Here is a 45,584-nt window from a genome sequence, read left to right on the forward strand (position 1 = left end):
GTCTGCGAGTAATCTAACTCCCAGTCCGGGATCCGGGGGCAAGGTCAAGGGCTCAGCCCAGGGCGGCGAGCCCGGATGCCGCGGGGGCGGGCGGTGCCACGGGCGCGGGCGCCGGTGCGGTTTCCCAGTCGCTCAGATGCGCGCGGAAGGCGCGGATCACGGTCGGCGGGTCGCTCTGGCTCTGCGTCGTCATCAGCCGCGACTTCTGCCGGCGCGACGTCCAGGAAATCAGCCAGGGCGCGATCACCAGGGGAAGCCCGACGGGCATGAGCCAGGGGATCAGCCGCGGCGCGAAGATCGCCGCAAAGACGAAAAGCACCAGCCCCGCGAGCGTCATCCACCAGCTTGCGGCGAAGGCGGTCTTCAGCGGCACGGCGCTGCTGTCGCGCGAGGCCGTGGGCCAGCCGCCGTCGCGACCGGACAGGATCTGCCACAGGGCGCGCAGCTGGAACATCATCAGAAGCGGCGCGATGATCGAGGACAGCAGCAGTTCCGTCAGCGTCGAAACGAAGGTGTTCGTCCCCCCGCCGAATTCCCGCGCCCGCCCGGTGACCAGCGCATGGCCCAGAACCAGAAACTTGGACAGGAACAACAGCCCGATCACCCCGGCGAACAGGCCGATCGCGGCGGCCGTGCGTTCCCCGGGAAAGATGGGCACGGGGAAATCCGGCATCGGGAAGTAGTTGATCGCGCTTTCGGTCGCCGCGGCGACCAGGCTCAGGATCAGGAACAGTGCCCAGATCGCGGGGGCGGTATAGGCGACGATGCCCTGGAACAGGGCGAACCGGCTCCAGCCCTTCAGGCCGGGTGCCACCAGAAGACGGGCATGCTGCAGGTTGCCCTGGGCCCAGCGGCGGTCGCGCTTGGCATATTCGATCAGGTCGTCGGGGCCTTCCTCGAAGGAGCCGCCCAGGTCGGGATCGATGCGCACCTGCCAGTCCGCCCGCGCCAGAAGCGCCGCCTCCACCGAGTCATGGCTGAGGATCTGCCCGCCGAAAGGCGGCTTGCCGCGCAGTTCGGGCAGGCCGCAGCTTTGCGCGAAGGCCGAGATCCGGACCATGGCGTTATGGCCCCAGAAGGATCCGGTCCGTCCGGCCAGCGCGGTCAGGCCGTTGCAGTAGATGGGCGCGTAGAACCCGGCGGAGAATTGCATCATCCGGCCGAAGCGCGAGCGCGCCCCGATCACCCGCGGCAGGCTCTGCAACAGGCCGACATCGGGGGATTCCTCCATCCGGCGCACCATCTCGCCGATCGTGTCGGCGGACATCAGGCTGTCGGCATCGAGGATCAGGGCCAGATCATAGGCCCCGCCCGAGCGCTGGATGAAATCCTCGATATTGCCGGCCTTGCGGCCGGTATTGTCGATCCGGCGGCGGTAGAAAATCCGTCCCTCGCCCGAGGTCAGCTTCAGCAGGCGCGCCAGTTCCTCTTCCTCGCGCTCGCCCAGCTCGGCCTTGCGCGTATCCGACAGGATCGCGAAGTGGAAATGCCGGTCGATGCCTTCCGCCTTCAGGTCGGCATCCATGGCGGCGATCCGGGCGTAGACCGCAACCGGATCCTCGTTATAGACCGGAACCAGGATGCAGGTCCGGCTGTGGATCGGGCCGTCATGCGTGGGACGGCGCGGCACGGGCGTGACAAGGCCGGTCACGCCCTGGCAGGCGCCCCAGGCGATCCACCAGGTGGCCATGGCGATCACCACCGCGATCACGACATCCAGCAATCCTATCCCGGTGCTGCCGGCGTGATAGATGAACAGGGCGCCGGCCAGGATGCCCGCGGCCGCGGCGGCGGCAAGGCAGATGGTCCGGCGAAGTCCGGTGGCAAGATCGATCATGGGCCCGGTCGCGATCCGTTACCCGTGCACGCGCCAGCCGACAAGCGCCACGAGGACGGTCAGCCAGGACATGCCCGGGCGCATCTCGGCCGGGGATTCGAGGATTTGCTCCGGCATGGCCATCGGGCTGTCCGGCAGGGTCGTGGCCGTGGCGAGCGATTTGTTAAACTGCTTTGCATCAGGCATGGTCATCTCGGCACCCATTGATAGGTCCAGGTTTCGGAAAGGACACTGTCGAAACCCTCGAGCCATGCCCGAAGTTCCAACGGATCTGCGCCGGACGGGGTTATGTCGAATACCAGGCGCCACAACCCGGTCCCCTCGATCCTGCGCAGGGCGGGCGTGTCCACCAGCCCGCCATTGACGGAAACCTGCGGCTGCACGGCATCTGTCTCCGTGACGCCTTCCAGCCGTCCGCCCTTGAAATCGATGACGAATTTTCGTCCGCCATCCTCGTTTTTGCTGCCCGATACTCCGGCATCGCCGCTGGAGGTCGAAACCACCATGGCGAGTTTCTCGTTATTTTCACCCGCCAGGTCGCCCCAGAGCATGCGATAGCGGTATTCCTTCTGGCTGCCCGCCTCCAGCGGGTCGGCCGGACGCCAGTAGGCGACGATATTGTCCGTCGCCTCCTGTTCGGTGGGGATCTCGATCAGCCGGACGAAGCCGGTTCCCCAGTCGTTCAGCGGTTCCACCTCGATCGAGGGCCGCTTCTCGAAACGCGATTCCGCATCCGAGTATTCGTCGAAATCACGGTCCCGCTGATACAGGCCGAAACTCTGTATGCCGGACGCGTTGATCCAGGACTGGCCCAGGCGCGGCGGGTTGGCCAAAGTGCGCCAGATCCGCCGCCCGTCGCCCATCTGGATCCCCAGCCCGTTGCTGTCATGGACCTGCGGACGATAATCGTGGAACCGGCCCGGCGTGGTGCGGTCGAACAGGAACATCGAGGTCAGCGGCGCGATCCCCACCTCTTCCAGTGTTTCGCGGAAGAACAGGCGCGCGGTCACCTCCATGCTGGTCACGGCGCCGGGAGTGATGACGAAGCGGTAGGCCCCGGTCACCCGGCGGCTGTCCAGCGCGGCATTGACGATCACCGTCTCCACCCCGGGCGCCGGGCGCTCGAAGTAGAAGGCGGAGAAGCGGGGAAATTCCTCGGCACGTCCCGTGGCGGTGTCGATCGCCAGCCCGCGGGCGGAGGCGCCGTAGACGCTGCCCTGTCCGAGCGCGCGGAAGTAGCTCGCGCCGAGGAAGGCGATGAGTTCGTCGAACCGGTCGGCAGTGTTCAGCCGCGACAGCATCCGCCATCCCGCGACACCGGGGACCGGCGTATCGGGGGCGAGCTTGCCGGCCAGTTCCTCGCGATACTCGAAATCGCCGGCGGTGAACCTGAACGGCTTTGCCGTCCCCGAAGAGACATCGAACATCGCCACCGCATCTTGGTACAGCCAGCCGCGATGGAAGGCATGCAGGCGGAATTCGTCGGCCTTGTCGTTCCAGCGCGCGGCGTCGCGGCGGAAGGCGATGTTGCGATAGGTGTCGTAATCCAGCCCGTCCAGCAGGAGCGGCGGCCGGAAGGCCCCGGGATCGGGCGCTTCCGCCCGTTTCTGCATCGCGGCGGAAAGCAGGTCAAAGCTGAACGGCTCGCCCTCCGCCAGCGGAGCTCCGGTATTGGGTTCGGCGCGGACCATCGGGGCAAGCGCCATGGACAGCCCGAAGGCCGCGGCACTGCCGAGAAGTCTCCGCCTGGAGCACCCTGTGTCGGTCGTCATACGTCTGCTATCCCGCGTTCAAGTTTGCCTGGGCACATGGCCTCGGGCCCGTACCTGAATGACTGATTAACCAGAGCTTCGGCCGAGGGTTCCCGGCCTGCGGCCATTCAATGCGCTGCGGCATGCTATTGCCCACCCGAGCGAGTCGCTGCCCAGTATTCCATCATTATATCGGCAAACTCTTGCTGCATGTGCATAATAAGCTAGCTGCCGCCGGGGGACATGGGGGATTTCGTGCGACCTTACAAGGATCTCCGATATGTCGGATGAAAATATTTGCGGACCGGACAGGATTGCCACAGCGCGGGCGGCGGCAGGCCGGATGATCGCGCGCGCCTGTTCGGCCACGGGGCTGTCTCAGCATCGCGCCGGGTTCGGCTGGACGGTCACGCCGGCCCCCGGGTCGATCCTGGCCTCGACCCATCCGGGCCACTGGGACCCGGCGCCGGACTATTTCCACCACTGGATCCGCGACGCCGCGATCATCGCGCGGGCGATGCCCCTGGCCATGGCGGAGGATGGCGACCGGGCGGGGTGGATCCGGCGGCTGCGCGACTATCTGGACTTCTCCCTGGCCATTTCGGACCCGGGCCGGCAGGGCCCTGCGGTCAATCCGCTGCGCGCCGCCACCGCCGCCGACCACCTGCAATTCCTGCGCCCCGATGCCGAGCTTGCCGCGCTGACCGGTCCGGCCTGGCTGGAGGAGCCGCGCGTCGCCGCCGATGGCGGGCCGGATCTGGAACGCTGGTCGCGGCCGCAGGATGACGGGCCCGCCCTGCGGGCGCAGTCGCTGCTGGAACTGACCGAGCGCGTCCCGGAACTCGCCGGGGCGGCGTCGGAGATGCTGCTGCGGCGCGACCTAGAGCATCTTCTACGGGTCGCGGGACGGCCCGCCATCGGCCCCTGGGAGGAGGAACCGGCCCGGCGCTGCAGCTTCACCCTGATCGCGCAGGCCGATGCGATGGCGCGGGGGGCAGCCTGGGCGGCGGGACGCGATGCCGGTCTCGCGGCGGCCCTGGCAGGCCGGTCGGCGGCGATCGTCGCCCTGCTCGGCGAAGCGGAGGATCCGGATGGCAGCCTGCGCGAAAGCCTCGAGGCCGCGCCGGGCACGCATGACATCGCTACGGTCATGGCGATCCTCGATGCCGGGCGCTGGGACGGCCCGCTGGCGCTGGACGGGCGATGGATGACGGCGACGGTGGCGGCGCTGGAACGGGTCTTTGCCGATCTCTACCCGCTCAATCGCGGCCGCGCGGTTCCGGCGATGGGGCGCTGGCGCGGGGATGTCTTCTTCGGCGGCAATCCCTGGTATCCCTGCACGCTGGCCTGCGCGGAACTCGATTACCGGCTGGCGGCGCGGCACCTGGACGGGGCGCGGTTCCGCCGCGGCGAGGCGCGGCTGGCGCTGGTGCTGGACCTGGCACCCGAAGGCGACGCGCTGCCCGAGCAATTCGACCGGGAGACGGGCGCCCCCCGGTCCTGCCCGGCGCTGACCTGGTCCTCGGCGGCCCTCCTGCAGGCCGCCGCCGCGCGCGACCGGGCGGTTCAGGTGCTGGGCGAGAGGTAGGGCGAGGCGAATCCCAGCGCGGCCAGCCCGCGCCGGATCTCGGGCCGCCGCATCACCAGCCGCCACAGCAGCCCCGAGCGGTGGTTTTCCAGCCCCACGGTGATCGGCCCCTGGTCGATGGCCAGCCGGCTTTCGGCGACCCAGTCGTGATGCAGGCTGAACCCGTCGACGAATCCCGCCTCGCCGAAGATCCGGTCGCCCAGATCGTCATGCATGTGCCGGATCGCCGGCATGGCCTCCTCCGGCACCATCGGAAACGAGGTCAGCACGGCGGTGGGCGTGATCACCCCGGTATCCTCCTTCGGCGAATGCGCGACATAGCCGCTATGGTCGTCCCCGGCGGTCAGCCCCCAGAGATCCGCGCCGTAGCCCGCGTATCCATGCGGGTTCGCCAAGCAATGCGCCCGGTTGATCAGCGCATGGTTGCGCGCCAGTTCCCCGTAATCGGCATAGGCATCGCGCAGCCCGCGCGGGTCGATCCCCAGGAACGGATATTGCGACAGGAACAGCGGCCCGCCCCAGTCGGGACCCAGCGGCAGCGGGATCCCCGCGAAGGACTTGCCGTTGAGAAAGCTGCGCGCCCTGGCCCAGCGGTCGTGATAGATATGGACGGGAATGCGGTGCGACGGATCCTCCGCCCCGGCGCCCAGCACGAAGACCGGGAAGGCCTCGTTCCAGCCGCCCAGATCCAGCGCCTTCTCGGGGAAGGGCCGGTCGGGATGGGCGTGCCACATGACGCCTTTCGGCCCGACATGGGCGGACCAGTCGATGCCCGCGACGATCGCCTCCAGCCGCGCCGCCAGTTCCGGCGCATCGGCGAAATATTCGGCCGCCGCCAGCAGCCCGATGGCGAGGAACGCGGTCTCGACGATGTCGCCGCCATCATCGCCCGCCATGAAGGGGATCACCCGGCCGGTCGAGCCATAGTAGAAATGCGCATAGACCCCGTTGAACCGGTCCGCCGTTTCCAGGAACCCGGCCAGCCGCTCCAGGCGGTCGAGGATCTCCTGGCGGGGCCGCCAGCCGCGCTCGGCCGCCACGATCTGCGCCATGAGGCCGAAGCCGGTGCCGCCCGTCGTCACGGTTTCCTCGATGTCATAGCCGAAGGCCCCGGCGGAGCGTTCGCGCGCCATGCCCGAGACCGGGTGGCTCCAGTCGAGGAAATAGCCCGCCGTCGCCTGGGCGATCCGGTCGCGCAGCGCGGCGTCGTCCAGCCCTTTCGTCACGCCCCCCATGTGATCTCCGCCGATCTGGTGTCGCGGCTGTCCGGCCCGACATGGACGAGGATCCGGCCCGGATCCCAGACCTTCTGCGCCTCCGCGAGGCTGGGCGCGACGTGATAGCTCAGCATTTCGGCCGTCACCTCGAAGGTCACGCGGCGGGTTTCGCCGGGCGCGACCGGCACGCGGCGGAAATCCTTCAGCAGCCGCGACGGCCGGGTGATCCGCGCCTCGGGGTCCGAGATGTACATCTGCACCGTCTCCGTCACCGCGCGGTCCGAGGTGTTGGTGATGTCGACCGACACCTCGGCCATGCCCGCCGCGCCTCCGCCGGGCACATCGGCCATGACTTCGGAATATTCGACATGGCCATAGGTCAGGCCGAAGCCGAAGGGATAGGCGGCCGGCACGGCGGCATCCTCGAGGTCCAGCCAGCCGGTCAGGAATTTCTGGAACCGCCCGGGAAACGGGCGGCCGGTGGGTTCGGTGGCATAGCTCAGCGGCGTCTCGCCGGGATGCATCGGCAGGGTGACGGCCAGCCTGCCGGTGGGGTCTGCCGCGCCGGTCAGGATGTCGGCGACCCCCTCGGGTCCCGCGATGCCGCCATGCCAGGCATAAAGCAGCGCATCGACCTGCTGCGGCACCTGTCCCAGCGCCAGCGGCCGCCCGGCGAAGACCACCGCCACGACCGGGGTGCAGCCCGCCGCCAGTTCGGCAACCAGCCGTCTCTGCGGGGCGGGCAGTTCCGGTGCCAGCATCGAGGAGGATTCCCCGGCATGTTCCTTGGCCTCGCCTATGGCCAGGATCACCACATCCGCCGCCGCGGCGATCTCCTTGGCCTCGCGGATCATCTCGGCCTCGTCGCGGGGATCGGGCTCGACCGTGACGCCATGGACGTTCAGCCGGTCGACCAGCCAGGGTTCGCGCACCAGGTTTGCGCCGACCGCCGTGGTCAGCGCCGCCCAGTTCTGCGTGCGCAGCGCTTCCTCCAGGCTGGTGACGTCGCGCGCATCGCCCGAGACCGACCAGGTGCCCAGCATGTTGGCCCGGTCCGAGGCCAGCGGCCCGATCAGCGCGACCTTCTGGCCGGGTTTCAGCGGCAGGAGGTGATTGTTCTTCAGCAGCACGCAGGACCCCGCCGCCGCCTTGCGTGCCAGCGCGCGGCCCGCCTGGCGGTCGGGCGAGGGGGCCAGCGGATCCATGCCGCGATAAGGCTCGGCGAACAGCCCCTGGCGCGCCTTGAACTCCAGCACCCGCAGGCAGGCGCGATCGATCAGGGCGCGGACCGTCTCGGCGGGCATGTGCAGCCCGATCTGCGGCGCGTCGAGCCCGTCCTCGGCCAGCCGCGGCAGGTGGCGCAGGTAATCCTCGCCCACCATGTCCATGTCGATCCCGGCATGCAGCGCGCGGGCGACCACCATGTCCGGCGTGCCGATGCCGTGGGCGGTCAGTTCCCGGACCCCGGTATAATCCGAGACGACCAGCCCGCCGAACCCGGCCGTGCCCCTCAGCCAGCCCTCGATCAGCGGCTCATGCGCATGCATCGGCATCTTGTTGACCGCGTTGAAGGACGCCATCACCGCCTCTGCCCCGGCCTCGATCCCGGCCACGAAAGGCGGCAGGTAGATGTCCAGAAGGTCCTCCCAGGCCATGGTCGCATTGTCGTAGTCGCGCCCCGACTGGGTGGCGCCATAGGCGACGAAATGCTTGAGGCAGGCCGAGACGCGCCCGCCCGCGTTTTCCTGAAGTCCCCGCGTCATCGCCTCGGCGATGCAGGAGGCCAGGTGCGGATCCTCGCCCGGGCTTTCGGCGACGCGGCCCCAGCGCGGATCGCGGCTGATGTCGATCATCGGCGCATAGACCTGGTGCAGCCCTTCGCTCGCGGCCTCCTCGGCCGAGAAGGCGGCGCAGGCGCGGATCAGCTCCATGTCCCAGGAACAGGCCTGGGCGATGTTCAGCGGAAAGATGGTGCGGTGGCCGTGGATCACGTCCTCGGCGAAGAACAGCGGGATGCCCAGGCGCGACCCGGCGATGGCGCGTTCCTGCAGGGCGCGGGCGGAGGCGCGGGATTTCGTGCCGAAGATGGCGCCGACCTCGCCCGCATCCAGCCGCCGCGCCAGCGGGGTCGAGGTCTGGGCCCCGGTGGTCAGGCCCTCGCCGGCGGCGAGGAGGTTCAGCTGGCCGATCTTCTCGGCCAGCGTCATCCGGGCCAGGAGCCCCTGCGGATCGTGTTCTGCGGTCACGTGATGACCCCCTTGCTACGGGGTCACTCCGCGACGAGCTGCGCGACCCCCAGATTGCCCTTGCCGACGGGACGGACCATGCCGATTCCGTTGCGAATGCCAAGCACCGCGTTGTAGAAGGGCAGCCCGTCCGGATCGTGCGGCACTTCCTTGCCATGTAGGACCGCCAGCACCGAAGTCCCGGGCAGCTCCTCGCGGATGGTCATGTGGAACTCGGCCGTCGCCACCATGTCCATGGCCGAGGTGGCCTCGTCCAGCAGCAGCACCTCGGGGCGGTGCAGAAGGATCCGCGCCAGCACGAGGCGCTGTTTCTGCCCGCCCGAGAAGACGTTGCGCCATTGCTGCCCGTCGTGAAGCTCCTCTTTCAGCGCGCCGATGAACTGCCCCAGCCCGACCCGGTTCAGCACATGGGCGACGCGGATGTCGTCGAATGCGGTCTCGCGGGCAGGATAGCAGGCCAGCGCCTTCAGCGTCAGCCGGTCGGGCAGGTCGGGTTCCTGCCCGGCAAAGAACAGCCGGCTGTCGTCGCGGCGGCTGACCGTGCCGGTGCCATAGGGCCACAGCCCCGCGACCGCCTTGAGCAGCGAGCTTTTCCCGCAGCCGTTGCGGCCGTGGAAATAGACCCAGTCGCCCTTCCACAGCTCCAGCCGCGGGACGGCGACGAAGGGCTCCGTGTCATGGCCGCGGTGATGCAGCGCCAGCTGGTCCAGCTTCAGCACGGGACCGGTGTCATGCTTGGACTGGCGGAAGGTGTTGACGCCGGTCTCGCGATAGAAGCTCTCGCGGTCCTGCACGCGTTCCACCGCGGCGGCCAGTTCGGTCAGCCGGTCGGCATTGGCGCGCAGATTGGCGATGGCGGGCATCACGTTGATGAACCAGGACGTGTCGGCGATCAGCGCGGCGGTCAGTTCGGAACTGGCCGCGAAAGTGCGGAAACTCATCTGCCCGGACATGTAGGCGGGCAGGGCCGGCAGATAGGCGAAGAGCCGCGAGGACAGGAAATTGTAGCTGTCGGTGAACAGCAGCATCCCCGCATCCCAGCGGTTCTGGCGGCCCCATGTGCGGTCGACATCCTGGTAGAGACGGGCATTCACATCGCGCTGCACGCCCTGCCCGCGCGAGGCGGCCAGGCGGGTGACACGGCCCAGCATGGAATTCCATTCGCCCCGCCAGGCGCCGTTGAACCGCTGCCGCGCGACGGTCAGCCGTTCGATCACCTTGCCGATCCCCCAGGCGATGGCGGTGATGGTGGGCACATAGGTGATGACCAGCAGCCCCGACAGGATCGCCGTGCCGTGGATGCCGGGCTCGATCACCACGGCCTGCGCCAGGCCGGGCAGGCCCATCGCGCTCAGACCCTCGCGTGCCCAGGCGGCCCAGCCATCGAGGAAGGCGACGGCCTGGCTGCGCTCAAGGAGCGCCTGCGAGACGAACCAGATCGAGGCGATCGCTCCCCAGAGCCCCATGGCCAGGCCGATCACCCCGCCATAGAGCCCGATGGAGCATTCGTCGATGCGCTGGTCGATCGCGTCGGGCAGGCGCGCGCCATTGCCCTCGCCGCCCTTGTCGCTGCTGAGATCCAGCGCGATGCGCTGATCGGCCAGGACGGCGGCGTCGAACCGGCCGACCAGCCAGGACCGGGCCCGGCGGTGCAGGTGGCTGGACAGCAGGTGCCGCGTCGCCACGCCCGCGGATTTGCCGAGGAAGATCGCCACGAAGACCACGGCCGCGGTGAACAGGATGCCGACCGCGTCCTCGCCGGTATTCAGGCTGCGATGGAACCCCGCCAGGGAGGCGATGAAATCGGCGCTGGCCGTCGCCGTCCAGACGCTTGCCTTGCTCAGCAGCGTCGTCAGGGCGAAAATCGCCGCGGTCAGCAGCCAGGCTTCGCGCCATCGCTCCGACACCCAATAGGCCGTGATCAGGCCCCAGAATCCAGTCAGCTTCTTCATGCCCGTTCCCCAATTGCGGAACTCAGGGAAGAGCATGCTGATTGACACAGGTTAACAATCCGCCTCCCGGCGGGTCCTGGCTGTCTGTGACGTTACGTGCAACTCGCCTGAATTCCCGGTTTCGCCCGCGCCTCGATCTTTGGTGAGGTCTTCATGAGCCCGTCCTTTTTAGGCGGATTTTCGCCAATTGTCCAATTCTTGCTGGTTTCCTAACGGCAGGATTCGCGCATTTGCCGATCACGTTTTCGCCCGGGGTCGGGAAAACCGGAAAATTTTCGCAGATCTCGCGGGAACCTCGGGGGATCGATGCGCGTTATGCACGAATCCGGCCAAATCTCGGGCTCCAGGGTGATTCGCTGTGATATTCGCCCGGCCCCTTGCCAGGGTTGACCATCGCGGCCGCGCCCGCCAGCCTGCGTTCGGAACATCCCTTCCCCATCCGGAGCCCTGCAAGATGCCCATCCGCGCCGCTGCCCTTTGTATGGGGTCCCTTTTGCTGACCGGCACCGCCTCCGCCGCCGAGGAGCAGGGCCGCGTGGCCGTCATCTCGGCCTTCGCCCCGGAATGGAGCATGCTGGTCGAGGCGCTGGAGGATTCCCGCGACGACACCCTCAACGGCGTCACCTTCGTCACCGGGCGGCTGGCGGGGCAAGAGGTCGTGCTGTTCCTGTCGGGGATCTCGATGGTCAATGCCGCGATGACCACCCAGCTGGCGCTGGACCACTATGATATAGACGCGATCGTCTTTTCCGGCATCGCGGGCGGGGTCGATCCGGCGCTGGATATCGGCGATGTCGTGGTCCCCGCGCAATGGGGGTCGTATCTGGAGGCGCTGCTGGCGCGCGAGACGCCCGAGGGCTGGATGCCGCTGCCCTTCGTGCCGACCGATTTCGACAATTACGGCATGATCTTCCCCCGCGCGGTGGAGGTGATGCGCGATGGGCTGGACGCGCCCGAGCGCAAATTCTGGTTTCCCGCCGATCCCGGCCTGCTGGACACGGCGCGGGCCGTCGCGGCGGAAATGGACTTCGAGACCTGCATCGAAGGTGCCTGCCTGGGCGCGCCGCCCGAGGTGGTGATGGGCGGCAACGGGGTGTCGGGCATGGCCTTTCTCGACAACGCCGATTTCCGCGACTACGTGGCCCGGACCTTCGAGGCGCAGGTGGTCGACATGGAAAGCGCGGCGGTGGCGCAGGTCGCCTGGGCCAACCAGGTGCCATTCATCGCCTTCCGCTCGCTCTCGGACCTTGCCGGGGGCGGCGCGGGCCAGAACGAGATGGGCACGTTCTTCGCCCTGGCGGCGGGGAATTCCGCCACGCTGGTCACCGCCTTCCTGGCCGCGATGGACTGAGCGCCGGGGCAATGCCTGTGGACAAAGCGCCGCGGCTCCTGTAGGGGGTCGTATTTCTTGCGCCGGGACGGACCCCGCGCCGACCCGATGGACACGCCCCCGATGATACCGACTCTTCAAGATGCCCTCGCCGAGCGCGGGTATGACAGCCTGACTTCCGTGCAGGAGGCCGTCACCGATCCCGAACTCGCCGATGCCGACCTTCTGGTTTCCGCGCAGACCGGTTCCGGCAAGACCGTGGGCTTCGGCCTGGCGATCGCGCCCACGCTGATGGGCGAGGCGGGCACGCTGGGTCCGGCGGCGGCGCCGCTGGCGCTGGTCGTGGCGCCGACGCGGGAACTGGCGCTGCAGGTGGCGCGCGAACTTGGCTGGCTCTATGCCAAGGCGGGGGCCCGCATCGCGACCTGCATCGGCGGCATGGATGCCCGCGACGAACGCCGCGCGCTGGAACGCGGGGCGCATATCGTCGTCGGAACGCCGGGGCGTCTGCGCGACCATATCGCCCGCGGTGCGCTGGAACTTGACGCGATCCGCGCCGTCGTGCTCGACGAAGCGGACGAGATGCTGGATCTGGGCTTCCGCGAGGACCTGGAATACATGCTGGGCGAGGCCCCCGAGGAACGCCGCACGCTGCTGTTCTCGGCAACCGTGCCGCGCAGCATCGAGGAGATGGCGCGCACCTATCAGCGCGATGCCGTGCGCGTGACCACGCTCGACAAGGGGTCGCAGCATTCGGACATCTCCTACCAGGCGGTGCAGGTCGCCCAGGGCGACGAGGAAAACGCGATCATCAACCTGCTGCGGTTCCACGACGCGCCGACCGCGATCGTCTTCGCCAATACCCGCGCCGCCGTCACCCGGCTGTCGGCACGGCTGGCCAATCGCGGGTTTCTCGTGGCCAGCCTTTCGGGCGAGCTCAGCCAGGATGAACGCAGCCATGCGCTGCAATCCATGCGCGACGGCCGGGCGCGCGTCTGCGTGGCCACCGACGTGGCGGCACGCGGCATCGACCTGCCGAATCTCGACCTGGTGATCCATGCCGACCTGCCGCAGAGCACCGAGGCGCTGCTGCACCGGTCGGGCCGCACCGGCCGCGCGGGCCGCAAGGGCATCTCGGCGCTGATCGCCAATGACCGTGCCGTCAACAAGGCCAACCGCATCCTGAAATGGGCGAAGGTCCAGGCCGAATGGGTCGCCGCCCCGTCCGCCGACGAGATCCTCGACAAGGACGAGGCGCGCCTGCTGGAGGACGAGGCCTGGACGCAGGAGCCCAGCGAGCGCGAGGCCGCCTTTGCCGCCAAGCTGATCGAGGCCTTCACCCCCGAGCAGATCGCCGCCGCCTGTTTCCGGCTGTACCAGAACAAGCTCTCCGCGCCGGAGGAGCTGAACGTGGCGCCGGTCCGTGCCCCGCGCGAGGAGCGCGAGCGCCGCGAATTCGGGCCGTCCATCTGGGCCAAGCTGTCCATCGGCCGCGACCAGAATGCCGAACCGCGCTGGATCCTGCCGCTGCTGTGCCGCGCGGGCGGCCTGGACAAGACCCAGATCGGCAAGATCCGCGTCCTGGACACCGCGACCTATGTGGAACTGGCCGAGGCGGTGGGGCCCGATCTGGGCGCGCGCCTGGGCGATGGCGGCGTGCTGGAAGAGGATGTCCGGCTGGAGCTGGTCGACAGCGTTCCCGAGGAAGTGACCCGTGCCCGTCCGCCGCGCCGCGATGACGGCCCGCGCCCCCTGCGGGCGCCGCGCCGCGATGATGGCCCGCGTCCGCCGCGCCCGGCCCGCCGCGAGGAGGGCGAGTTCCGTCCGAAGAAGCGCGATTTCGCGAAGGATGGCGAGCGCGGCGACTTCCGCCCGAAGAAGCGGGACTTCTCCCGCGACGGCGACCGGGACGACCGCCCGAAGAAGCGCGAGTATCCGCGCGAGGGGGGCGGTGAATACCGCTCGAAGCCGCGAGATTTCGACCGCAAGGAGGGCGAGTCCCGTCCCCGCCCCGCGGCCTCGGCGAAGCCGAAGGAGACGCGGTTCGGCGACACGTCCAAGAGCTTCCGCCGTCCCGATGCGGGCGAGCACAGCAAGACCCGCCGCGTGCCGGGCGACAAGCCCCGCACGAAACGGGATGCCGAGGGCGGCAAGCCGCCGTTCCGGGCGAAATCCGAGGGCTTCCGGCCGAAATCCGCGCCGGGCAAGCCGCGCCCGGGCGGTCCGGGCAAGCCCGGCAAGAAATACTGAATGACCAGAAGGGGGCCCGCGCGGCCCCCTTTTTCATTCCCCGCTGCGGCGGCTCTGGCGCGGCGAGGGCAGCAAAAAACCGCGCCTTTGGGGGCGCGGTTTGCAAGGGTCGGGAAAAGGCGGTGGATGTCAGACGCGCATCGGCATCACGACATAGACGGCGGAAGTGTCGGAGCCCTCGCGCATCAGCGTCGGGTCGCCCGAGCTGTTGAACATGAAGACGGCATTCTCGCGGTCGACCTGGGAGGCGATCTCCAGCAGGTACTTGGCGTTGAACCCGATCTCCAGCTTCTCGTCGCCATAGGCCACGGCCAGCTCCTCCTCGGCGGCGCCGCTGTCGGGGGCGTTGACCGACAGGATCAGGCGGTCCTCGTCCATCGACAGTTTCACCGCGCGCGAGCGTTCGGAGGAGACGGTGGCCACGCGGTCGACGGCGCGGGCGAAATCCTTGGCATCGACTTCCAGCCGCTTGGGGTTGTTGGCCGGAATGACGCGCGTGTAATCGGGGAAGGTGCCGTCGATCACCTTGGAGGTCAGCGTCACGTCCGGCGTGGCAAAGCGCACCTTGGTCTCGGAGACGGAGACGGCGATATCGGCCTCGTCATCATCCAGGAGCTTGCGCAGCTCACCCACGGTCTTGCGCGGCACGATCACCCCCGGCATCTCCTCGGCGCCCGCGGGCAGTTCGGCATCGATGCGCGCCAGGCGGTGCCCGTCCGTGGCGACGCAGCGCAGCACGCGGCCTTCCTCGGACTCGGCGACATGCATGTAGACGCCGTTGAGGTAATAGCGGGTCTCCTCGGTGGAGATGGCGAATTTCGACTTGTCGAACAGGCGGCGCAGCACCTCGGCCTTCACGCTGAAGTTCGAGCTGTACTGGCTGGCCGGCATGACCGGAAAATCTTCCTTGGGCAGGGTCTTCAGCTGGAACTGCGACCGCCCGGCCTCCACGGTGACGATATCGGTGGAGGGATCGGCATTGAGCGTCACCAGCGCGCCATCGGGCAGCTTGCGCACGATCTCGTGCAGCGTCACGGCCGAGACGGTGGTCGATCCGGCGCGGCCCACCTGGGCGGCGGCCTTGTCGATCACCTCGATGTCAAGGTCGGTGGCGCGGAAGGTCACGTCGGCTTCTTCCGCCTCGATCAGCACATTGCCCAGGATCGGGATCGTGTTGCGGCGTTCCACCACGGACTGCGCCTGCGAGACCGCACGAAGCAGTTGGGCACGTTCGATGCTGATCCTCATGGCGCGACCTTTCCAGTGGACGGGACTGCGACACTAGCCGAACGCGGCTGCGGCTCAAGCCCTTTTCTGCGGCTTTTCTAGGCGCTAGGGCGGAATGCCCGGCTTTGCGGCAGAATGACCACACCGCCGGGCGGTCAGGCCTCCAGCGACCGGCGCAGAAGCTCCAGATCGTCGGCGATCTGGGTGTCCTTTTCCTTCAGCTCCTCGATGCGCTTCACCCCGTGCATGATCGTGGTGTGGTCGCGCCCGCCGAAGCGGCGGCCGATCTCGGGCAGGCTGCGGGTGGTCATGTACTTGCACAGATACATGGCGATCTGGCGCGGGCGGGCGACGGTGCGCACGCGGGTCGGGCCGATCATCTCGGCCAGGCGGATGTTGTAATGCTCGGCCACGCGGCGCTGGATCTCGTCGATCGACACCTTGCGCTCCGAGGCGCGCAGGATGTCGGCCAGGCAGTCCTGGGTCATCGCCATGTCGATCTTGCGGCCCACGAGGCTGGCCATCGCGAAGAGCCGCATCAGCGCGCCTTCCAGCACGCGAACATTGGTCGAGATGCGGTGCGACAGGAATTCCAGCACGCCGGGCTCGATCGAGAGCTGCGGATACTGTTCCGCATAGGCCTCGACTTTCTGCTGAAGGATGCCCAGGCGCAGCTCGTAATCCGTGGGGTGAAGATCGACCACCAGCCCGGATTGCAGCCGCGAGACGATGCGGTTCTCCATGTCCGACATCTCGGTCGGCGTGCGGTCGCCCGAGATCACGATCTGCTTGTTCTGGTCCACCAGCGCGTTGAACGTGTGGAAGAACTCTTCCTGGGTGGAATCCTTGCCGGCGATGAACTGCACGTCATCGACCATCAGCACGTCGACCGAGCGGAAGAGCTGCTTGAAATCCATCATCTGCTTTTCGCGCAGCGCCTGCACGAAGCGGTACATGAACTGTTCCGCGGAAAGGAACAGGATGTTCAGGTCGGGCTGCTGCTGGCGCATGTGCCAGGCGATGGCGTGCATCAGGTGGGTCTTGCCCAGCCCGACGCCGCCATAGAGGAACAGCGGGTTGAAGGTCACGGGCCCGCCTTCGGCGACGCGGCGCGCCGCGGCATGGGCCAGTTCGTTGGGCTTGCCGACGACGAACGTGTCGAAGGTATAGCGCGCATCCAGCGCGGCGCCGTGCACATCCGTGCCGCCGAGCGCGCCGCGCGGGCGGGCCGGGCTGGGATCCGAGGCGCGCGGTGCAGGGGCCGGGGCGGCCGCGGCAGGCGATGCGGCAGCGGGAGCGGCGCTGTCGGCATCGGCTGTTGCGGGCACCTGGTCGCGGGCACAGGGCGTGCGGGCGGCGGTATTGGCGACCTCGAAGACAAGGCGGCTTGCCTCCTCGCCGGCCTTGTGCAGGCCGATCAGGATCGCGTCCCCGAAATTGCGGTTCACCCAGGTGCCGAAGAAGCTGGTCGGAACCGAGAGCCGCACGACGCCATCTTCGCAGGAGCGGAACGAGATGGGCTGGATCCAGGTCTGGTAGTTGTTCTCTCCGACCTGCTGACGGAGTACGCCCTGAACCTTGCCCCAAGTCTCTTCGGTCATCTGCTCCAAACCCGTATCCTTGCCTGCTGCTACCGGCAGCCTGACTGCTTCACTCTTGTTCGCACCGGCCCCCGGAGGGACAGGACGGCCGGTCCCGCGCGGGGCGCGGGCTGACGGCCGACCGACGGCCACACGGAAAGAGCCGGGCGCCTGAGCCCGGGACCTCTTTCCCGACATTTCATGGACATCCGTTCCGGCTGGCCTGGCAGGGCCGCTTGCCGGGGTCGGGCTGCACTGTTTCCGTGCCTGCCCGGACCAGCGATACGTTGGTCAAACCGAAGCTTTGCCCTTGCTTGCCTGTGCTTGGGCCGGCCCTTCGGTCGAACAGCGTATCCATGTCCCCCAATACGACGCGAGTCGCCCAGCAAATTTATCAACCTCGCCGGAGGAGGCGCAACAGAACTTCGAAGTTGACAGGTTTTTAAGGAAATCCGAATCCGAACGGCGTCCGGCTTTGAAAATTCCTAATAAAACAAGAACGCGGCAGACGATTCTCATCGTCAGCCGCGTTGGAATCCGGACGTCCCGGCCGGGCCGGTCACACGGAGCATCGTCCTGCAATCCGCCCCGTGCCCGGTAAGCGGGCAGGGCGGCGGGGATCAGGCGATCGCCTTCACCCGTGCGGAGAGGCGCGACATTTTCCGGGCCGCGGTGTTCTTGTGCAGGATGCCTTTGCTGACGCCACGCATCAGTTCGGGCTGGGCGCTCTGCAGGGCAGTCGCGGCCGCGCTCTTGTCGCCGGAGGAGATGGCTTCCTCGACCTTGCGCAGGAAGGTGCGGATGCGCGACTTGCGGGCTTTGTTGACGGCGGTGCGGCGCTCGTTCTGGCGGGCGCGCTTCTTGGATTGTGGCGTGTTTGCCATGTGACAGCTTCCCAACGATTGCAGGGTGAATTTGTGAAGCGCGTCGTTAGACCCGACTCGGCTTCAAGTCAAGCACCTGTGGACAAGTTCGCGTGCTATTTGTCCCGGAACTGGGCTTCGCGCTTCTCCAGATAGGCGGCCATGCCTTCCTTCTGGTCATTCGTGCCGAACATCGCGTGGAACATCCGGCGCTCGTAAAGCAGGCCCTCGCGCAGCGGCGTCTCGAAGGCGCGGTTGACCGCCTCCTTCACCGCGCGGGTGCCGACCATGGATTTCTCGGCGATGCGCGAGGCGGCCGTGCGCGATTCCTCGGCCAGTTTCTTGGCGGGCACGACCCGGCTGACCAGGCCCGCGCGCTCGGCCTCCTCGGCGGACATGAACCGCCCCGTCAGCAGCATGTCCATCGCCTTGGCCTTGCCGATGGCCCGGACCAGCCGCTGGGTGCCGCCAAGCGCCGGGATGACGCCCAGATTGACATCGGGCAGGCCGAATTTCGCGGTATCCGCGGCGATCACCAGATCCGCCATCATCGCCAGTTCGCAGCCCGCGCCCACCGCATAGCCCGAGACCGCCGCCACGACCGGCTTGCGGCAGCGCACCAGCGGTTCGGCATCGGGGCCATAATAATTGCCGCAGAACAGGTCGGCAAAGCTTGCCTCGGCCAGTTCCGACACATCCGCCCCGGCGCAGAACACCTTCTCGGACCCCGTCAGCATGATGCAGCGCGCCTTGTCGTTGCGTTCGGCGGCCTGCAGCGCGTCGGTCAGTTCCGCGACCATCAGCTTGTTCAGGGAGTTCTTCGCGTCCGGACGGTTCAGCCTGATCTGGGCGATGTGGTCGTCGACCTCTACGATCAGCGTCTCATAGGCCATGTGGGATGCCCTGATTGTTCCAACAGCCCTCAGCCTTAACAGCCTCGGCCCGGCTTTCAAGCTATCTTTGGCATTGCGGACACAGGAAGGTGGAGCGCGAAGACTGGACGATTCGCGTCACGGTGCCGGGGCAGCCGTCGGTGGGGCAGGGCCTCCCTTCGCGATCATAGACCCGGAATCCGTGCTGGAAATAGCCCAGATCGCCGGAAGCCTGCCGATAATCGCGCAAGGACGATCCGCCCGCGGCGATCGCCGCCTCCAGCACCTGCCGGATCGCGGCATGCAGCACCGCCAGCCGCGCGGCCGAAATCCGTCCTGCCGCGCGGCGCGGCGAGATGCCCGAACGGTGCAGCGCCTCGCAGACATAGATGTTGCCCAGTCCCGCCACGATCCGCTGGTCCAGAAGCGCGGTCTTCACCGGGCTGGCCTTGCCGCGGAAGGCCTGCACCAGATGTGCGGCGCTGAAGCCGTTGCCCAGCGGTTCCGGCCCGATCCGCGCCAGCAGCGGATGTCCCGCCTCGGTCGCGAACAGGTCCATCGCGCCGAAGCGGCGGGGGTCGTTGAAGGTCACGCGCATGCCGTTGTCGAAATCCAGGACCACGTGGTCATGTTTCGCGGGCGCCGCATGGCCATGCACGTAAGTCCCTATCTGGACGGCGCTCTCATCCTTCGTCACCAGCATGCGGCCGGACATGCCCAGATGGATCAGCAGCGTCTCGCCGCCGTCCAGATCGGCCAGCAGATATTTCGACCGCCGCCGCAGCGCCGCCACCCGGCGCCCGGTCAGGCGCTCGGCCATGCGGGCGGGGAAGGGCCAGCGCAGGTCGGGCCGGTTGACCTGCGCGCGGGAGATCACCGCATTCGTCATCACCGGCTCCAGTCCGCGGCGGACGGTTTCGACCTCGGGCAGTTCGGGCATGGCGTCCTCCGGCTTGTTCACGCCGTGCCGCGGGAGCGTGATCCGCTATCGCGTTGCTCCTTCGGCGGGGCGTCCTATAAGGAAGGGTGAAACGACCGAGGCGGCAATACCCATGAGTGACGCGGACAGCAAGACCACCCATTTCGGCGCCAGGACCGTGCGCGAGGAGGAAAAGGCCGGGCTGGTCCACGGCGTCTTTTCCTCGGTGGCGAACCGGTATGACGTGATGAATGACGTCATGTCGATGGGCATCCACCGGCTGTGGAAGGATGCGATGATGGACTGGCTGGCGCCCCGGGACGGGATGCGGTCGCTGGACGTGGCCGGGGGCACCGGCGACATCGCCTTCCGCATCCTCAAGCGCGCCCCCGGCGCAAGCGTCACGGTGCTGGACCTGACCGAGGACATGCTGATCGAGGGGCAGCGCCGGGCCGAGGCGGAGAGCTTTGCCGACCGGCTGGACTGGGTCGTGGGCGACGCCATGGCGCTCCCGTTCGAGGCGAACAGCTTCGACACCTACACGATCAGCTTCGGCATCCGCAACGTCACCCGCGTGCAGGACGCGCTGGACGAGGCGTATCGCGTGCTGAAGCCCGGCGGGCGGCTTGTGGTGCTGGAATTCTCGCAGCTGCCCTCGCGGCCCCTGCAGAAGGCCTATGACCTGTATTCCTTCAACGTGATCCCCCGCATGGGGCAGGCGATCGCCAATGACCGCGACAGCTATCAGTACCTGGTGGAATCGATCCGCAACTTCCCCGACCAGGACAGCTTTGCCGGGATGATCCGGCAGGCCGGGTTCGGACAGGTGAAGTACCGCAACCTCTCCATGGGCATCGCCGCGCTGCATTCGGGCTGGAAGATCTGACATGCGCGGACCCCACAACATCTGGCGGCTTGTCCGGACGGGCGCGACCTTCGAACGGACCGGCGCGATGAAGCTGGTGCTCGACGCGATGGATGCGCCGAAGCCCCTGCGCATCGCCGCGCGGGTCCTCGGCTGGCCGTTCAAGTGGCTGGGGATCGAGGGCGATCCCGCGATGCCCCCCGCGACCCGGGCCCTGACCGCGCTGGGGCCGGCCTATATCAAGTTCGGCCAGGTGCTCTCGACCCGGCCCGACGTGGTCGGCGATGACCTGGCGCGCCAGCTCAGGGTGCTGCAGGACCGGCTGCCGCCCTTCTCGCTGGCCGAGGCGCGGGCGCAGATCGAACGCGAGCTGGGCCGCCCGGTGCCGGAGATCTATTCCGAACTCAGCGAACCGATCGCCGCCGCCTCCATCGCGCAGGTCCACCAGGCGCGGCTGGCCGGGACCGGCGAGAAGGTCGCGGTCAAGGTCCTGCGGCCGGGCATCGAGAAAGCGTTCCGCAAGGATGTGGACGCCTTCTATCTGGCGGCGCGGCTGGTGGAGCTGCTGTCGCCCTCCTCGCGGCGGCTGCGTCCGATGGAGGTGATCCGCCATTTCGACGGGGTGGTCCGGGGCGAGCTGGACCTGCGGCTGGAATCCTCGGCCGCCGCCGAATACGCGGCGACCACTGCCAAGGACGAGGGGTTCCGCGTGCCGGCCGTGCACTGGGCCTGGTCCTCGCGCCGCGTGATGACGCTGGAATGGGCCAACGGCATCGGCGCCAGCGATCTGGAGGCGCTGGATGCCGCCGGGGTGGACCGCAAGGCGGCGGGCGAACGCGTGCTGCAGATGTTCCTGAACCATGCGCTGCGCGACGGCTACTTCCATGCCGACATGCATCAGGGCAACCTGAAGATCACCGCCGCGGGCGAGATCGTGGCGATGGATTTCGGCATCATGGGCCGGATCGACGAATATACCCGCCGCGTCTATGCCGAGATCCTCTTCGGCTTCATCCGCAAGGATTACCGCCGCGTGGCGGAGGTGCATTTCGAGGCGGGCTATGTCCCGGCCGATCAGGATATCGACGAATTCGCCCGGGCGCTCAGGGTCATCGGCGAACCCATCTTCGGCATGGAGGCCTCCAAGATCTCCATGGCGCGGCTCTTGGCCTATCTGTTCGAGGTGACCGAACGCTTCGGCATGCAGACCCGCACCGAGCTGATCCTGCTGCAGCGCACCATGGTCGTCGTCGAGGGCGTGGCGCGGTCTCTGAATCCGCATATCAACATCTGGGATGTCGCCCGGCCGGTGGTGGAAACCTACATCGCCAAGAACGTGGGCGTGCATGCGCTGGCCCGCGACCTGGCCATGACCGCGCGGGTCGTCGCGCGCCTGGGCCCGCGCCTGCCCAAGCTGGCCGAGGCGGCGCTGGTTGCCCAGTCCCAGCCGCCCGAGCCGGGCTTGCGGTCGATGTCGGGCCTGCTGTGGTTCCTCGCCGGGGGCGGCACCGCAGCGCTGTGCATCGCCATCGGCATGCTCATCGCCTCCTAGCGGAGCCCGAGCGGCGGAGTTCCGCCGCAGGTGGTGCGCCGGATGGCGCCGGCATGGACCTTTTCCTTCCGTTGAGGGTTCATCGGGGAAAGGAGTTCAGAGATGATGAAGACCACGATGATCGCGGCCCTGTGCCTGTCGATGATCTCCGTCCCGGTCCTGGCCGACAAGGGCGGTAGTGGCCGGAACTGGCGCGACCATGGCGGCGACCGTCACGAGGCCCGCCGCGGGGAGGGCCGCGACGGGCGCCTCGAACTGGCGGGCAATCCCGGCAGGGGCAATAACGGCAAGGGCGTGCCCCCGGGGCTGGACAAGAAACCCGGCAACATGCCGCCCGGCCAGTACAAGAAGATCCATGGCGACCGGATCGACTGGCGCGACTACCGGCTGCCTCGGCCGCCGGAGGGCCAGATCTATGTCCGTCAGGGCGACCAGCTGTATCGGGTCATGCGCGACACGATGATCGTCGCGGCCGCGCTGGGGGTGGTCTCGCAATACCTGCGCTGATCACTATTTCCGCCGCTTCGGGGCGGATCCCTTTCCCGAGGCCCAGGGCATCCACATCTCCATCCACGCCTCGGTTCCGGTATTCACCGCCTCGGTCCACTGGGCCTGCCAGGTCCTCATCATCGCCTTCTGCTGGCGCGTGACCTCGGCGGACCATTCGGCCCGGGCGGCGTTGGAGGCCCTGTGATATTCGCTGAGCCAGGCGCTCATGAAGGGGTTCTTCTTGACCATGACCGTCTCCGGAACGAAGTGAACGGTCCATCCTAGCACGGATCGCCCCGCCGGGGCGACCGCCGGCGCGCCATCTCAGTAACCGGCGGCGCGGTCGACGCGGTAAAGCAGCGGCGCGCCCGCCTCGGCGCGGCGGATATTGGCCGCGATCACCCGCGATGCGGTCTCGGGCCGGGTCTCGGCGGCGATATGCGGCGTGACGGTGACCCGGGGATGCTGCCAGAACGGATGATCGGCGGGCAGGGGCTCGGTGCGGAACGTGTCTAGGGTGGCATGGCCCAGATGGCCGTCATCCAGCGCCGCCAGCAAGGCGGCCTCGTCGATCAGCGCCCCGCGACCCGGATTGATCACCACCGCGCCGGGGGGCAGGGCGGCGATGCTCTGCGGGTTCAGGATGTCCTCGGTCTCGGGCGTGCGCGGCAGCAACAGCACCAGGATCTCGGCCCGCTCCAGCGCCTGCTGCAGCCCCTCCTGCCCGGAGAGGCAGGTGATGCCCGCGATCCGCCGGGGGCGGCGGCTCCAGCCCGCCACGTCGAAGCGCAGCGCCGCCAGGGCGGTCGCGCAAGCGCTGCCCAGCTCTCCGAGGCCCAGCACCGTCACCCGGCGGTCGCGCGCCAGCGGCGGCACGGCCTTCTCCCAGCGCGTGGCGCCGATGAATCCGTCGATCCCCAGGTGATGGCGCAGCACATGGCCGGTGACATATTCCACCATACCCTCGGTCAGGCTGTCATCCACCATCCGCGCCAGGGGCTGGGTCAGGGTCGGATTGCCGGTGATCGTCTCCACCCCCGCCCAGAGGCTGAGCACCGCGCGGGCGCGGGTGAAGGGGGTGAAGTCGCTGACCGTGCCGGGCAGGAAGACCAGGTAATCCACCGCTGCCGGATCGGGACAGTCCGGCGAGACCCGCGCCGCGATTCCCTCGGCCGCCAGGGCGTCGCGCAGCGGGGTTTCGTAGCGCGCCCAGTCCTCGGGGCCGCCGGTGAAGAACACGTTGGGGGTCATTGCAGGTTACCTCGGTCGGTGGACATGGGCGCTCTGGACGAGGCCGAAGGCGGCCAGGATCACCATCATCGCCGAGCCGCCATAGCTGACCAGCGGCAGGGGCACGCCCACCACCGGCGCCATGCCCATCACCATCGCCATGTTGACGGAGAAGAACAGGAAGAAGGCCGAGGCGATGCCCAGGATCAGCAGCGAGGAGAACCGGTCGCGATTGGCCATGGCCGAGACGTAGCAGAAGACCAGCACCAGCGCGTAGAGCCCCAGCAGGGAGGAGGCCCCGACGAAGCCGAATTCCTCGGCCAGGGTGGTGAAGATGAAATCGGTGTGCTTCTCGGGCAGGAAGTTCAGCCGCGACTGCGTCCCCTGCATGAAGCCCCGCCCGGTCCAGCCGCCCGATCCCAGCGCGATGGTCGCCTGGGTGATGTGATAGCCCGCGCCCAGCGGGTCGCTGGTCGGGTCCAGGAAGGTGTCGATGCGGCGGAACTGGTAGTCGCGGATCAGCTGCCAGTCGGTCCCGCGCGAGGCCATGACCGCCCAGACCAGCGAGACGCCCGAGGCGATGACCGCCAGGAAATAGCCCCAGTGCACGCCGGCGAACCACATGATGAACCCGCCCCCCGCCAGCAGCAGGATGGCGGTGCCCAGGTCGGGCTGCTTCAGCACCAGCGCGGTGGGCACGAGGATCAGCAGGATCGGCGGCAGCATCCACAAGGGGCGGCTGACCTTGTCGATGTCGAGCCAGTCGTAATAGGCCGCCAGAACCATGATCAGCGCGATCTTCATCAGCTCCGAGGGCTGAAGCTGGAAGAACCCCAGGTCGATCCAGCGCTGCGCGCCCATGCCGATCTCGCCCATGATCTCCACCGCGATCAGCAGCAGGAGCGCGACCGCGTAGGCGACGAAGGAGATGTTGCGCCAGAACCAGATCGGCACCATCGCGACGAACAGCATCACCACCATTCCCGCGGCGAAACGTTCCATCTGCGGCTCCATCCACGGCCGCGGCGATCCGCCGGCCACGGAATAGAGCATCAGGAACCCGACCGAGCAGATCGCGCTGAGCAGGAAGACCAGCGGCCAGTTCAGGTACAGCACCTTGCGCAGGCCCGAGGGCACCGTCCTGACCGCGTATTCGAGATAGCTCATGCCCGGCTCTTTCCGTGCTTCTCGCGGAACTGGGGCCGCATCGGCATCGCCTCGAACCGCGCCGCCACCTCGTCGCGCTGCGAGGAGGGGTAGGCCGATAGCGGCGGCACCCCGCCGGTCATGGCGGCCAGCAGCACGTCGCGCGCGATCGGCGCGGAGATCCCCGAGCCCGATCCCCCGTGCTCGACGATCACCGCGACGGCGTAATGCGGATCCGGGACCGGGCCATAGGCCACGAACAGCGCGTGGTCGCGCCGGTTCCAGGGAAGCTGGTCGTTGCGTGTGACGCCGCGGGCGCGCTCGGCCTTGGAAATGTTGCGCACCTGGCTGGTGCCGGACTTGCCCGCGATGCGCAGCGCCTCATCGGCGACGCGGCTGCCATAGCCGGTGCCGCGATTGGTGTTGCTGACCGCATCCATCCCCGCCTGCACCGCCCGCAGGTTGCGGGGGTTCAGCCCCAGGGGTTCGGCGCTGACCGGCTGTTCCACCCCGTCTATGGTCTTGATCAGCCGCGGCATCACCGCGTTGCCGCTGGCGATGCGGGCGGTCATGACGGCCAGCTGCAGCGGCGAGGCCAGCACGTAGCCCTGGCCGATCGAGGCATTGATCGTGTCGCCGATGCGCCACTCCTGGCCATAGCTGCGGCGTTTCCAGTCCTTGTCGGGGGCGATCCCCTCGGCGATGGCCGAAAGCGGCAGGTCGAAGCGCGTGCCCAGCCCCAGCCGCTTTGCCATCGCGGCGATCCGGTCGATGCCGACCTTCTGGGCGATCTCGTAATAGTAGACGTCGCAGCTCTGCTGCAGCGAGGCGGTGAGGTTCATCATGCCGTGCCCGCCGGAGCGCCAGCAATGGAAGCGCCGCCCGCCGGTCTCCAGGTAGCCCGGGCAGTATTCGCGGCTGTCGGGGGTGATGATGCCCGCCTCCAGCCCGGCCAGGGCGACGACCATCTTGAAGGTGGAGCCGGGCGGGTAGGCGCCCTGGACGGTCTTGGAGGCCAGCGGGCGGTAGCTGTTCTCGGTCAGCGACCGGTAATCGGCGACCGAGATGCCGCGCACGAAGAGGTTGGGGTCGAAGCTGGGCGAGGAGACGGCGGCGGCGATGTCGCCGTTGCGGGTGTCGATCACCACCACCCCCGCGCTTTCCCCCTCCAGCCTGGCCTGGGTGAAGTTCTGCAGCCCGGCATCGATGGTCAGCTGCAGGTTGCGCCCCGAGGCGCCTTCGCTGCGCGACAGCTCCCGCATCACCCGGCCGACGGCATTCACCTCGATCTGGCTGGCGCCAGCCTTGCCGCGCAGGACATCCTCCATCCGCGCCTCGACGCCGGACTTGCCGATCTGGAATTTCGGGATCTGCAGCAGCGGGTCGGGATGCTCCAGCTTCGACAGGTCGTAATCGCTGACCGGGCCCACATAGCCGATGACATGGGCGAAGTCCTGGCCCAGCGGATAGCCCCGCGTCTGGCCCACCTCGGGGCGCACGCCAGGCAGGGCCGGGGCATTGATCGCGACCCGCGCGAGATCCTCCCATGGCAGCTGGTCGCGGACCGTCACCGGCACGAAGGCCGAGCGGCGCGCCACCTCGCGCAGCGTGCGCTCTATATCCGCCTCCTCCAGCGGGATCAGCCCGCTCAGGCGGCGCAGCACCGCCTCCACGTCGCCGGCATCCTCGCGGACGATCACCACGCGGTAATTCTGGTCGTTCTCGGCGATGGGGCGGCCGTTGCGGTCGAAGATCAGCCCGCGCTGCGGCGCCAGAAGCCGCACGTTGATGCGGTTCTCCTCGGCCAGGAGACGGTATTCGTCGGCCTGCTCGACCTGCATGTGGCGCAGCCGGAAGCCCAGCGTGCCCATCACGGCAAGCTGCAGCCCGCCCAGCACCAGCCCGCGGCGGGTGACGATCCCCGCGCTTCGTTCGACATCTTTCTCCGAGCGTCTCATGTGCGTGTCCTTCGGATCACTCCCTGAGGGTAGTCGAGGCGCCGGACCCCGGCAAGGCGCAGCCCCAGCGCGGTCAGCGGATAGGACAGGATCGTGACCGCCGTCGCGGCCAGCATGTCCGCCAGCGGCGCGTGCCGCGCCAGGGTCACGGTCATGGCCAGCCAGTCGGCCAGCGACATGGCGAAGATCACCGTCCCCGCCAGCGCCCATTCCGCCACCACGCCCAGCGGGCGCCCGGTCCGGCGCCGCGCGCGCAGCACCTCGGAGCCGGCGACCATCAGCGCGGCCCAGAGCCCCGGCGGGCGCTGCAGCATCAGATCGGCGGTCAGCATCACCCCCGCGATCAGCAGCACCGGCACCTGCTCGGGCCGCCGCAGCACCCAGGCAAGGGTCAGCGCGCTCAGCAGGTCCGGCCCCGGCCATCCGCCCGGCTCGATCCATAGCGGCATCAGCAGCACCGCCATCGCCGCCAGCGCGATCGCGGCATAGGCGGCGCGCGCCAGCCAGAGCCCCGCCCCGCGCGACCTAGCCATCGGGCAGATGCGGGCCCTGCATCTCCAGCCCGTCGATATGGGGATCGGGCGCCACCAGGGAGCCGGGATCGCCGATCTGTTCGCGCTGCGGCGTGCGCAGCACCTGCACCACCTCGAGGCGCGAGTAATCCGCCGCCAGCCGCACCCGCAGCCGGCCGTCGGGCGTCTGCGCGACCTGGCCGACCAGCAGCCCCGGCGGCAGCACGCCGCCCGCGCCCGAGGTCACCACCCGGTCGCCCGGCCGCACCAGCTCGGCGCTTTCGAGGAACTCGATGAAGGGCGCGACCGAGTTGTCGCCCTGCAGCAGCGCCTTCTGCCCCGAGGGCTGGATCGTCACCGGCACGGCAGAGTTCGAGTCGGTCAGCAGCAGCACCCGCGAGGTGTTGCGCGCCACGCCCGAGATGCGGCCGACCACGCCCAGCCCGTCCATCACCGCCCAGCCGTCGCGGATCCGGTCATGCGCGCCGATATTGATCAGCACCGACTGCCGGAAGGGCGAGCCGGAATCGGCCAGCACGATGCCGCTGACATAGGTCAGCTCGGGGTCGAGCCGGAGGTTGTTGAGGTCCAGCAGCTTGGCATTGCGCTGTTCCAGCTGGATCGCCGCCTCGCGCCAGGCCTTCATCTGCTGCAGCTCGCGGCGCAGCTGCTGGTTCTGCTCGTAGAGTCGGTCGTAGGACTGGAAATCCTCGGCGATCTTGCCCGCCCAGGTCAGCGGCGCGGTGACGAAGGCGAAGCGCGGGGCCAGGTCGTCGATCACCGCCATGCGCAGCCTCTCGGCGCGCGGGCTGTCGATGCGCCAGAACAGGAAGATGCCCAGCAGGAACAGCACCAGCAGCCCGACCAGGATGCGTCTGATCGGGCGGGTATAGGTGGCGCTGCCGTCCTTGTCCTGTGCCAAGCCAGTCCTCTCGACCGGGGCGGACCCCGGTCAGCTTTGCGCGCTCAGCTGTCGTAATCGATCACGTGGCGCAGCAGGTTCTCGTATTCCAGCGCCTTGCCGGTGCCGAGCGCGACGCAGTTCAGCGATTCCTCGGCCACCGAGACGGCCAGGCCGGTCTGCTCGCGCAGCGCCATGTCCAGGTCGCCCAGAAGCGCGCCGCCCCCGGTCAGCATCACGCCGCGATCGACGATGTCGGCGGCCAGGTCCGGAGGCGTGGCCTCCAGCGCGCTCATCACCGCCTCGGTGATCTGCTGCACCGGCTCGGCCAGCGCGTCGGCGACCTGCGCCTGGGTGATCTCGATCTCCTTCGGCACGCCGTTCAAGAGGTCGCGGCCGCGGATCTGCATCGAGGCGCCGCGCCCGTCATCGGGCATGCGGGCGGTGCCGATCGTGGTCTTGATCCGCTCGGCCGTCGCCTCCCCGATCAGCAGGTTGTGCTGGCGGCGCAGGTAGCTGATGATCGCCTCGTCCATGCGGTCGCCGCCGACCCGGACCGAGCGGGCATAGACGATGTCGCCGAGGCTCAGCACCGCCACCTCGGTGGTGCCGCCGCCGATATCGACGACCATGTTGCCGGTCGGATCGGTGATCGGCATTCCCGCGCCGATGGCGGCCGAGATCGGTTCCGCGATCAGCCCGGCGCGGCGCGCCCCCGCCGACAGCACCGACTGGCGGATCGCGCGTTTCTCCACCGGGGTGGCGCCATGGGGCACGCAGACGATGATCTTGGGCTTGGAAAACGTGGTGCGGCGGGCGACCTTGCGGATGAAATGCTTGATCATTTCCTCGGCGACGTCGAAATCGGCGATGACGCCCTCGCGCATCGGCCGGATCGCCTCGATCGAGCCGGGGGTCCGGCCCAGCATCAGCTTGGCATCCTCGCCATAGGCCAGCACCTTCTTGACGCCGTCCTTGACGTGATAGGCGACCACGGAGGGTTCGTTCAGAATGACCCCGCGCCCCTTCACGTAGACCAGCGTGTTCGCCGTGCCGAGGTCGATCGCCATGTCAGACGAGAACAGTCCGCCGAAAAGTCCCATGCGCTGAGGTCCTGTGTGCTGCCCGTGGATACGTTTGTGGTCCGCCGAGTCTGAGCCGCCGGACTGCGCGGCCTTATAAGGAGGGGCGGGCGCCGGCGAAAGGGGCAGATGCGCGCCCCCGCCGCTTTCCGCCCCGCCCGGCGGGCGATCTTCCGCCGGGGGGCGGAAAAAACTGCCGCAAAACCCGGCGCGGGCGGAACCGGGCCGCTCAGCCGCGGACCGCCTCGAACCGCAGCCGGACGTAATCCGCCTGCGCGGTGCCGGTCTCGTCGGTCAGGACCGCCAGGCGGCGGGCGCAATCGGCGATGACCCTGTCTGCCGTGGCCGCATCGAGCCCGCCCAGGAAGGGGGCGCCGAAGGTTGCCAGCCACCCCGCCCAGCCGGTGGGCAGCGGCGTCGGCCGCGGAACAAGCGCGATGCGCAGCACGCGGAAGCCCGCCCGTTCCAGCCGCGCCGCCTGCACCGCCGGGGTGGGGAAGTCCCAAGGCTCGGCGGCGGGACCGGCGCCTGCCGCCTCCAGCGCGGCGCCGAGCGCCAGGCGGATCGCCGCGACATTGCCGAATCCGCCCTGTTCGGCGACCAGCCGCCCGCCGGGCCGGAGCGCGGCGAAGGCGTTTGCCAGCACCGGCTGCGGATCGCGGATCCAGTGCAGCGCGGCATTGGAGAAGACCGCGTCATAGGCGGAGGTGCCGAAAGGCGCGCGCGCATCCTGTTCCAGCACGTCCAGCCCGCGCCCCCGCGCGGCGGCCGCCATGGACGGGTCGGGTTCCAGCCCGGTGACGGTGGCGCCTGCCGCGGCGATGCGCGCGCTCAGCACGCCGTCGCCGCAGCCCAGGTCCAGGATCGCCTCGCCCGGACGGGGGGCGAGGGCGGCGAATATGTCGGCGCCGCGTTCGGCGACGAAGCCCGCGTGATGCGCATAGGCATCCGCATCCCAGGCCTGTCCGGCCCGGGGCGTGTCATGATCGCTCATGGGAGAAACCGGCGAGGCGCGGGGCCTCAGCCGACATCCTTGTAGCTGACGGGGCGGCCGCTGTCGCGCTTGACCAGCAGGCGGTTCAGCGCGCCGACATAGGCCTTGCAGGAAGCGACGACCGTGTCGGTATCGGCGCTCTGGCCGGTGACGATGCGGCCGTCCTCCTCCATCCGCACGCTGACCGTGGCCTGCGCGTCGGTGCCCTCGGTCACGGCATGGACCTGGTAGAGCTGCAGCCGGGCATTGTGCGGCACCAGCGCCTTGACGGCGTTGAAGGCGGCATCCACCGGCCCGTCGCCCTGGGCGGTCACCTGCCGGTCGGTGCCGTCGATGGTCAGGATCAGGTCGGCCGATTGCGGCGCCTCGGTGCCGCAGATCACGCGCAGGAACTTGACCTGGATGCGGTCCAGCTCCTCGCCCGCCACGGTGTCGCGCATCAGCGCCACCAGATCCTCGTCATAGACCTCCTTCTTGCGGTCGGCGAGCGCCTTGAACCGCACGAAGACATCGGCCAGCTGGTTGTCGGCCAGCTCGTAGCCCAGGTCCTTCAGCTTCTGGCGCAGCGCGGCGCGGCCGGAATGCTTGCCCATCACCAGGTTGGTTTCGGTCAGGCCGATATCGGCGGGGCGCATGATCTCGAAGGTCTCGGCATTCTTCAGCATCCCGTCCTGGTGGATGCCGGATTCATGCGCGAAGGCGTTCTTGCCGACCACCGCCTTGTTGTACTGCACCGGGAAGCCCGAGACATTGGCGACCAGGCGGCTGGCCTTCATGATCTTGGTCGTGTCGATGCCGGTGGCGAAGGGCATGACGTCGTTCCTGACCTTCAGCGCCATCACGACCTCTTCCAGCGCGGTATTGCCCGCGCGTTCGCCCAGCCCGTTGATCGTGCATTCGATCTGCCGCGCGCCCGCCTCGACCGCGGCCAGCGAGTTGGCCGTCGCCATGCCCAGGTCGTTGTGGCAATGGGTGGCAAAGATGATCTCGTCGGCGCCGGGGACGTCATTGACCAGCATCTCGATGATCCTGGCGCTTTCGCGCGGGGTGGTGTAGCCCACGGTATCGGGGATGTTGATCGTCGTGGCGCCGGCCTTGATCGCGATCTCGACCACCTTCTTCAGATAGTCATGCTCGGTGCGGATCGCGTCCATCGGCGACCACTGCACGTTGTCGCAGAGGTTGCGCGCATGGGTGACGGTGGCGTGGATCTTCTCCGCCATCGCGTCCTGGCTCAGCTGGGTGATGTCGCGATGCAGCGGCGAGGTGCCGATGAAGGTGTGGATGCGCGGACGGGCGGCGTGCTTCACGGCCTCCCAGGCGCGGTCGATATCCTTGAAATTCGCGCGGGCCAGGCCGCAGATCACGGAATTGACGGAATTCTTCGCGATCTCGCTGACCGCGGCGAAGTCGCCCTCGGAGGCGATGGGAAAGCCTGCCTCGATGATGTCGACGCCCATCTCGTCCAGGAGCGCGGCGATCTCCAGCTTCTCGGCATGGGTCATGGTGGCGCCGGGGCTCTGCTCGCCATCGCGCAGGGTGGTGTCGAAAATCAGCACGCGGGGCTGGTCGGTCATGGGACTTGTCCTGTCTTGCGCCTCGGGGGGCGCGGTCTCTCTTCTCGGTGATGTGGTGCGGCGCGGCGTCTACCCCTGAGCGGTCGCGCCGAATGGCACGCTCAGAGGCGCGTAAGGAGGAGAAGAGCCAGGGACAGGGTCTGTGCGCGATGTGCCATGCCCGGGGTTATAGCGGCTGGTCCGTGAATGAAAAGCGAAAACTGCCCCGGCGGGGCGATGGACCTGCCCCGGCGGATCGCCTAAGCCTTGGCCCGGCAGAGGCAGGGGAAGAGCGATGCGCTGGGGTCTGGCTGTGATCGGGGCATGTCTGGCGGTGATCTTCGCACCGCTGCTGTGGCTGTGGCTGACCGTGCCGATCCGCACGGTGGACAGTGCCGCGCCCGCCGATGCGGCGGTGATCTTCGGGGCGCTGGTCCGGGACGGCGCGATCTCGCCGCTGCATGCCGAGCGGCTGGAGACGGGCGTCGCGCTCTACCGCGCGGGCAAGGCGCAGGTCATCGTCGTCTCCAACGCGCAGCGCGCGGCAACCATTATGAAGGATTTCCTGCTGGAGCAGGATGTGCCCGAGGCGCGGATCGAGATCGACGGCGCGGCGGTCTCCACGCCCGATACCTGCGTCAGCGAGGCGGCCCGGGCCGAGCCGCGCGAGATCCTGCTGGTCAGCCAGGCCTATCACCTGCCGCGCATCGCGCTGCAATGCCGGCGGCTGGGCGTGTCGGGCCAGTATGTCGCCGCGATCCGGCAGACGGGGGAGGACGGGACTTCCCTCTGGACCAAGATCCGCGTGCGGAGCCTGCGCCATACGCGCGAGGCGCTGCTGGTCTGGGCCGAACTGCTGGGCAAGTACCGGGAACTGGAACGGACGGTCCCGCAATAGCCCGAACGCAAACGGCCCCCGCATCGCGGAGGCCGTGGCGGATCATGGCAGGGGCGGGCCGGGCGGCCGGCGGGATCACATCAGCTCGCGCACATCGGTCAGGTGGCCGGTGACGGCCGCCGCCGCGGCCATGGCCGGGCTCATCAGGTGGGTGCGCCCGCCGCGGCCCTGGCGGCCCTCGAAATTGCGGTTCGAGGTCGCCGCGCAGCGTTCGCCGGGGGCGAGCTGGTCGGGATTCATCGCCAGGCACATGGAACAGCCCGCCAGGCGCCATTCGAATCCCGCCTCGCGGAAGATGTCGGCCAGGCCTTCCTCTTCCGCCTGGGCGCGCACGACGCCGGATCCGGGAACGACCATGGCGCGCATGCCGTCCTTGATCTTCTTGCCCTTCACGATGGCCGCCGCGGCGCGCAGATCCTCGATCCGGCCATTGGTGCAGGAGCCGATGAAGACCGTGTCGATCCTGACATCCTCCAGCTTCATGCCGGGGGTCAGGCCCATGTAGTCGAGCGACCGGCGGGCCGCCTCGATCTTGCCGCCGGTGAAATCCTCGGGGGAGGGGACCAGCGCGGTGATCGGCAGGACATCCTCGGGCGAGGTGCCCCAGGTGACGACCGGCGCGATATCCTCGCCCGCGATGGTGACGACCTTGTCCCAATGCGCGTCCTCGTCCGAGAACAGCGTCTTCCACCAGGCGACGGCCTTGTCCCAGTCCTCGGGCTTGGGCGCGTGCGGGCGGCCCTTGACGTAGTCGAAGGTCTTTTCGTCCGGCGCGATCAGGCCTGCGCGGGCGCCGCCCTCGATCGCCATGTTGCAGACGGTCATGCGGCCTTCCATCGACAGGTCGCGGATCGCCTCGCCGCAATACTCGATCACGTAGCCGGTGCCGCCGGCGGTGCCGGTGCGGCCGATCACCGACAGGGTGATGTCCTTGGCGGTGACGCCCGGGCGCAGCTTGCCGGTGATCTCCACCTTCATGTTCTTCGATTTCGTCTGGATCAGCGTCTGCGTGGCCAGGACATGTTCGACCTCGGAGGTGCCGATGCCATGGGCCAGCGCGCCGAAGGCGCCGTGGGTCGCGGTGTGGCTGTCGCCGCAGACCACGGTCATGCCCGGCAGGGTCCAGCCCTGTTCGGGGCCGACGATATGCACGATGCCCTGGCGGATGTCGGAGACGGGATAGTAGTTGATCCCGAAATCGCGGGCGTTCTTGTCCAGCGCCTCGACCTGGATGCGGCTTTCGGGGTTGGTGATGCCGGTGACGCGGTCCTCGGTGGTGGGGACGTTGTGGTCCGGCACCGCGATGGTCTTCTCCGGCGCCCGCACCTTGCGGCCCGCCATGCGCAGGCCCTCGAAGGCCTGCGGGCTGGTCACTTCATGGACCAGGTGGCGGTCGATATACAGCAGGCATGTGCCGTCCTCGGCCTCATGGGCCAGGTGGGCATCCCAGATCTTGTCATACAGGGTTTTCGGCGTGGCGGTGGTCATCGGCAACATCTCCGAACGGGTCGACTTCTAGCTAGGGGGGCTGGGCTGAATCCGGGGCGCTACGGCCCCGTCATAGCCCGGCAAGTACCGTGCAGCGCTGGCCGAAGAAGCGCCACGGCAGGCGGCGCCGGTCGGCGATATCCGTGATCGGTGTCATGGTGCATCGTCTAGCCGGCGCGTCGGTGCGCCGCAAGAGAGCGCGCCGCGGGCAATCGCGGCAGCGTGCGCAGCTCTGCGTTTACAGCCGCTGCCGCGGGGAGTAAGTCCAGTGCATGACTGCTTCGTTTCTCCGCCGCGGCTTTGCCGGTCTCGCCCTTCTGACCCTGTTGACGGCCTGTGCGCCCAAGCCCTGGGACGATCCGATCCAGGTCACCCAGCTGGTCCGGCTGGAGCCCGGGGATTTCCGCGTCCGCACCCAGATCCCCGCCGGGCTGGGCGAGACGGGGCAGGCGCTGTTCCACTGGACGATCGTCACGCATGACGACCAGGCGGAGTCGGTCGAGGATCTTGAAATGGTGCGCGTCGGCGATCCGGTGCCGCAGGGCAACGGCATGACCGAAGTGACCTACAAGCTGACGCCGGCGGGCTACAAGACCTTCCAGACCCAGCAGATCCGCCAGCGCGCGCAGCTCTTGGCGGGCTATTACTACCTGGGGGTCGCGGTCATTCCCGACCTGTGCCGGATGGCCGGGACGGATGCGCGGCGGGATTACGTGGTCTCGGTGCTGTTCAACGGCAGGAACGGCGAGAAGATCACCACCTTCCGCCTGGATACCCCCGCCTCCGAGATCCAGCCGCAGGTCGGGTTCTGTGTCTGAGCCGCGCCGGTGGGGCGCCGCCCTTGCGGCGGCGGCCGGGCTGCTGGGGCTTGCGGGCTGCGCGGGACCGGCCGCGCAGGACCGCGAGGCGCTGGCCAAGCTGTTCTGGACCCCGCCTGCCAGCCTGGCCGCCGAGACGCGCCTTCCCGAAGGCCTGGGCACGGCAGGGCCGATTCGCCTGGTGATGGTGCTGGAGGAGACCGGCGGCGGTGCGGCGCGCAGCGAGAGCTTCACCCTGGCGCCGCCCGAGGGCGGGGCGCAGGGGCATCGCCTGCGGCGCGCGGATTACCGGCGCTTCAGCCAGTTCCAGAACCGCGTCGTGGCCAGCATCGGGTTGCAGGCGCAGGTGGATGTGGAGCTGATGGTGCCCTATTGCCGCAAGCCTGCACAGGCGCCGGGAAGCGGCGCGCCGGTGGTCGCGCTGGCGGATCTGCGCGACGGCTCGGTCCTGATGTCCAGCGCGGCCCCGGTGAGCGCGCGGGGCATGTATGCGCAGCTTCCTGCCTGTGCCTGATCGGGCGGTCGCGGCGGGGCGGCGCTGGTCCATTGAGGCGACCCGCGTTTTTTGCTATTCTGGTTTCGCAATGAGCGTCGCCTTCACTCCGACGCATGTCCAAGGAGGACAATGTTCTGTCTCTTAGCCATGAGGTGGCGGCGATGACCGCCGCATCTGCATCGCCCCTGCACGGGGCATCCGGGGAACCATCCGGCGACAGCATGCTGGATCAGATCCTCGCCTCCCTCGACTCCGACAAGGCAGAGGACGTGGTCGCCATCGACCTGCGCGGCCGCTCCGAGATGGCGGATCACATGGTGATCGCCACCGGGCGTTCCTCGCGCCAGGTCGCGGCGCTTGCCGAAAAGCTGACCGAACGGGTCAAGACCGCCTTCGGAACCAGCTGCAAGATCGAGGGCAAGGATCACGGCGACTGGGTGCTGATCGATACCGGCGATGTCATCGTCCATATCTTCCGCCCGGAAGTGCGGGAATTCTACCAGCTCGAAAAGATGTGGATGCCGTCGGGGACCGCTGCGCGGAGCTGAGCGATGCGCATCCGGATCTGCGCCACCGGCCGCGTGCGGGGCGGGCCGGAGGCGGCTCTGATCGACGTTTACCTGACCCGTTTCGGCCGGACCGGGCGCAGCCTTTCGCTGGGCCCGGCCGAGCTGCACGAGGTGGAGGCGAAGAAGGGCGGCGCCGCGGAAGAGGCGCGGCTTCTGCTGCGGGGCGTCCCCGACGGCGCGCGGCTGATCGCGCTGGACGAACGCGGGCGGCAGATGGGATCGCCCGATTTCGCCGGCCTGCTGGCCGGCTGGCGCGATGACGGGATCGGCGATGTCGCCTTCGCCATCGGCGGCGCCGAGGGCCATGCGCCCGAATTGCGCGACCGGGCGGATCTGCTGCTGAGTTTCGGGACGATGGTCTGGCCGCATATGCTGGCCCGCGTCATGCTGGCCGAACAGCTGTACCGCGCGGCCACGATCCTGGCCGGATCTCCCTACCACAAGGCATGACGCCGTCCGGATGACGGGCGGCAGCCCGCTCCGGCGCCGCCCGGGCGCGGACCGGGCTATGCCCCCTCCCCGGCAGGAGAGGGGGCGCGCCTTCAGTGATGGCCGCTGAGCACCAGGGTCTGCACCGGCATCAGCAGGGCCTGCATGCGCAGGATGGCGGCATGGACGATGCCCACCGTGTCGATCACGTGCAGTCTGAGATGTTCGAACGTGCCGACATCGTCCTGCGCCAGGCGGTCGTGGTTGGACGTGTAGGCATTGCCCATGCAGGCGCTGCCCGGCGGGATCGGCGCGACCTGTTCGGGCCAGAGCGGTTCCATGAACACCGTCAGCGAGCCGGGCGGCCGGGCGCCGACATCGATCAGCGAATCCGTCGGGCGGAACTGGCCGGCGGAGATCACGTCCTGCACCTCGGTGACGACCATCGGGATCACCTTGAACGGATTGGAGACGCAGACGATCTCCGTCAGCATGCCGGGCCGGATCACCTGGGCGGAAATCTGGTCGAAGCCCGCCGCGTAGCGCAAGCCGTAATTCTCCGTGGCCACCAGCACCCCGGCGGGACGCAGCATCGGGTTGACCACGTCGCCGACGGCCAGGGCGAATTGTTCCACCCGGCCCTTGATCCCGGCCGAGACGACGGTGCGCGCAAGGTTCGCCTCGGCCTCGGCCAACGCGGCCCGGGCGGCATCGCGCTGCGCCGGAAGCAGGGTCGTCACCTTGGCCTCCACCGCCTCCAGGTTGGAGCTGGCCGCGCCCACGGAGCCCTGGCGCTGGTCGACGGTGTTCTGCATGCGGCGGACATCCTGTTCGCTGACCGCGTTCGACCCGCGGTCGAACAGGGTCTGGCGGGTGTCCAGTTCGTCCTGCGCCTGCTGCAGCGCGCCCATGGCGGCGTCCACCTGCCCCTTGGCGGCGGCGATTTCCGAGGCGCCCACGGCGATCGAGGCCTCGACCTCGGCCAGCTGCGACCGGGCGGCCTCGACCGCGGCCTGCTGGCGCGAATCGTCGATCCGGAACAGCGGCTGTCCCGGTTCCACCTCGTCGAAGTTGTTCACCATGATCTCGGTCACGCGGCCGATGGTTTCGGGCATGATCGTGACGGTGCGGTAGAAGGAGGTCACGCTGGTCGTGGCCGGGTGATAGTAGAAAATCACCGTGATCAGCGAGATGGTCAGCACCGCGCAGGAGGTGATCCCGTAGCGCAGTTCGTACCACATGGAATAGAGGTTGATCTCCTTGCCGATCCGCTTGCCCTGCCGGTAGCGGCGGAACAGGTAATCCGGCAGGATCGTCAGCATCGAGCAGAACATGAACTCAAACATGCGGCGGGGTCTCCTTGGCGGGGGCCGGGTCCGCGGGTTCCCCCGACAGGCGCCTGAGCGAGCGCGCCATGGAATTCAGCGGCGAGACGACATCCGGCGGATTGATCGCCGCGATGACGATGGCGATGACCCAGAAGATGTTGTTATGCGTCAGGAGCGCGATCAGCGTCAGGATGCCGATCAGCTGAAGCTGGGTGTGGTTCGCCTTGTGCGCCATCCGGTCGGGGATGGAATGCAGGTTGAGATAGAAGACCCCGATCCCCAGCACGGCGACCACCACGAAGATCGCGATGATCGCGAACAGCGTGTCGGTCTGTCCTGGTCCGGTGATGAAAAATGGCAGGTGCTCCGGCACCAGCCCGTTCGTTGGGTCCGCCATGCAGTGTCTCCCTTGATGGCGCGCCGGTCTCCTGGCGCGCCGGTCCCGTCGGTTCGCAATACCGTCCATAGCCGTATCGGTCCTTTCCCGGAAGCGGTTGCGGGGGCGCGCCGCTGCGGGCGGTGCATCCGGGTCGCGGTGCAGCGAATCACCAGGCTCTCCGCGGCGGGCTTTCCGGGCACCTGCCGCTGAAACGGGCAGATGACCGCTGATTGCGCAGTCTCGGAACGGGCATGGCGCGGGCCTCTTTTCCGGGCCCGGCGCGCGTCGGACGGGCCGTCCCGGGGCGGATGAAATGCCCGCGCGGCGGAGCGCGGCCGTCCCCGTTCCGGCGGGGCGGCCCGGCTCCCGGGGCGCTCTCGGTCCGGGCGGCGGGGCATTGGCGGCCGGGGCGGGCCGGAGCCCGTCAACAAGGGGCCGCCGCATGCAAGTCCCTGAATTTCATGTGGCCGTTACAATATCGCCGGGGCCGGCGAATGGGCCGGGACCCGGCGCGGGCGGGCTTGTGCCGACCCTCGGTCTCATGGCGGCGGCGATGGTGCCGCAACGCGGCAATTCTTCCCGTCTCGATATCGGGATGGGGGAGGGGATGCCATGAAAAGAAGGTTTCCGGTCAATGAACGGACGCCCTCGCTGCCGTGCTGCGCTGCAGCGTGGCAATCTGACACGACGGCGCGGGCGAGGATGTAATTTTCCGGAAAGGGTCAGGGCCTCACCCTCATTTCATGACCAAGCTCGCAGCCATTGTCGCTCCCGCCCTCGCCCTGCTGGCAGCCGCCCCGCCGGTCATGTCAGCAGATCTGACGCTTCTGAGAAGCTTTGAATATGCGGGGCCCTCGGGGCTCAGCTATGACAGCCGCTATTGCGGGATCTGGGTCGCCAGCGAGTCGCGCGACGTGCGGCTGATCACTCCCTGGGGGGATGAGATCATGGGGTTCGAGGCCGGGCTGAGCCGGGTCGATGCGATCGCGATGGACGGGGACGCGCTGGTGCTGTCCGATGGCAACGGCCTGTACCAGCGGGTGGATCGAAGCGGCGCGGCCCTGGGCGAGACCTTCCGCCTGGCGGGGATCCTCACCGATACCGACGGGCTCTATGTCGATCCCGCGTCCGGCGACTACTGGGTCGCCGATGACGGGATCGCCGAGCTGGTGCGCGTCAGCGCCGCGGGCGCGGTCACGCGGCGGGTCGACGGCGCGTCGCAATCCGCCCCGCTGATGGAGCCGCAGGGCATCACCCGCGATCCGCGCTCGGGCCATTTCCTGGTGGTCGACGATGCCGATGCCTCCGACAGCCTGTTCGAATTCGACGCGCAGGGGCGGCTTCTGGACGTGATCCCGCTGGGCGGCGGCGGCTATGACGCCGAGGGGATCACCGTGCAGCCCGATACCGGGACGGTCTTCATCGCCTATGATGACGGGGACAGGATCGCCGCCTTCTCGTATGTGCCGACCGGCGACGACGACATAGGCCCGCTTGCCGCCGCCTCGGCCGAACCCGGCGGCTGTGTCCTGTCGGGCCTGCCGGGGCGGGGCGCCGCGCGGCACGGCTAGGGGACCGGCCGCAGCCAAAAGTCGCGATCCGGCAGCGTGCAACGGGCCTCGCCGCAGGGCGCCATCCGGGCTAGTCTGCGCCGCAGCGGAACCCGGAACGGAGCATGACCGACTATGAAAACCTGGCTGAAATGGCTGCTCGTGGGGGCGGCCTCCGTCGCCTTCGGCATTCTCGCGCTGAGCAACACGGTGCTGGCCTCCGTCTCCGTCACCATCCTGACGGCGATCCTGCTGGTCGTGGCGGGCGTCTTCCAGATCATCGCGGGCTTCACCGACCAGGGCATCGGCAACAAGGTGTGGAACGTCCTTCTGGGGCTGCTGATGCTGGTGCTGGGCATCTCCTTCTGGACCAATCCGCTGGAAGGCGCGGTGTCGCTGGCGCTTTTGGTGACGATCCTGATCGCGGCGGGGGGCATCCTGCGCATGGTGCTGGCCTGGCAGATGCGCCAGACCCGGTATTTCTGGGCGATGCTGGTCTCGGGCGCGGTGTCGATCCTGCTGGCCGCGCTCATCTTCGCGGATTTTCAGACGCTCTCGGTGCAGATCCTCGGCATCTTCCTGGGGATCGAGCTGTGCTTCAACGGCTTCAGCCTGATCGTGCTGGCCTTCTTCCTGCGCCGCCATCCCGAGTTCCTCGACCGGCTCAAGCGGCGCTGAGGGGGCGGGGCGGCTTGTCCTCGGGGCCGGGCTCGGCTAAGCCCGGTTCCGTCAAGACGGGGCGGCAAGGGCTGCCGGTTCCGCGGCAAGGAGGCCAGGATGGAGAAGTTCACCAAGATCACCGGTGTCGCGGCGCCCATGCCGCTGATGAATATCGATACCGACATGATCATTCCCAAGCAGTTCCTGAAGACGATCAAGCGCTCGGGTCTCGGGGTGAACCTGTTCGACGAGATGCGCTATGACGCGGATGGCAACGAGATCCCCGGTTTCGTGCTGAACCAGCCGGCCTATCGCGAGGCCAAGATCATCGTCGCGGGCGACAATTTCGGCTGCGGGTCCTCGCGCGAACACGCGCCCTGGGCGCTGCTGGATTTCGGCATCCGCTGCGTGATCTCCACCAGCTTCGCCGACATCTTCTACAACAACTGCTTCAAGAACGGCATCCTGCCGATCATCCTGCCGCAGGAAGACATCGACAAGCTGATGGACGATGCCGGGCGCGGCGCCAATGCGGTGATCTCGGTCGATCTGGAAAACCAGGTCATCACCGGCCCGGACGGGGGCTCCGTCTCCTTCGAGGTCGATCCCCATCGCAAGCACTGCCTGCTCAACGGGCTCGACGATATCGGACTGACGCTCGAGAAGGCCGCGGCGATCGATGCCTTCGAGGCCAGCGCCGGGGCGGATCGCCCCTGGGTCTGACCCGGATCCGGCAAGACTTCGTTAACCTTGTTGCGGGAGCCTGCGGCCATGTGGCTGCGGGCTCTTTTCCTTTGTCTCTGGGGGGCGGCCGCCCCGGCCGCGGAGCTGCGCGTCGCCGTCTATAACGCGGAGCTCGACCGCGAGGGGCCGGGGCTGTTGCTGCGCGACATCCTGCGCGGCGCAGAGGATGTCGCGGCGGCGGCGGCTCTGATCGCGCGGGTCTCGCCCGATATCCTGCTGCTGACGCGGTTCGATTACGATCTGGACCTTGCCGCCCTGTCGGCCTTCAACGACCGTCTCGGCCCCGCCCGCTATCCGCATCTTTTCGCGCTCAGGCCCAATACCGGCCGGGCGACGGGGCTGGACCTGGACCGCGACGGCCGTCTGGGCGAGCCCGAGGATGCGCAGGGTTTCGGCCGTTTCGCCGGGCAGAACGGCATGGCGATCCTGTCGCGCCATCCTTTCGGTCCCGCGCGGGATTTCAGCGCGCTGCTATGGCGCGACCTGCCCGGCGCGAGGCTGCCGATGGCGGGGGCGGGTCCGTTCTGGGGGGCGGAGGTGCTGGATCACCTGCGGCTGTCCACCACCGGCCATTGGGACGTGCCGGTCGGGATCGGCGACCGGGTTCTGCATCTTCTGGCCTTCCATGCCAGTCCGCCGGTCTTCGACGGGCCGGAGGACCGCAACGGGCTGCGCGCGGCGGAGGAACTGCGGTTCTGGCGGCTCTATCTCGACGGCGCCTTCGGGCCGCCCCCGCCGGTCTTCGTGCTGCTGGGCACGGCTAATATTGATCCCGGCAAGGGGGACGGGCGGCGCGCGGAGATGCGCGCGTTGCTGGAGGATCCGCGGCTGCAGGATCCGGCCCCCGCGGACGGAACAGGCGGCACCGACACGGCCGATTTCGGCGCGGCGCCGGGGCGGCTGCGCACCGACTATCTTCTGCCTGCCGCGGGGATCTCGGTGCAGGCGGCGGGGCTGGCCTGGCCGGAGGCGGCGGAGGGCGGGCGGCACGCGCTGGTCTGGGCCGATCTGCGCCTCCCGCCGCCTTGACGGTCGCCGGGGCAGGGGCTACGCCGCTTGGCGATCGTTTCGAGAGGAGACCCCCATGACGACGCCTTCCCTGTTGATCCTCGCCGGTGACGGCATCGGCCCCGAAGTGATGGCAGAGGTGCGCCGCGTCATCGGCTGGTTCGGCGACAAGCGCGGCCTGACTTTCGACGTGACCGAGGATCTGGTCGGTGGGGCGGCCTATGACGCGCATGGCACGCCTTTGACCGACGAGACGATGGCCAAGGCCCAGTCGGTGGACGCGGTCCTGCTGGGCGCCGTGGGCGGTCCGAAATACGACGCGCTGGATTTCTCGGTGAAGCCCGAGCGCGGCCTGCTGCGCCTGCGCAAGGAGATGGACCTGTTCGCCAACCTGCGCCCGGCCCAGTGTTTCGACGCGCTGGCGGATTTCTCGTCGCTGAAGAAGGACGTGGTCGCCGGGCTCGACATCATGATCGTGCGCGAACTGACCTCGGGCATCTATTTCGGCGAGCCCCGCGGGATCATCACCGAAGGCAACGAGCGCGTGGGCATCAACACGCAGCGCTATACCGAATCCGAGATCGAGCGCGTCGCCCGCAATGCCTTCGAGCTGGCCATGAAGCGCGGCAAGAAGCTGTGTTCCATGGAAAAGGCCAATGTCATGGAATCCGGCGTGCTGTGGCGCGAGGTCGTCACCCGGGTCGGCGCCGACTATCCCGAGGTCGAGCTGAGCCACATGTATGCCGATGCCGGCGCGATGCAGCTGTGCCGCTGGCCCAAGCAGTTCGACGTCATCGTCACCGACAACCTCTTCGGCGACCTGCTGTCGGACGCTGCCGCCATGCTGACCGGCTCGCTCGGGATGCTGCCCTCCGCCTCGCTCGGCGCGCCGATGGAGAACGGCCGTCCCAAGGCGATGTACGAACCCGTGCACGGATCGGCCCCCGACATCGCGGGCCAGGGCAAGGCCAACCCGATCGCCTGCGTGCTCAGCTTTGCCATGGCGCTGCGCTACAGCTTCGATCTGGGCGACGAGGCCGACCGGCTGGAATCCGCGGTCAGCGCCGTGCTGGAAAAGGGCGTGCGCACTGCCGACCTGCTGGGCGAGGAGGGCGTGACGCCGGTCTCCACCACGGGCATGGGGGATGCCATCCTGGCGGCCCTCGACGAAAGTCTCTGATCCGTTCACCCGGATTTTTGAAGAACACGGCTTTACTGCCCCCGGAACCGGTGCGACGGTTCCGGGGGCGGAACTTTTTCTGCACCTGCGAAATGTATCTATCTGTACGGACGCGAATCCCCGCAAGAGGTATCATGTCGTTTGCCAAGTCCCCGACGGTGCAGGGTGCGCTGTCCTCGCTCGCCGCCTTCGCAATCTTTTCGACCCATGACGTCGTGGTGAAATTCCTGGGCGCGGATTTCTCGTCATTCCAGATCGTGTTCTTCTCGGTGCTCTTCGGCTTTCCCGTGGTGACGGTGATGCTGATGCGCGACCGCACCGACGGCAACCTGCGGCCGCGCTATCCGCTATGGACCGGGCTGCGGACGGTGGCGCAGGTGACCACCTCTGTCTGCGTCTTCTACGCCTTCTCGGCGCTGCCGATGGCGCAGACCTACGCGATCCTCTTCGCGACGCCGCTGCTGATCACGCTGCTGGCCATCCCGATGCTGGGCGAGAAGGTCGGCTGGCAGCGCGGGGCGGCGGTGCTGGCGGGTCTGGCCGGGGTGATGGTGGTGCTGCAGCCCGGCTCGACCCAGCTGACCCTGGGACATGCCGCGGCGCTGGTCGGGGCCTTCTCGGGCTCCTTCGCGGCGGTCATCATGCGCAAGGTCGGCCGCGACGAACGCAACGCGGTGCTGATGCTTTATCCGATGGTCGCCAATTTCCTGGTGATGGGGGCGGTTCTGCCCTTCGTCTACCAGCCGGTGCATGTCCAGCATCTGGGCGGGTTCTTCATGATGGCGGTGCTGGGATTCTCGGCGACGCTCCTGCAGATCCTGGCCTATCGCACGGCCTCGGCCGTGACGGTGGCGCCGATGCAGTATTCCCAGATCATCTGGGCGGCGCTGTACGGCTACCTGTTCTTCAGCGAGAATGTCGACTGGAACACTGTCCTGGGGGCCGCGATCATCATTGCCAGCGGTGTCTTCATCGTCCTGCGCGAGGATTCCAAGCCCGGATCCGGCGCCCCGGTCCTGTCCACCCGCGGCCGGTACGTGCAGGGCACGCTGCCGCGGCTGGGCAGCATGGCGCGGCTGGTGAAAAGATCCCGCATTCCGGCGGAATAGTCGAATTCGGGCCTTGCGCTCCCCGGCGCGGGGCTGTAGATCGCCGCTACTTGATCGGAGTGTAGCTCAGCCTGGTAGAGCACTGTCTTCGGGAGGCAGGGGTCGGAGGTTCGAATCCTCTCACTCCGACCAAGTCAAATCAGGGTTTCGACCCTGATGCCAGATGCCCCCAAAATTCCCTGATCCGCGAGGCCCCGCAACCTGGGGCCGATGATTTCTTTCGCCGACATGAAACCCCGCCAGCAGGTGCGCGTGCGACCGGGTTGATGGCGTTGGCGAGATTTGCGCGGGGCAAACCGCCAAAGCCCCTTTTCGGCACCCTCCGGGAACCCTGCCGCGCTGTTGCCGGGGCGGGGCTGGCGGTCGGCCGCGTCCTGCCACCGGGCGAGGAGGCTTTCGTCGTCCGGGCCAGCCCTGGTTCATGTTGCTGCGGATGCCGCCGCAAGGTCGAAGGCTTGGCCTCGGCAGGGTAACGAGGAACGGCCATATGGCGCGGCCGCCAGCAAGGTTCCGATCGCGCTGACGGGATCACGAGCGAAACCAGACAACTCGGTCTTCGGGCGGTCCCGGGCCGGGGTGCAGGTCAACCGAATGGCAGAGGTTCCGGAAATTTGCAGGAGCGTGGGGCCCCAGGTCAGTCCCTGTTTCCTCCTCGTCGTAAGCGGTGCTCCCGGATCACTTGATCTCAGGTTGACGGCTTGAAATTCCACGGCAGAAGTTCGTCGATCCGTTTCTGCGGATGTCCGGCGGCGATCGCCTCCAGCGTGGCCTTGAGATAGGCGAAGGGCTCGACGCCGTTGATCTTCGCCGTCTCGATCAGCGAGGCAATGCGGCCCCAGGCACGGCCGCCCTCGTCATGGCCCGCGAACAGCGCGTTCTTTCGGTTCAAAGCAATCGGGCGGATCAGGTTCTCCACGGAATTGGAGTCGATCTCGACCCGGCCGTCTTTCAGGAAGGTCTGCAGGCTGACCTTGCCCCCGGATCCCGGACTGGGAGTTAGATTACTCGCAG

General features: G+C 68.2%; 41 protein-coding genes and 1 tRNA gene. 18 read left to right on the top strand and 24 right to left on the bottom strand.

The window, feature by feature from the left end:
- Window positions 1–52 precede the first annotated feature (52 nt).
- From mdoH to ICN82_RS13120, 3 genes are read right to left on the bottom strand one after another with little or no spacing between them, the layout of a single operon-like run.
- On the bottom strand, window positions 53–1,837 hold the full coding sequence (gene mdoH, locus ICN82_RS13110) for a glucans biosynthesis glucosyltransferase MdoH (protein WP_193183501.1): 1,785 nt from the start codon (window positions 1,835–1,837) through the stop codon (window positions 53–55).
- Window positions 1,838–1,855: 18 nt separating this feature from the next.
- A complete protein-coding gene (locus ICN82_RS13115; RefSeq protein ID WP_193183503.1) occupies window positions 1,856–2,023 on the bottom strand; it encodes a hypothetical protein in 168 nt (55 codons plus the stop codon).
- Window positions 2,024–2,025: 2 nt separating this feature from the next.
- Window positions 2,026–3,609 carry a glucan biosynthesis protein gene (locus ICN82_RS13120; protein ID WP_193183505.1) on the bottom strand — a complete coding sequence of 528 codons (1,584 nt, stop codon included), beginning with the start codon at window positions 3,607–3,609 and terminating at the stop codon, window positions 2,026–2,028.
- 322 nt (window positions 3,610–3,931) lie between these two features.
- Here ICN82_RS13120 and ICN82_RS13125 point away from each other — a divergent pair, with 322 nt between their 5' ends.
- A complete protein-coding gene (locus ICN82_RS13125; RefSeq protein ID WP_193183507.1) occupies window positions 3,932–5,176 on the top strand; it encodes a glycoside hydrolase family 15 protein in 1,245 nt (414 codons plus the stop codon).
- Here ICN82_RS13125 and ICN82_RS13130 read toward each other — a convergent pair.
- The 3 genes from ICN82_RS13130 to ICN82_RS13140 are packed head-to-tail and all read right to left on the bottom strand — an operon-like array spanning window position 5,155 to window position 10,591.
- On the bottom strand, window positions 5,155–6,411 hold the full coding sequence (locus ICN82_RS13130) for a glucoamylase family protein (protein ID WP_193183510.1): 1,257 nt from the start codon (window positions 6,409–6,411) through the stop codon (window positions 5,155–5,157). The genes ICN82_RS13125 and ICN82_RS13130 overlap by 22 nt on opposite strands.
- On the bottom strand, window positions 6,399–8,639 hold the full coding sequence (locus ICN82_RS13135; protein ID WP_193183512.1) for a glycoside hydrolase family 3 N-terminal domain-containing protein: 2,241 nt from the start codon (window positions 8,637–8,639) through the stop codon (window positions 6,399–6,401). The genes ICN82_RS13130 and ICN82_RS13135 overlap by 13 nt, the downstream gene beginning before the upstream one ends.
- 23 nt (window positions 8,640–8,662) lie before the next feature.
- Entirely contained in the window at window positions 8,663–10,591 is a 1,929-nt protein-coding gene (locus ICN82_RS13140) for an ATP-binding cassette domain-containing protein (protein WP_193183513.1), read from the bottom strand.
- A gap of 493 nt (window positions 10,592–11,084) precedes the next feature.
- Between ICN82_RS13140 and ICN82_RS13145 the strand changes: the two genes are divergently transcribed.
- Window positions 11,085–11,942 (top strand): 5'-methylthioadenosine/S-adenosylhomocysteine nucleosidase, encoded by an 858-nt coding sequence (locus ICN82_RS13145; protein WP_226898477.1) that lies wholly within the window; start codon window positions 11,085–11,087, stop codon window positions 11,940–11,942.
- A gap of 102 nt (window positions 11,943–12,044) precedes the next feature.
- Window positions 12,045–14,171, top strand: coding sequence for a DEAD/DEAH box helicase (locus tag ICN82_RS13150; protein ID WP_193183517.1), 2,127 nt, complete (start codon window positions 12,045–12,047; stop codon window positions 14,169–14,171).
- A gap of 129 nt (window positions 14,172–14,300) precedes the next feature.
- Here the strand turns inward: ICN82_RS13150 and dnaN are convergent, their stop codons facing one another.
- The 5 genes from dnaN to mutM form a co-directional block, all read right to left on the bottom strand.
- Entirely contained in the window at window positions 14,301–15,419 is a 1,119-nt protein-coding gene (gene dnaN, locus ICN82_RS13155) for a DNA polymerase III subunit beta (protein WP_193183519.1), read from the bottom strand.
- Between the two features lie 134 nt (window positions 15,420–15,553).
- Window positions 15,554–16,999 (bottom strand): chromosomal replication initiator protein DnaA, encoded by a 1,446-nt coding sequence (gene dnaA, locus ICN82_RS13160; protein WP_226898478.1) that lies wholly within the window; start codon window positions 16,997–16,999, stop codon window positions 15,554–15,556.
- A gap of 599 nt (window positions 17,000–17,598) precedes the next feature.
- Window positions 17,599–17,862, bottom strand: a complete 264-nt coding sequence (rpsT, locus tag ICN82_RS13165) for a 30S ribosomal protein S20 (protein ID WP_193183522.1) — start codon at window positions 17,860–17,862, stop codon at window positions 17,599–17,601.
- Window positions 17,863–17,957: 95 nt separating this feature from the next.
- Window positions 17,958–18,734, bottom strand: a complete 777-nt coding sequence (locus ICN82_RS13170) for an enoyl-CoA hydratase-related protein (protein ID WP_193183524.1) — start codon at window positions 18,732–18,734, stop codon at window positions 17,958–17,960.
- Between the two features lie 61 nt (window positions 18,735–18,795).
- Complete coding sequence (gene mutM, locus ICN82_RS13175) at window positions 18,796–19,653, bottom strand: bifunctional DNA-formamidopyrimidine glycosylase/DNA-(apurinic or apyrimidinic site) lyase (protein WP_193183526.1); 858 nt, start codon at window positions 19,651–19,653, stop codon at window positions 18,796–18,798.
- Window positions 19,654–19,765: 112 nt separating this feature from the next.
- On the opposite strand from mutM, the gene ubiE reads away from it, so the two are divergent.
- The 3 genes from ubiE to ICN82_RS13190 all read left to right on the top strand — a co-directional run bounded on the left by ubiE (window position 19,766) and on the right by ICN82_RS13190 (window position 22,556).
- Window positions 19,766–20,518, top strand: a complete 753-nt coding sequence (gene ubiE / locus ICN82_RS13180; protein WP_193183528.1) for a bifunctional demethylmenaquinone methyltransferase/2-methoxy-6-polyprenyl-1,4-benzoquinol methylase UbiE — start codon at window positions 19,766–19,768, stop codon at window positions 20,516–20,518.
- 1 nt (window position 20,519) lies between these two features.
- A complete protein-coding gene (ubiB, locus tag ICN82_RS13185; protein WP_193183529.1) occupies window positions 20,520–22,049 on the top strand; it encodes a 2-polyprenylphenol 6-hydroxylase in 1,530 nt (509 codons plus the stop codon).
- A 102-nt stretch (window positions 22,050–22,151) separates the two neighbouring features.
- A complete protein-coding gene (locus ICN82_RS13190) occupies window positions 22,152–22,556 on the top strand; it encodes an RcnB family protein (protein ID WP_193183531.1) in 405 nt (134 codons plus the stop codon).
- A 3-nt stretch (window positions 22,557–22,559) separates the two neighbouring features.
- On the opposite strand, the gene ICN82_RS13195 is transcribed toward ICN82_RS13190, so the two are convergent.
- The 9 genes from ICN82_RS13195 to ICN82_RS13235 all read right to left on the bottom strand — a co-directional run bounded on the left by ICN82_RS13195 (window position 22,560) and on the right by ICN82_RS13235 (window position 31,938).
- Complete coding sequence (locus ICN82_RS13195) at window positions 22,560–22,787, bottom strand: hypothetical protein (RefSeq protein ID WP_193183533.1); 228 nt, start codon at window positions 22,785–22,787, stop codon at window positions 22,560–22,562.
- Window positions 22,788–22,862: 75 nt separating this feature from the next.
- A complete protein-coding gene (locus ICN82_RS13200; protein ID WP_193183535.1) occupies window positions 22,863–23,789 on the bottom strand; it encodes a 2-hydroxyacid dehydrogenase in 927 nt (308 codons plus the stop codon).
- Between the two features lie 6 nt (window positions 23,790–23,795).
- Entirely contained in the window at window positions 23,796–24,935 is a 1,140-nt protein-coding gene (gene rodA / locus ICN82_RS13205) for a rod shape-determining protein RodA (protein ID WP_193183537.1), read from the bottom strand.
- A complete protein-coding gene (gene mrdA / locus ICN82_RS13210) occupies window positions 24,932–26,872 on the bottom strand; it encodes a penicillin-binding protein 2 (RefSeq protein WP_193183539.1) in 1,941 nt (646 codons plus the stop codon). Before mrdA ends, rodA begins: the two co-directional genes overlap by 4 nt.
- The gene (locus ICN82_RS13215; protein WP_193183541.1) at window positions 26,869–27,405 is read right to left on the bottom strand and encodes a rod shape-determining protein MreD; all 537 of its coding nucleotides are present in this window, start codon (window positions 27,403–27,405) and stop codon (window positions 26,869–26,871) included. Before ICN82_RS13215 ends, mrdA begins: the two co-directional genes overlap by 4 nt.
- The gene (gene mreC, locus ICN82_RS13220; RefSeq protein WP_193183543.1) at window positions 27,398–28,306 is read right to left on the bottom strand and encodes a rod shape-determining protein MreC; all 909 of its coding nucleotides are present in this window, start codon (window positions 28,304–28,306) and stop codon (window positions 27,398–27,400) included. The genes ICN82_RS13215 and mreC overlap by 8 nt, the downstream gene beginning before the upstream one ends.
- Window positions 28,307–28,350: 44 nt before the next feature.
- Complete coding sequence (locus ICN82_RS13225) at window positions 28,351–29,388, bottom strand: rod shape-determining protein (protein ID WP_193183545.1); 1,038 nt, start codon at window positions 29,386–29,388, stop codon at window positions 28,351–28,353.
- Between the two features lie 208 nt (window positions 29,389–29,596).
- Complete coding sequence (locus ICN82_RS13230) at window positions 29,597–30,361, bottom strand: class I SAM-dependent methyltransferase (RefSeq protein ID WP_193183546.1); 765 nt, start codon at window positions 30,359–30,361, stop codon at window positions 29,597–29,599.
- A 26-nt stretch (window positions 30,362–30,387) separates the two neighbouring features.
- Complete coding sequence (locus ICN82_RS13235; protein WP_193183549.1) at window positions 30,388–31,938, bottom strand: 2-isopropylmalate synthase; 1,551 nt, start codon at window positions 31,936–31,938, stop codon at window positions 30,388–30,390.
- Between the two features lie 274 nt (window positions 31,939–32,212).
- On the opposite strand from ICN82_RS13235, the gene ICN82_RS13240 reads away from it, so the two are divergent.
- Entirely contained in the window at window positions 32,213–32,815 is a 603-nt protein-coding gene (locus ICN82_RS13240) for a SanA/YdcF family protein (RefSeq protein WP_193183551.1), read from the top strand.
- Between the two features lie 75 nt (window positions 32,816–32,890).
- On the opposite strand, the gene leuC is transcribed toward ICN82_RS13240, so the two are convergent.
- Window positions 32,891–34,303 (bottom strand): 3-isopropylmalate dehydratase large subunit, encoded by a 1,413-nt coding sequence (gene leuC, locus ICN82_RS13245; protein ID WP_193183553.1) that lies wholly within the window; start codon window positions 34,301–34,303, stop codon window positions 32,891–32,893.
- A gap of 272 nt (window positions 34,304–34,575) precedes the next feature.
- Between leuC and ICN82_RS13250 the strand changes: the two genes are divergently transcribed.
- The 4 genes from ICN82_RS13250 (at window position 34,576) to rlmH (ending at window position 36,636) form a co-directional block, all read left to right on the top strand.
- Entirely contained in the window at window positions 34,576–35,121 is a 546-nt protein-coding gene (locus ICN82_RS13250) for a hypothetical protein (protein ID WP_193183555.1), read from the top strand.
- A complete protein-coding gene (locus tag ICN82_RS13255) occupies window positions 35,114–35,635 on the top strand; it encodes a hypothetical protein (RefSeq protein ID WP_193183557.1) in 522 nt (173 codons plus the stop codon). The genes ICN82_RS13250 and ICN82_RS13255 overlap by 8 nt, the downstream gene beginning before the upstream one ends.
- A gap of 203 nt (window positions 35,636–35,838) precedes the next feature.
- Window positions 35,839–36,165 carry a ribosome silencing factor gene (gene rsfS, locus ICN82_RS13260; RefSeq protein ID WP_407943765.1) on the top strand — a complete coding sequence of 109 codons (327 nt, stop codon included), beginning with the start codon at window positions 35,839–35,841 and terminating at the stop codon, window positions 36,163–36,165.
- 3 nt (window positions 36,166–36,168) lie between these two features.
- Window positions 36,169–36,636: a 23S rRNA (pseudouridine(1915)-N(3))-methyltransferase RlmH gene (rlmH, locus tag ICN82_RS13265; protein ID WP_193183568.1), complete on the top strand. Its 468-nt coding sequence runs from the start codon at window positions 36,169–36,171 to the stop codon at window positions 36,634–36,636.
- A gap of 92 nt (window positions 36,637–36,728) precedes the next feature.
- Here the strand turns inward: rlmH and ICN82_RS13270 are convergent, their stop codons facing one another.
- Both ICN82_RS13270 and ICN82_RS13275 read right to left on the bottom strand, forming a co-directional pair.
- Window positions 36,729–37,961 carry an HlyD family secretion protein gene (locus ICN82_RS13270; protein ID WP_193183570.1) on the bottom strand — a complete coding sequence of 411 codons (1,233 nt, stop codon included), beginning with the start codon at window positions 37,959–37,961 and terminating at the stop codon, window positions 36,729–36,731.
- Window positions 37,954–38,340: a hypothetical protein gene (locus tag ICN82_RS13275; protein WP_193183572.1), complete on the bottom strand. Its 387-nt coding sequence runs from the start codon at window positions 38,338–38,340 to the stop codon at window positions 37,954–37,956. Before ICN82_RS13275 ends, ICN82_RS13270 begins: the two co-directional genes overlap by 8 nt.
- A 725-nt stretch (window positions 38,341–39,065) precedes the next feature.
- Here ICN82_RS13275 and ICN82_RS13280 point away from each other — a divergent pair.
- The 7 genes from ICN82_RS13280 (at window position 39,066) to ICN82_RS13310 (ending at window position 44,705) form a co-directional block, all read left to right on the top strand.
- Window positions 39,066–39,893, top strand: coding sequence for an NHL repeat-containing protein (locus ICN82_RS13280; RefSeq protein ID WP_193183574.1), 828 nt, complete (start codon window positions 39,066–39,068; stop codon window positions 39,891–39,893).
- Between the two features lie 114 nt (window positions 39,894–40,007).
- Entirely contained in the window at window positions 40,008–40,550 is a 543-nt protein-coding gene (locus ICN82_RS13285; protein WP_193183576.1) for an HdeD family acid-resistance protein, read from the top strand.
- Between the two features lie 99 nt (window positions 40,551–40,649).
- A complete protein-coding gene (leuD, locus tag ICN82_RS13290) occupies window positions 40,650–41,255 on the top strand; it encodes a 3-isopropylmalate dehydratase small subunit (protein WP_193183578.1) in 606 nt (201 codons plus the stop codon).
- Between the two features lie 48 nt (window positions 41,256–41,303).
- A complete protein-coding gene (locus ICN82_RS13295) occupies window positions 41,304–42,305 on the top strand; it encodes an endonuclease/exonuclease/phosphatase family protein (RefSeq protein WP_193183580.1) in 1,002 nt (333 codons plus the stop codon).
- A 55-nt stretch (window positions 42,306–42,360) separates the two neighbouring features.
- A complete protein-coding gene (leuB, locus tag ICN82_RS13300; RefSeq protein WP_193183582.1) occupies window positions 42,361–43,464 on the top strand; it encodes a 3-isopropylmalate dehydrogenase in 1,104 nt (367 codons plus the stop codon).
- Window positions 43,465–43,598: 134 nt separating this feature from the next.
- Window positions 43,599–44,573, top strand: coding sequence for a DMT family transporter (locus ICN82_RS13305; protein ID WP_193183583.1), 975 nt, complete (start codon window positions 43,599–43,601; stop codon window positions 44,571–44,573).
- Window positions 44,574–44,628: 55 nt separating this feature from the next.
- Window positions 44,629–44,705 (top strand) — tRNA-Pro (locus tag ICN82_RS13310).
- A gap of 553 nt (window positions 44,706–45,258) precedes the next feature.
- On the opposite strand, the gene ICN82_RS13315 is transcribed toward ICN82_RS13310, so the two are convergent.
- The coding region (locus ICN82_RS13315) for a transposase domain-containing protein (RefSeq protein ID WP_193183585.1) at window positions 45,259–45,584 on the bottom strand (326 nt) is incomplete at its 5' end.

Origin of the sequence: Mangrovicoccus algicola, assembly GCF_014903745.1 — a bacterium.
GTDB lineage: Bacteria > Pseudomonadota > Alphaproteobacteria > Rhodobacterales > Rhodobacteraceae > Mangrovicoccus > Mangrovicoccus algicola.

What these genes read in the sequence shown, in the direction of transcription:
- mdoH (WP_193183501.1), bottom strand. Translation starts at nt 1,837, where the DNA reads ATGATCGATCTTGCCACCGGACTTCGCCGGACCATCTGCCTTGCCGCC.
- ICN82_RS13115 (WP_193183503.1), bottom strand. Translation starts at nt 2,023, where the DNA reads ATGCCTGATGCAAAGCAGTTTAACAAATCGCTCGCCACGGCCACGACC.
- ICN82_RS13120 (WP_193183505.1), bottom strand. Translation starts at nt 3,609, where the DNA reads ATGACGACCGACACAGGGTGCTCCAGGCGGAGACTTCTCGGCAGTGCC.
- ICN82_RS13125 (WP_193183507.1), top strand. Translation starts at nt 3,932, where the DNA reads ATGATCGCGCGCGCCTGTTCGGCCACGGGGCTGTCTCAGCATCGCGCC.
- ICN82_RS13130 (WP_193183510.1), bottom strand. Translation starts at nt 6,411, where the DNA reads ATGGGGGGCGTGACGAAAGGGCTGGACGACGCCGCGCTGCGCGACCGG.
- ICN82_RS13140 (WP_193183513.1), bottom strand. Translation starts at nt 10,591, where the DNA reads ATGAAGAAGCTGACTGGATTCTGGGGCCTGATCACGGCCTATTGGGTG.
- ICN82_RS13150 (WP_193183517.1), top strand. Translation starts at nt 12,045, where the DNA reads ATGATACCGACTCTTCAAGATGCCCTCGCCGAGCGCGGGTATGACAGC.
- dnaN (WP_193183519.1), bottom strand. Translation starts at nt 15,419, where the DNA reads ATGAGGATCAGCATCGAACGTGCCCAACTGCTTCGTGCGGTCTCGCAG.
- dnaA (WP_226898478.1), bottom strand. Translation starts at nt 16,999, where the DNA reads ATGACCGAAGAGACTTGGGGCAAGGTTCAGGGCGTACTCCGTCAGCAG.
- rpsT (WP_193183522.1), bottom strand. Translation starts at nt 17,862, where the DNA reads ATGGCAAACACGCCACAATCCAAGAAGCGCGCCCGCCAGAACGAGCGC.
- ICN82_RS13170 (WP_193183524.1), bottom strand. Translation starts at nt 18,734, where the DNA reads ATGGCCTATGAGACGCTGATCGTAGAGGTCGACGACCACATCGCCCAG.
- mutM (WP_193183526.1), bottom strand. Translation starts at nt 19,653, where the DNA reads ATGCCCGAACTGCCCGAGGTCGAAACCGTCCGCCGCGGACTGGAGCCG.
- ubiE (WP_193183528.1), top strand. Translation starts at nt 19,766, where the DNA reads ATGAGTGACGCGGACAGCAAGACCACCCATTTCGGCGCCAGGACCGTG.
- ubiB (WP_193183529.1), top strand. Translation starts at nt 20,520, where the DNA reads ATGCGCGGACCCCACAACATCTGGCGGCTTGTCCGGACGGGCGCGACC.
- ICN82_RS13190 (WP_193183531.1), top strand. Translation starts at nt 22,152, where the DNA reads ATGATGAAGACCACGATGATCGCGGCCCTGTGCCTGTCGATGATCTCC.
- ICN82_RS13195 (WP_193183533.1), bottom strand. Translation starts at nt 22,787, where the DNA reads ATGGTCAAGAAGAACCCCTTCATGAGCGCCTGGCTCAGCGAATATCAC.
- ICN82_RS13200 (WP_193183535.1), bottom strand. Translation starts at nt 23,789, where the DNA reads ATGACCCCCAACGTGTTCTTCACCGGCGGCCCCGAGGACTGGGCGCGC.
- rodA (WP_193183537.1), bottom strand. Translation starts at nt 24,935, where the DNA reads ATGAGCTATCTCGAATACGCGGTCAGGACGGTGCCCTCGGGCCTGCGC.
- mrdA (WP_193183539.1), bottom strand. Translation starts at nt 26,872, where the DNA reads ATGAGACGCTCGGAGAAAGATGTCGAACGAAGCGCGGGGATCGTCACC.
- ICN82_RS13215 (WP_193183541.1), bottom strand. Translation starts at nt 27,405, where the DNA reads ATGGCTAGGTCGCGCGGGGCGGGGCTCTGGCTGGCGCGCGCCGCCTAT.
- ICN82_RS13225 (WP_193183545.1), bottom strand. Translation starts at nt 29,388, where the DNA reads ATGGGACTTTTCGGCGGACTGTTCTCGTCTGACATGGCGATCGACCTC.
- ICN82_RS13230 (WP_193183546.1), bottom strand. Translation starts at nt 30,361, where the DNA reads ATGAGCGATCATGACACGCCCCGGGCCGGACAGGCCTGGGATGCGGAT.
- ICN82_RS13235 (WP_193183549.1), bottom strand. Translation starts at nt 31,938, where the DNA reads ATGACCGACCAGCCCCGCGTGCTGATTTTCGACACCACCCTGCGCGAT.
- ICN82_RS13240 (WP_193183551.1), top strand. Translation starts at nt 32,213, where the DNA reads ATGCGCTGGGGTCTGGCTGTGATCGGGGCATGTCTGGCGGTGATCTTC.
- leuC (WP_193183553.1), bottom strand. Translation starts at nt 34,303, where the DNA reads ATGACCACCGCCACGCCGAAAACCCTGTATGACAAGATCTGGGATGCC.
- ICN82_RS13250 (WP_193183555.1), top strand. Translation starts at nt 34,576, where the DNA reads ATGACTGCTTCGTTTCTCCGCCGCGGCTTTGCCGGTCTCGCCCTTCTG.
- rsfS (WP_407943765.1), top strand. Translation starts at nt 35,839, where the DNA reads ATGCTGGATCAGATCCTCGCCTCCCTCGACTCCGACAAGGCAGAGGAC.
- rlmH (WP_193183568.1), top strand. Translation starts at nt 36,169, where the DNA reads ATGCGCATCCGGATCTGCGCCACCGGCCGCGTGCGGGGCGGGCCGGAG.
- ICN82_RS13270 (WP_193183570.1), bottom strand. Translation starts at nt 37,961, where the DNA reads ATGTTTGAGTTCATGTTCTGCTCGATGCTGACGATCCTGCCGGATTAC.
- ICN82_RS13275 (WP_193183572.1), bottom strand. Translation starts at nt 38,340, where the DNA reads ATGGCGGACCCAACGAACGGGCTGGTGCCGGAGCACCTGCCATTTTTC.
- ICN82_RS13280 (WP_193183574.1), top strand. Translation starts at nt 39,066, where the DNA reads ATGACCAAGCTCGCAGCCATTGTCGCTCCCGCCCTCGCCCTGCTGGCA.
- ICN82_RS13285 (WP_193183576.1), top strand. Translation starts at nt 40,008, where the DNA reads ATGAAAACCTGGCTGAAATGGCTGCTCGTGGGGGCGGCCTCCGTCGCC.
- leuD (WP_193183578.1), top strand. Translation starts at nt 40,650, where the DNA reads ATGGAGAAGTTCACCAAGATCACCGGTGTCGCGGCGCCCATGCCGCTG.
- ICN82_RS13295 (WP_193183580.1), top strand. Translation starts at nt 41,304, where the DNA reads ATGTGGCTGCGGGCTCTTTTCCTTTGTCTCTGGGGGGCGGCCGCCCCG.
- leuB (WP_193183582.1), top strand. Translation starts at nt 42,361, where the DNA reads ATGACGACGCCTTCCCTGTTGATCCTCGCCGGTGACGGCATCGGCCCC.
- ICN82_RS13305 (WP_193183583.1), top strand. Translation starts at nt 43,599, where the DNA reads ATGTCGTTTGCCAAGTCCCCGACGGTGCAGGGTGCGCTGTCCTCGCTC.